This window comes from Candidatus Desulfosporosinus nitrosoreducens (assembly GCF_030954495.1).
Classification (GTDB): Bacteria; Bacillota; Desulfitobacteriia; order Desulfitobacteriales; family Desulfitobacteriaceae; genus Desulfosporosinus; species Desulfosporosinus nitrosoreducens.
The window spans coordinates 1-40774 of the sequence record NZ_JAVHUW010000031.1; the positions used below are offsets into that span (position 1 = coordinate 1).

Sequence of the window (40774 nt, forward strand, 5' to 3'; positions counted from 1 at the left end):
TGAGACTACGATAAGCAAAATTCCTTTACTTAGGAGATGAGTTATGAGATAATTTATGCAATTAATTAAATATAGTAAATCCTAATCTCCGAGCTCGCTAACCTAATGAGAGCATCTAGGTTATCAGCCAGGGTTTTCAGCCCTCAGGGTATATCTGGAAACGGATAGGCCTTCACATATTGAAAAGGAGTGGATAGCCTTCCGGGCTTTTGTTTGGTATGCTCCACTTTCGCAAGTGGAGCTATTTTATTGGGACGATATAATAGAGTTTACCTGTTAGATTTTATCCGATGACTAACCCGCTCTAAAACTCCAGCTTTTACAAGCGGTGAGTTAAGAGCGGCTAAGTCCCTGGATAAGGGCGACTAAGATTCAGATGGAGTTAAAAACTCCACCTGAATCAAGTCTTCTTTATGTAAAAGGGAATTTTAGGGAGGAATAAGTAATTGCATGAGATAAAAGGCACATCATTTACGATCAATGTCGACGCTAAGACTGATGGAATGTCTGTCATTCTCATAAATCATGAAACAAACGAAGTGTTTGAATTTCCTCGTTTTGTTCTGGTGGGTTTTGACGATGAAGGTGAATATGTCGCTAACATTTGTACCATACCGGAGTTAGCTCAAAGTTTACTCAGACTGCATGATCTCCACGATGAGCTTAAGGCAGTTCAAGTTAATGAAAAGCCTAAGCTGAAGCTGCTAGTGTCTGGTAAAAAGGGCTAACTATGCTAAACGGGGCGCAGGGATCGTTTAGAACTTTAGGTCCGCTAGATATTGCCGGGAGGGAGTTTTTAATGGGAGGGGATGTCAGGAAAATTCTGCGGATCAATCTTACATCTAAACAGGTCAGGAAAGAGCACCTGGACGCAGAATTTGCCGGGCGATATCTAAGCGGGCGCGGCCTTGCCGGGAAAATACTGACAGATGAAGTCCCTGCGCATGTCGATGCCTTCTCTCCTGAGAATAAACTCCTTTTGGCCACCGGGTTACTTACAGGAACAACTATTCCTACATCCGGACGATTTATGGCAGTGACAAAATCACCGGTCAATGGAGGGCTTGTTTTTTCAAACTTCGGAGGAACCTGGGGCTCACAGCTTAAGTTTGCGGGGTATGATCTGGTTATTTTAGAAGGTAAGGCAGAATACCCCGTTTATATTGTCATTCGGAATGACTCGGTAGAAATAAAAAACGCCGCTCATGTTTGGGGTAAGGATGTCTTTGCGGCGACGGAAGCTTTAAAGCAGGAAATAAGAGACCCAATGGTAAAAACCCTGACGATTGGGCCGGCAGGAGAAAATCTGTCTTTGATGGCAGTAATTACAAATGACTTAAACCATGTGGCGGGACGCAGCGGAGTCGGCGCCGTAATGGGCTCGAAAAACCTCAAAGCGATTATGGTTCGGGGGACGGGAAAGGTAGAGACTGCTGATCCGGTTGCACTGAAACGGATTTTGACCGACGCTTTGCAAAAATTTAAAGGCATAAAGTGGTCGAAAGACGACGCTTGTTTTCAATGTCCGTTCCCGTGTGGACACCGGTCAAAGGGAAAAAGAGGGGAAGCCTTAGATTCTGAGCAGAGCCTTGCTCCGGAGTTAGGGTCTAATTTGGGTATTTATGATGGGCAAGCGCTTCAGGATGTCAGTGCTTTATGTAATAGATTAGGCCTGGACCAGGCTGCGGTCAGCTCGGTTATCGCAACCGGAATCGAATTAGTCCGGCGGGGATATATCAAGCCGGAGGAGCTTGATGGTATACCGCTTGAGTTTGGCAATAGTCAAGGGATACTGGAATGGATAGAAAAAATAGCTTACTCAGAAGGATTGGGAGTTAAGATGGGATTAGGGTCTAAGCACTTGGCTGCAAGCTATGATGCTTTGGACATATCCGAAACTCCGAAAAAGCGCAAGCGGGCAAAAACTCCGGTAAGTGAAGACTTACGGGACCTGACAGTCGTCATTGATTCCGTTGGGCTCTGTTTGTTTACTTCCGGTACATTTAGCCTTTCAGATTATACAGAGTTAGTGAACGCTGTAATTGGCAGCAAGTATGCAAATGAAGAACTTCTGGCCTGCGGGGCGCAGATCCGTAATAACGAACGTTTATATAATTTAAGTGTTGGCCAGAATTAAGTGTCGGCTGAATAATCCGCTTAAAGCACTCAAGCCTGGCGTTTAGGTGGGAACATCATGGAGTATGTTTTAAAATTAATTGCAGTTATGGCAATGATGCTAATGTTAACGAAGTTAATGATGCTTGTGGCAAGTCAATTTAAATTCGTGGAATTTTTCGAAGAACTATACAAAACGATTAAAAAGATAAGATCTAAAGAGATTAGACGCTAATGACTTTAAGATCAGAGGAGAGGGGCGAAAGATATTGGCATGGCTTACTCTAACCATTGACGGACAGGAAGTCAGCGTTCCCCAGGGTACGACCGTACTGGATGCTTGCCGCCTGAATGATATCCCTATTCCTACTTTGTGCCATGACCCGGAGTTAACTCCGGCAGGTGCCTGCCGGCTGTGCGTCGTGCAAATCGAAGGCATGCGCAATCTGCCGCCGTCTTGTGTGACTCAGGTAACCCAGGGCATGAAGGTAGAAACCCACAATGCTAAGGTGCGAAATGCCCGTAAAACTATCCTGGAGTTATTGGTCGCCAATCATCCTTTAGATTGTATGACCTGTCAGAAGATGGGCGACTGCTCTTTAGCCCAGTATGCTTACGAATATGGCGTCACGGGGGAACGTTTCCGGGGCGAGCCTCGGGACTTGCCGATTGATGACAGTAATCCTTTTATTATCAAGGACCCTAACAAGTGTATTACCTGCGGGAAATGCATTCAGGCCTGTGACGAGATTCAGGGGCGAAATATCCTGGATTTTTCTCAGCGCGGCTTTGACGTCCAGGTTGGTCCCGCCTTTAATCTGCCTTATAAGGAATCGGAATGCGTGTTCTGCGGCTCTTGTGTTTCAGTCTGCCCGGTCGGCGCCTTAACTGAGCGGCGAATGCAGGGCAGGGGCCGCCGCTGGGAGATGAAAAAAATTACAACGGTTTGTCCATACTGTGGCACCGGCTGTACTTTTGACTTAAATGTCAAGGACGGTAAAGTCGTAGGAATCACCTCCGCGGATGGTGAAGTAAACGGATCGGCTTTATGTGTAAAAGGGCGCTTTGGTCATGGCTTTATCCACCACCCTGACCGGCTTAAAACTCCCCTCATCCGTAAAAACGGGGAACTGGCAGAGGCTACCTGGGATGAGGCAATTAGTCTGGTGGCTGAAAAATTCAGTGCCGTGAAGGCTGCTTTTGGCCCGGATGCCATTGGGGTTCTCTCCTCCGCCCGCTGCACGAATGAAGAAAATTATTTAATGAATAAACTTACCCGCGCAGTGTTCGGTACCAATAACCTTGATCATTGCGCCCGTCTCTGACACGCTCCCACCGTCGCCGGTCTGGCGGCAGCATTTGGCAGCGGCGCTATGACGAATACCATCAAAGAGATTGCCGGAGCGGATTTTATCTTTGCTATCGGCACTAATACCACGGAGGCTCACCCCATTATTGGCCTGCAAGTGAAAAAAGCGCTTCGCAGCGGGGCTACTCTGGTGGTTGCTGATCCCCGCAAAACAGAAATGGCCGAGATGGCCCATCATCATCTCAGAATTAAATCCGGCTCGGATATTGCGCTTTTGAATGGTCTGGCCCATGTAATTATTGCGGAAAGAATTTGGAACAAAGAATTCGTGGAAACCCGCACCGAGGAGTTTGAAGCCTTGAAGGCCATGGTTGCCAAGTATACGCCCGAGTATGTTGAAACCATTACGGGTATAGCGGCGGAAACTCTCAAAGAGGTGGCCAGAGGGTATGCGCTGGCTCCGAATTCAACGATTCTCTATACCATGGGTATCACCCAGCATATCTGCGGAACTCATAATGTCATGGCCATAGCCAACCTGGCTATGCTCTGCGGTCAGATCGGCAAAGAATTCAGCGGCGTGAACCCTCTGCGCGGACAGAATAATGTCCAAGGCGCTTGTGATATGGGCGCGTTGCCTAACGTCTATACCGGCTACCAGCCGGTGACCGATGAGACAATCAGAGCAAAGTTCGCGGCGGCTTGGGGGGTGGCGGAACTTCCGGCCAAGCCGGGGCTAACCTTAGGTGAGCTTTTCGATGCGGCGAGTGAGGGCAGTCTGAAGTGTATGTACGTCATGGGGGAAAACCCGGTTCTCTCTGACCCGGATGCTTTGCATGTGATTCATGCTCTGGAAAAGATAGATTTTTTGGTTGTGCAGGATATATTCCTGACTGAAACGGCGGAAATCGCCGATGTTGTTTTGCCGGCAGTGAGTTTCGCCGAGAAGAATGGGACTTTCAGCAATACGGAACGCCGTGTGCAGAGGGTGCGCAAAGCCGTTGAACCGGCCGGTGAAGCCCGGGATGACTGGGAAATCATCAGCATGGTTGCCAGAGCTATGGGCTATCCCATGCGCTACAGCTCAGCTGAGGAGATTTTTGCTGAGATGGCCGGTCTTACTCCCTCTTATGCCGGAATTTCCTACACCCGCTTGGATCAGGGCAGTCTGCAGTGGCCCTGCCCGACTCCGGATCACCCCGGGACTAAGTTCCTGCATGCGGGCAAGTTTTCCCGTGGATTGGGGAGATTTCATCCTGTGGAATACGTTCCGCCCGATGAACTGCCGGATGACGACTTCCCCTTGGTACTGAGCACCGGTCGCCGGCTTTATCACTACCATACCGGTTCCATGACTCAACGCACTGAAGCTATGGAAGTAGCCTATCCTGAAGAATATCTCGAACTAAGCGCTATTGATGCCGAAGTATTGGGTATCAGTGACGGGGACAGTGTCGAGGTGATCTCCCGCCGTGGACGGGTTGAAGTCACAGCCAGGGTTGGGGATAAGGTGACTCAAGGCTTGGTCTTTGCCTCGTTCCATTACCCTGAGGTGGCTATAAACCAGCTGACGAACCCTGCCCGCGATCCGATTTCCAAGATCCCTGAGTTTAAAGTCTGCGCGGTAAAGGTCGCCAGGATTGAAAAGAAAATGGAACTTGTGGAATCGAAAAAGGTCAGTTAGCAATCCGTGGATAAGTTCGAGGATTTTCTGATAAACTCTGTTTTTTATCTAAGCTTAAAAACTCCTTAGTTAATACTTAAGCAAAACTGGTTCTCCTTAACTGTGAGAACCAGTTTTAACGATCATTAACCAGCGCGAAAGGCAGGTGGAACATGGGAAGCGGCAGTGAATTGTTCAAAGTAAAGACATTGGCAGAGGCTCTTGATTCCTTAAAACCCTATGTTCTGTCACTTTATCAGCAAGGTGAAGAAGTCTCTTTAGCGGACTCCTTGGGACGTATTGTCAGCCGGGATATTTCAGCTCCCTGCGCCCTACCTCATTTTCGCAAAGCTGCCATGGACGGAATGGCGGTCCGGGCCTCAGATACCTATGGAGCCAGCGAAAGTATGCCGGCTCTGGTTCAATGCTCCGGGGAAATACGAATGGGAGAGGCTCCGCGGGAACCTTTAGGGCCGGGCGCCGGGATCTTGATTCCCACGGGAGGAATGCTGCCGGAGGGAGCGGATGCCGTGGTCATGATGGAACATCTTGAACATTTTGGAGAGGGACTCTGTGGGGTAGCTAGGCCTGTTGCCCCAGGGGAAAATCTTATTGATATCGGGGAAGATTTTTCCGCCGGGGAAGTCCTCCTGCCGCGGGCAGCGCGAATCAGGGCTCAGGAAATGGGGATTTTGGCCTCAATCGGCCTAACTATGGTTCCGGTTTTGCCCCGTTTTCGGGTCGGAATTCTCTCAACTGGCGATGAAATTATCCCTCCGGGTCAAGAGCCGCTGCCGGCTCAGTCCAGGGATATTAACGGTTATGCCTTGTTAGGCCAGGCTCTGGCTTGCGGTGCGGAAGCCCGTTATTACGGAATCGTTAAAGACGATCTTGAGGAACTTCGCGCGTCACTGAAAAAAATGGTAAGCGAAAATGATATTGTCCTGCTCTCCGGTGGAAGTTCTGTAGGGATACGTGATCTTTCCGCTCAGCTGATTGACTCGCTGGGAGAGCCGGGAATTCTTTTTCACGGTTTGGCGCTTAAACCCGGCAAACCGACGATAGGCGGAGTTGTGGACGGCAAGCTGATTTTCGGACTGCCCGGGCATCCCGCTTCGGCAATGGTTGTCTTTGAATCAGTTGTCCGTCCCTGTTTAGAGGCATCGCTGCTGTGTCCTCAGGCTGAGCCTTTCCCTCAAGGGAAGCTAAGCCAAAATATTTATTCCGGAAATGGCCGGGAGGAGTTTGTGCCGGTGCGGGTGCTTTCAAAGGAAGGCGAATGCCTGCTTGAACCGATCCGGGGAAAATCAGGTTTAATCAGGACGCTGGTCTCAGCCGATGCAACCGTTCATATTCCGTTAAATACTGAAGGAATAGAAGCAGGGAAAAAAGTCTTTTTTAAGTTTTGGCGTTAAGCTCAGGGTAGGAAGTGAAATAAGTACAAGATATATGATAAGTGCAGGATATACAATGAGCACAAAATATTAGATGAGTCTAGGATATAAGATGAATACAGGCTATGAGATAAGCGGAGGAAGGAGGCCAGCTAACGTGGAACACCAACTATATCTCCAAAGCAGGGCCTGGCAGGAAGGATTGGCGTTAATGATGGAAAACCTTGCCGGACGCTGTCTTCCGGAAAATGAAGTGGTGGATGTTCGTCAGGCTCTCCATCGAATCACGGGGACAATTATTCGCGCCAAGAGGAATTCGCCGCACTTTGCTGCCTCGGCTATGGACGGTTATGCCCTGCGGGCTAAGGAAACTCACGGACTTTGTGAGCGGGAGCCGCGCTGGTTTGAACTTGGGGTTCAGGCAATTCGGGTGGATACGGGAGATCCTATGCCGGAGGGGATGGACGCTGTTGTAATGTTGGAAGAAGTCCTGGAATTGGGTGAGCGGGGAATTCTGCTTCAGACTCCGATTGTGCCCTGGCATAATGTCCGGCCGGTGGGAGAGGACATTGTCGAAGGAGAAGTGGTTCTGTCGGTTAACCATCGGATTCGCCCCCAAGATCAGGGAGCACTGCTGGCGGCAGGGGTTTTGAAAATAGAAGTCCGGCGCCGGCCCCGAGTGGGAATTTTGCCGACCGGAGATGAAATCCGTCCGCCGGAAGCAAATCTTGAGCCCGGAGATATCGCGGACAGCAATTCCACAGTCCTTGCCTCTTTAGTGGAAGAATGGGGCGGAACGGCGGCGATTTGGCCGATAACCCCGGACCGCTTTGACCAACTGGATGAAGCTATTTTGCAAATGGCGGCTTCCCAGGATATTATCGTGATCATTGCGGGCTCTTCCCAGGGCCGGGATGATTATACAACCCAGATGCTTGCGAAGCACGGCAGGCTTTACCTGCATGGAGTTGCTATAAAGCCGGGGAAACCTGTGGCTTTAGGGGAGATCCAAGGAAAACCGGCGCTTGGCATTCCGGGTTATCCGGTATCCGCCTTTTTGACAGCCCATTTGTTTTTGGAGCCCTGGGTCAAACTTTTACAGGGCTTAAGCCAAGAAGCGCCGGATACGCTTAAAGCCGTGATCAGTAAGAAAGTCTTCTCTTCTTTAGGCAGTGAGGAGTTCGTGCGGGTAAAAGCAGGAAAAGTCGGGGATCGCTGGGTTGCGGCCCCGATCAGCCGCGGCGCCGGCGTGACCATGAGCTTAGTGAGAGCGGATGGAATCCTGCGGGTTCCCCGTCTGCAGGAAGGATTTCATGAAGGAGAAACAGTACCGATTGAACTTTGGCGGCCTGTCTCAGAGTTGGAAGAAACTTTGGTTTGTATTGGTTCCCACGATTTGACGTTGGATGTCATCAGCAGCCATATGAAAGCAAGAGGAGGCAGTGGAGGGATTGCCTCAGCGCATGTAGGAAGTCTGGCCGGAATTCTTGCTCTTCGTTCCAGAGAAGCTCATTTCGCAGGGATACATTTACTTGATCCTCAAACCGGGGAATACAATCACGCTTATTTGCAGCGTTTTCTGCCGGGCAGGGACATAGCTTTGATGAATTTGGTTTACAGAACCCAAGTTCTTATTGTGGCGAAAGGAAACCCTCTTAAGATAAGAAGCCTTAAAGATTTAGCCCGGCCGGGAATCCGCTTCATAAACCGCCAGGGCGGTTCGGGGACGAGAGTACTGTTAGATTACCTGCTTCAGCAAGAAGGGCTTGATCCGGAACAAATTTCAGGCTACGAACGGGAAGAATTTACTCACTTAGGTGTCGCGGTGGCGGTGGCCTCGGGAGCAGCCGACGTCGGACTGGGTATTCAAAGCGCCGCCGAAGCCCTTGGCCTGGATTTCCTCAGGATTGGAGAGGAACGTTATGATTTGGCGATTCCGCGGGAATATCTCGAAGAGCCCCGCCTGCAGGTCATGATTTCCGTTATCCAAAGCAGAGCCTTCCAGGAGGAGGTCCTGGCCCTCGGCGGTTATGATGTCCGGGAAACGGGAGTATTTTACACTTGATGGCAGAGGAGTGACCGGGATGGTTAAAATAACCGAACTTGCAGTTCAAAAAATTAAAGAGATGCAGCAGAGCAAACATAAAGAAAACGATTTTCTTCGGATTTATCTGATAAGTGAGGGCTGTGGCATCCCGAGTTACGGTTTAACCTTGGAGGAGACTAAAAAAGAGGATGATCTTCTTGAGTTTAATTACGGGCTTTCAATTCTTACGGACAAAAAGCTGGCCTCTATAGAGGAAATAATTGTTGACTATATCGAGACGAAGAGGGGCGGGGGATTTGAAATACGCAAGTCCAAAAAAGCCCGGTAAGGAGAACAACAGGCAATTTTTTTAGAAGTAATGCTGATCCGCTTTCGGGCATCCCGCATCATGCTTTCCTTTAGGACCTGTTAGGTTTAATCAGGTCAAAGAAGGAATCTCCATGAAACTCGCAGGGAAAGAAATACAGTTCACTATGCAGGGATGAGACAATCATGAGTTGATTTGCATAAAATTTAAAAAGGCAAGGGCTTAGTCACAAATCTATGTGATAAGTTCTTGCCTTTATCCGGTTTTTTTAGCAGATATTTTACTTAGCAAAAGGATCGTATGATTTATCATTGTTCCAGATGTATTCGCTTTCGAGCGCAGCTTGTTTGGCAACCTCAGGACCATTCACATCATGGATAAACCCCATTGCCATATCCATCCCCGCCGAAACGCCTGAAGATGTATAGTATTTCCCATCAACGACCCAGCGCGCTTTATGAACCCAATTTACTTTAGGGCAAGCTTTGGAAACAATCTTAAAAGCCATTTTGTTTGTAGTCGCCGAATGATTGTCCAGTAAAGAGGTAAGGGCCAATAGAAATGAGCCGGTGCATACGGTCATTACATAAGGCGCGGCTTCCGCAAGTTTTTTCAATTGTTCAAGAAAACTCTGGTTTCCAATATATAACTTTACTTCCGAAGTTCCGGGAATCAGCAAAATACCATCCGTAGCTATTGCAGAAATCGGTTGCGTTTCAACTTGAATGCCATGCCAACTGGTAACAGATCCGCCTGCCATTGAAAAACAATTGACTTTATAGTGTTCTGGCAGACGTCCCATAATTTGTGCGGGTCCAAAAGCATCAATTGTTTCAAATTTAGCGAATAGCAGGATATTCAAATTCCTCATCTTAAATTCAACATCCATTCTATTTTGTAGTTTCAAATCAATTGTATCCGGTTTTTGAATGATGTCAATAATAGGTGAAATTTCTAGGACTAACTAAATTGCTGCTAGGACTATCAAATTCGTTTGGTTTTGGCGATCGCAATGCAGTGATTGTCTTAAAAAAGTATCAGTATACAGCCGGGCTGAACTAGAGGACTTATTTTAGTAGTCCTCATTTTTGTGTCGTGGATGGAGATACTAACTTACTGAACTAAGAGGAGGGATGTTTGTGTCTGAATTGGCTAAAATAATCGGCCAAATTGAAGAATTGCGCTTAAGCACCATTAAGGTACAGGGGGATAATTCCTCTGCTGATCCCGAAACTGTGGCTGCATGCCACGAATTACATACTGCCTTGGATAGATATCAAGGAATACTTATGAGGGTAAAAGAGGATAAGTGATAATGTGGGAAAGAATTGATTAGATAAAGAAGCCCTGGAGGGTATACGCCTCCAGGGCTTCTTTGTAGGACGCCAAGCTCTTTTTCAGGTTGAGGACATTGAGGTTGTTATGGTCAAAGCAAAACTCCATGTAAAATCTTTCTCCTCTGCTGAGTGTTTTCTTCCGCTAGACTAATTTTTCACTATCCATAATTATTGTATAATCGTTAAGAGGTGATAAGAATGGGGACGCCAACGATTCGAATTAAATATTTGTATCACAGTGGTTTTCTGGTGGAAACGGATCTGCATTTGCTGATATTTGATTATTATCAAGGCGCTGTTCAACAAATAATTAAGGAAAGTCCCAAAAAGATTGTGGTTTTTTGTTCTCATAGCCACCCCGATCATTATAATCCGGCGATTCTGGAATGGCAAAAGGATCGAGTGGATATTCAGTATGTCTTTAGTCGGGAAAACATCATCTCCCAATCGGCCAAAAACATCAATTATCTCTCGCCCTATGAGGAACTGGAACTGGGTGACCTAAGAGTTAAGGCCTTTAATTCTACGGATATCGGCGTTTCATTTCTGGTCCAAGTGGATGGGATGCGCATCTTTCATGCCGGAGATCTGAATTGGTGGTATTGGATTGATACTCCAGAGGAGATGGCTAAAGCTGAACGGGATTTTAAGGCTGAGGTCCAACACCTGAAGGGAGAGACCATAGATATTGCCTTCTTCCCCGTGGACCCAAGGCTGGAGGAAAACTACGGTGCAGGGGGTGAGTACTTCATCCGGGAGCTTAAACCGAAGATTTTTATTCCCATGCACTTTGGGGACAGTCCTGAAATCACAGGGAAATTCCGGAAAAAGATGCAAGGCTCCCCAACTAGGATTGTTGAACTAACCCAGATGGGGCAGGAGTTTGTAATTTAACATGGGTACTTATGTTGCTGGACGTGACAGGCGGTGCACTGGTGTCTATCCTCTGGATTTTTGTGGCCAATCTGTTGTACTGAATATTATTTTACTATAAAAAAGGATGGCGCATGGCGTTCACCGTATGGACTGGATGGGTGATTCACAATCTGTCCGCGATAATAGAGAACGGTTGATGCCCCGCCGTCAAGATTGGCTACGTTGTAGGCGCCATATTTAAGCATGATATCCTGAACATCTTTTAGAGTAGCTCCTAGTGACCCAATCCGGCGTCCGTCGATGACCAGCATTAAAATTGTACCGTCTTTTGTTTGTCCTATCGCTGTTCTTGGGGCAATCCCCCATGCTCCATCTCCATGTGTTATAGCAGGTTTACCATTGACGACAAGAAAAGGACCGAATGTAACTGCATCACGTATCCCCATCCGTTTGATGTTAGCTAAAGTATAATGACCTAATACAAGAATATTTCTTTGGTTTATACCAATGACATCGTAGGTTGAAACTCCCGAATCCTTGTATAGAAGTCTACCGCGCGAGATGAGGATACCCTGTGGGTGCCCGCCGCTTCCGTTGCCCTGTGGGTCATTAAAAGCTCCGCCATTAATGACTGCTACAGCTCCGGTAACCGCGGCTATGTCTTCAGCCCTTTCGCCGATTTCCCCTAGATAACGCGTTGCTGCCACTCTCACGCGTCCAGGATTACTGACTTTTAGTATGTATCCAGTAAACCCCTTTTGATTAATGTCAATAAGCTCGGTGCTGTTATTCTTATTCGTACCGCGCATATTAATTAAGGTCGGATCGGAGTTCCCCAAATCTTTAGCTTGGTCGCTGTCCAGTATTTTTTGAATCTCGGCATCGCTAAAAAACCATTTTGCCAAGTACTGATGGTTCATTGACGTCATAGCACTTTCCACCCAGAAATTACGCAACGTCTCAAAGGGTTGAAACGGGCAATAAAGAAACCCTAAAAAGAGCAAAAGAAACATACTGAAAGACCATGCCATGAGTCGGGGGAATAACCTCTTTTTATGTTTATAATGGTAGACCCCAAAAGGTTTCTTTTCGGGTCGTGGTTGCATCGTCGAATTTGAGGACTTAGGGATTCCGGTACTACCCATATACTTACATCTCCGAAGACTATATTCTATATTTGCAACTTAAAGAGTTGCATGGAAAATAATCCAACCTTACCTCATTTTGAGCTGCCATTAAATCATATTTTCTGTAAATATTATAAAAGATATTATAACCTCTATTCTATCACATAAACTAACATAGACCTAAGCGCTATGCTTTTTGCAATAGCTCCTCTACCCAGGGATGCAAGTCCCCTCGTCTCCGCCATAGTTTTTCGAAAGAAGTCGATTGCTGTTGCAACTGGCTTCTTTCGACTCGTATGTTATGATAATGTAAAATATCCATTTTTATGGAGGTGGGCATGGTAACGAAAGTTATTGATAAAGTTACTTTTGAATTAAAGGATGATTTTGACTTCTCTTTTATTTCTCAATATGGAACCGTATTTGCTGTATTTGACAAGCAAGATTCTGGAAACTTGTGTTTTGGCGTTCAATACAGAGACAGGAAATTGTTCTTGAAAATGGCTGGAGCGTCAACAATCAGAAGCCGTGTGAGTAATAAAGAAGCAATAGACAGGCTTAAATCTACTGTAATTATTTATGAGGATTTGCGGCATCCCAAGTTAATAAACCTAATTGACCATAAAGCAATTAATGACGGTTATCTAACAATATTTGAATGGTTTGAAGGTGAGTGCATGGGCAGACAATATAATTCTTTTGATAAATTCATTGCCTTGCCGACAAATGAGAAACTGCACATATATAATGATATACTCCTATTTCATCAGCATGTAAACAAATGTAATTATGTAGCGATTGATTTTTACGATGGATGTATAATGTATGATTTTTTGAAGGGCCAGACAATGATTTGCGATATAGAGTTTTATCACAAAAAACCCTATTTTAACCCAATAGGGCGAATGTGGGGTTCGAGTCAGCACATGTCACCCGAAGAATTTCAATTAGGTGCAGAGGTTGACGAAAAATCAAATGTTTTTCTAATGGGTGCTACTGCGTTTCAATTGTTCGGTGGCGGACGTGACCGCTCCTTTGAAAAATGGAGCGCAAACAAGGATTTATTCAAGATTGCAACTAAAGGTATAAATCCTGATAGAAAATTACGGTATTGCTCTATTGACGAATATATCAATGACTGGAACAGTGCCAAAAGCTAACGATGCCATATAACGCTTTGCATCTTTTTTGACCTGACTTTCCAAAATTTTTGCCGAAAGAAATCAATCGCTGTTGCGGTTGGCTTCTTTGCATTTATATGGTAAAATATAGAATATACACATGAATGGACGGTAACACGATGTTATTTAAAGAATTGCAAACCGATAGATTATTGCTTAAAAACATATCGTCTGATGATAGGGAATTCATTTTTAGCCAGTTCTCTGATAATGTGGTCAACAGGTATTTATTTGATGCCGAACCTCTTATTAATGTTCAGGGAGCAGATAATATTATTGAATTTTACTTACAGCCTGAACCGAGATTACAGCATCGTTGGGTATTGGTTAGAAAAGAGGATGGTATCAGAATAGGCACATGCGGTTTCCACTGCTGGAATATGAACGACAATACTTGCGATGTAGGATATGATTTGAAAGAAATATATTGGGGCAAAGGTTACATGGCTGAGGCCATGGAAACCATAATTTCATTTGCGTATGAGCAGATGAATTTAAAAAAGATAAATGCCTGTATTTATGTAGATAATGGGCGTTCCATCAAACTTGCAGAAAAATTAGGGTTTAAGTTCAATGGAGAAACCCAGATGGTCTCTTTTAGAGGCAAAGTATACGAACATAAAATTTTTACTTTGGACTTAGGCATACTATAAATTTGAGAAATATAAATTGTGGTATCCTTTTTGACTAACTATCCACAATATTTGTCGAAAGAAGTTGACTGCTGTTGCAGTTGGCTTTTTTTAGATTTAGATAGGCATTGTAGGTCAAGACTTTTATTTATAAAAATGAAGACAAGCACATATTCGTTTTGACAACGTATCAATATTTTGACAAGATATGAGTATGTAATGGATGGAGGTGTTATTTGTGGCGACTATCAGACCAAGTTCAGACTTACGCAATAAATACAATGAAATTTCAGCGTTTTGCAACAAATATAATGAGCCGGTGTTTATTACCAAGAATGGAACAGGCGATCTGGTTATCTTGTCAAATGCGGAATATGAGCGTTTGAGCGGAAAATATGAACTACACCGCCTACTTGACGAAGCTCTGGCAGCCATGAAAAAGGGAACAGGTCGTTCGGCTGAGGAAGTATTTGCTGAGATTGAGAGGGAATTCGGTTTTGACAGAGTATAAGTTTATCATCGAACTCCCTGCTCAGAGGGATTTGCAAGGCCTTTTCTGTTATGCTTTAGGGCCCTTTTTGCTTTACATGAATTCGGCTTGAGAACAATATGTATACATGGGTAAATCAGAGAAAATGCGAAAGTAGCTGTGTGACCATTATTGTGGGTTTGGAGGGGGGATCACGGTATTTTACCTCGCCGCGTCAGCGATATCCTCATGTATAACGGCCTGTTCGGTTCCGCGTTTTCAAAAGTATCTGTAAGCGAAACCGCCATGCTGGTTTTCGTGCTGACGCAGACGGTTTCCTTGTTTTTGACAAACAACCGATTGTTTACCGAGGTCAAAGAATCCGAACACAAATTGGCTAATGAAAAAGAGATTCTTGAAAAACCAAATCGCCTGAAAACGTAATTTCCGGGAAATGTATCCTATGAGATGCGGACGCCGTTGTCCGTTATTTCGGTGAACATACAAACGGCGTCTCAGTTAATAAAGCGGATGGGTGATCCTGCGCTTGATCCGGAAGCGGTGGAACTGCTCACGGACTCGCAAAGTGAAATCATGCGACTGACGCGCATGGTGGGCGGTATGCTGACGTAGGCATCATCATACCCGGGTATGAAGGCGACGATAGCTGGATGCGCGGGAAAGATACTTTAGAATTTCTTGGACTTTGGGAACAACTAAACAACTCAGATTTTAACCCCGTCGAATTCGATGGGGTTTAGAATGCGGGCCGGTTCTAACGCTTCTACTATGTCCCCGAAAAAATGGATCAGCGGGACGAATGCCATGGGAATCATTTCACGTTCCGGTCGTTATGGCGACACTTTTGCTCACAGAGATATCGCTTTTGAATTTGCTTCATGGATTTCAGCAGAGTTCAAGTTATATATCATCAAAGATTATTAACGACTTAAGTTAGATCGAAATGGAAATCGAGCCGATTTGGCAGCTCCAGGCACGTGGAGACCTTCCTTTGAAAGGTAGCATCCGTCGCCCCCATATCGTTGGCACTAGGGTCAACGGGTGCTTAAACATATTATTCTTACCAAGTGGAAATGAATTTGCGAAAAACTCTTGACGGTACCCAAAAAAAGGCCTATATTCGATCTATTAGAATATTTTATACTTGTTCTATGGTATTTGTTATGGCCAGAATCCCTGATCCGATGACTAATCCGCTCTAAGACTCCCGTTTCTGCAAGCGGTGAGTTAAGAGCGGCTAAGTCCTGGATAAGAGCGACTAATATTCAGATGGAGTTAAAACTCCACCTGAATCAAGCCTTCTTTATCTAATTTCACTAGACATCCGGCCATCATGGCCAGCGGCCGCCTAATTGCTGTTTTAAACGGTCCTAAGTGTTAACTTATTGGTATTCCAAAGGTATCTTTCAATGGTATTTTAAAGCAATACTAAGCTCCTTTAAGACTAATCCAGACAAAAATGCAAGAGGGTGAGACAGTGTGGGATATGAAAAACGAGATATCCATTGAAATTTTGAATGGAATTATGGAGAATCCTTACATTGGAATTATTATTGTTGATACCGAGGGCTGCATTAAAATGGTTAACAAAACCTATCTCGGAACACTAAATATGAAGGAAAATGATGTCTTGAATAGGCACATCTTAGAGATCATACCTCACTCAAAACTTCCGGAAGTATTAAAAACCAGAGAGGTTCAACTTCCTAATTGTTGGACGGCAAAAGGGCAGAATCCCGTTGTTTTTCGAACGCCCCTCTATGCGGAAGGGAAATTAATTGGGGCCATGGAGCAAAGCCTTGTTTATTTAGAAAGAGAAATTGCAGCTTGTAAAGAGATAAGCGGCAGTATCTACTGTGCCAAATATTGTTTCGAAAATATTGTCGGTAAAGATGAAAATTTGCGCAGAATCAAGTCTCTGGCTCTGCGAGCATCGAGAACCCGTTCAACAGTTTTAATCATGGGAGAGAGTGGTACCGGCAAGGAACTTTTTGCCAATGCCATTCATAAAGCCGGTTCGCGGACAAATTATCCCTTTGTCAGAGTCAACTGTGCGGCATTGCCCGATAATCTGTTAGAATCAGAACTATTCGGTTATGAAGAAGGAGCATTTACCGGAGCTCGCAAGGGAGGTAAGCTGGGCAAATTTGAAATAGCCAATCACGGTACGATTTTCCTTGACGAAATCGGAGATATGCCCCTGGCAATGCAAGCTAAGTTGTTGACTGTCTTGCAGGAACGTGAAGTTGAGCGAGTGGGAGGAACAAAACCCATTCGAGTCGACGTTCAAGTTATTGCGGCTACCAACCGTAATTTAGAGCAAATGGTTAAAAAAGGTAAATTCCGGGCAGATCTCTATTATCGTTTGAATGTTGTAACTTTAAATATTCCGTCCCTGCGCGAAAGACCAAAAGATATTATTCTTTTGGTCAATTATCTTTTACCTGAATTAAACCAACGCCTGCATACCTGGGTAGAGAAAATATCTCCGGAAGCCATTCTGCTTCTTTGCAATTATGATTGGCCGGGCAATGTACGGGAATTGGAAAATTTACTGGAAAGAGCCATTAATTTAGCGGACTTTAATCAAGACTCTTGTCTCACCCCGCAATACTTTCCTTCATTACTGAGACCGGCCATGCAACTAAACCCAGCCATCCAGCCGGTTGAGATGGAGATAAGGGAGAGTGTCGACAACTTAGAGGAAGCAATTGGAAAAATAGAGGTCGAAACCATACAGCGAGTTTTGCAGAAAACTCATAATAATAAAGCTCAAACCGCTAAAATTCTGGGGTTAAATAAATCGGTCTTATATCGAAAACTAAAAAAATACAATTTTATGTCCTAACTTGTGAAATCTTTCTCCACGTTAATAATTTAATCCGACCCAAAACCGTCCCAAAAGTAAACCCATAGTCCCATTTTGCAACCCTGAAATTTAAAAAATGGTCTCATTTTGCATCCAATGAGGGTTAATTCCAGACGAAAATGGGAGCTTAAAACTCCGGAAAGCCGATAACAAAGGCATTTTGCTAAAAAGAATTCCCCATAGGTTTGTTGGCATACTTATTGCTTTATAGATAAATAACAACGGATTAAGGAGGCGGTGAGGAACTACGTAGACGTGGAAGATCCCATTTTAACATAAGTAAAGGAGATGGCAGACATGGAAATCAAAAAAGTAGGAGTATTAGGTGCTGGCACCATGGGTGCAGGAATTGCTCAAGTATGCATACAAGCAGGTTATAATGTCGTCTTAATAGATATCGTACCAGGAATTGTCGACAAGGCCCTTGCCGGTTTAGATAAAGCCTGGGCCAAGGCTATCGAAAAAGGTAAAGCGACTGCTGAAGCCGTGGCTAATTATAAGACCCTGGTTACTACCAGTACAGATGTCAATGATTTTAAAGATGTGGACCTGGTCATCGAGGCCATCGTCGAAAATATTGATGTTAAGAAAAAAGCCCATAAACAACTTGGTGAAATTTGCAAACCTGAAGCTATTTTAGCGAGCAACACTTCAGCACTGAGTATTACTGAGATTGCCGCTGCTACTAACCGTCCGGACAAATTCGTAGGAATGCATTTCTTTAATCCGGTAGTCGTGATGAAATTAGTAGAAGTCATTCCGGGCATCGTGACTGCTGATGAAACAACCCAAACTGTTCTTGAAGTTGCCAGGAAAATTGGCAAAGACCCTGTATTAGCCAAAGAAAGTCCCGGATTCATCGTTAACCGCATTCTGGTTCCTTACATGAATGAAGCAGCGAACGTTTATCAAGAAGGTATCGCTACACTAGAAGAGATTGATAAGGCCATGAAGCTGGGGGCTGGAATGCCTATGGGACCGTTGGAACTGGCAGATATGGTCGGAATCGATATCGTCCTGGCGGTTTGTGAATTCTTTTACAACGAATTCGGCGATTCCAAATATCGGCCCTCGCTGGCGTTCAAACAAAAAGTTCGTGCCGGACATCTTGGCAGAAAAACCGGTAAAGGATTTTATGATTACAGCAAATAAACGGAAAAGCAATAGTAAATAATTTTTAAGCTTATTTGTTACAGATAGAAGAGAGGAGAAATTATGGAATTTAACAATATAATCTTAGAAAAAGAAGATTATCTAGCCATACTCTCTATCAACCGTCCTAAAGCAATGAATGCTCTTAACGCCGATACCTTGTATGAACTGGAGGCAGCGGTAAAAGATGTAAAGGGCGACACCAATATCAAGGTTATGATTATAACCGGGACGGGAGACAAATCATTTGTGGCCGGAGCCGATATCACGTTCATGTTGCCGTTTACGCCTATTGAAGGGAGATTCTTCTCCGCTGTAGGGGAACGGGTAATGCGGCAAGTAGAATTACTGGAAAAGCCTGTAATTGCAGCCATTAACGGCTTTGCTCTCGGAGGAGGGTGTGAGCTGGCCATGTCTTGCGACATCAGACTAGCCTCAGAAAATGCGGTCTTTGGTCAACCTGAAGTAGGCCTTGGCATCATACCCGGTTTTGGAGGAACACAGCGCCTTCCCCGTTTGATTGGTGAAGGGCGTGCCAAAGAGTTAACCTTTACGGGCGATATAATTAATGCTCAAGAAGCCTACCGCATCGGTTTAGTAAACCATGTTTATCCTCTTGATCAATTAATTGAGGAAGCTAAAAAATTAGCCCAAAAAATCGCCGGTAAGGCGCCATTAGCGGTTGGTTATGCCAAATACGCTATTAACAAGGGCTTACAAGCTGACATCGATACGGCTATGGGCATTGAGTCTGATATGTTTGGCCTATGCTGCGCAACTTCGGACAAAGCTGAAGGTATGGGCGCTTTTGTCGAAAAGAGAAAACCAAAGTTTGAGGGCAAGTAAGTAATTAGTTACGACATTCTTTATCCCTCCTTAATTGCTTGATTTAGCAGATACCAGCCGAAAAATGTTACCAAGGCACCGTTGGCAGTTGAATTAGGCCTAGCTAAGGCATCAGCAAAAGCTTGCGGGTTAACAGTGACGCTGCTATGGGCGTTGAGTCTGAATTTGGCATGGCTTATGTAATGACGAAGTTGAAAAAATCGTAAAAACAGACCAGGGCACCGTTAGCGGTTGCTTAGGCCTAGCACTGCTCCATCAAATGCGGGTTAACAGTGATGCGCTATGGACGTTGAGTCTGATATTTGACTTGAGCTGAGCTGCTTCTGGCAAAGTTGAGGGAATAGGGACTTTTGTCCATAAGATTTGTCAGTGGAAACATAGGAAAAAAGCTAAAAAGGAGGGATGAATTTGGATTACAAAAGTGAATATTTGCACAAATTGGTTTCTGCTGATGAAGCGGTCAAGGTAGTTAAGTCCGGAGATCTTGTTCATTATGGCGAATTTATGATGGCTTCACATGTTTTAGATGCCGCCTTAGCCAAAAGAAAAGATGATTTGGCAGGGGTAAACATTCGAACAGTCACCTGTCCTTTTATGCCCCAAACCGTTATCAATGATCCGGAAAGGAAACACTTTATTTACAATGACTGGCACTTCAGCGGCACCAGCAGAAAACTTCATGATAAAAATTTGTGCAACTATATTCCGCTGAATTATCACGAAGGCCCCAGTATTTTTGATCGGGGGTTTGTGCCGGTTGACGTTGCCTTGATCAAGGTTACTCCGCCTGATCAGCATGGCTTTGTGAATTTGGGCACTTCCAATTCCATTACTCATGCCTTCTGTGATGCTGCCAAAACAGTTGTCGCCGAGATCAATGAATCTGTACCGAGATGTTTGGGCGGCACCAGAGAAACCTTGCATGTTTCCGAAATTGACTACTTTGTGGAAGGTGACAATCGTCCTCTGGCCCAACTTCCTGAAACCCCTATATCCGCTGTCGATAAGGCAATCGCTCAAATTGTTCTGGAACAAATCGAAGACGGTGCCTGCCTGCAGTTAGGAATCGGGGCTATGCCCAATGTTGTCGGCGCCATGATCGCCCGGTCAGACCTCAAAGACTTAGGCGTTCATACCGAAATGCTGGTCGATTCCTTCGTAGATATGTACGAAGCCGGAAGGATTACGGGTCTGCGCAAACAGCTCGACAAGGGGAAAATGGTCTATACCTTTGCCATGGGAACCAATAAACTCTATGATTTTCTGAACAGCAACCCGATTTGTGCAAGTTATCCCGTCGATTATACAAATGACCCGGATGTAATTTGCCAAAACGACAACATGATTTGCATTAATAATGCGATTGAAGTTGATCTTTACGGACAGGCTGCCTCAGAAACATCAGGTCTACGACAGATATCCGGAACCGGCGGTCAGTTAGACTTTATCTACGGATCGTTTAAATCTAAAGGAGGGAAAGGCCTGATCTGTCTATCCTCTACCTTCCACGACAAGGAAGGCAACCTCCAATCGCGCCTTAAACCAACCCTTACCCCCGGATCGATTGTTACTGTTCCCAGAAGCATCAATTACTATGTGATCACAGAATACGGTATTGCCATGCTGAAGGGAAAAAGCACATGGCAAAGAGCCGAAGCCTTGATAAATATTGCTCATCCTGACTTCCGCGAAGAACTTATCAAAGAGGCTGATGCCCAAAAAATTTGGGTTAGATCCAATAAGATAAATTAGCCTTTCCTGCAAATTTAAGCAAAGAAAAAGGAGATGGTTTGAAATGGCAATTGAAGCAAATGAAGTTGTATTGGTTAGTGCCTGCAGAACACCGATCGGAGATTATGGCGGTTCCCTCAAACCTGTACCGGCTAATGAATTGACTAAGATAGTTGCTACCGAAGCGATTAAGCGGGCGGGAATTGAAGCGGCACAAGTGAATGAAATCGTGGCCGGAATGTGCTTAGGTCATGGCAATGGTTCCTGCCCGCCTCGTATCGTGGCCATGCAAATAGGCATGGACCCTAAATCAAGCGCCTGCATGGTTAATCAAAACTGTGCCTCGGCTATGAGAGCCTTGGAAATTGCAGCGATGAAACTCCAACTGGGCAAATATGACATTGCCTTGGTAACCGGTACGGAAAGTATGAGCAACATCCCCTACATTGACCCGACAGCCAGATGGGGAGCCAGAATGGGCGATGTCAAACTCATGGATGCCATGCTTGCCGACGGGCTGGTCTGCCAATTAGCCGGCTCCCACATGGGCGTTACGGCTGAAAATATTGCAGAACTGTACGGCATTACGCGGGAAGAATGTGACCAGCTGGCCCTTATAAGTCATCGCAGAGCAGTAAGGGCTATTGATGAAGGCCGTTTCAATCGGGAGATTATTCCTGTACCGGTTAAAGAGAGAAGGAAAGAGTACCTCTTCTCTCAAGATGAACATCCTATTCGGGATGCCAGTCTGGAAAGTATGGCAAAGTTAAAACCAGCCTTTAAAAAAGATGGAGTGGTAACCGCTGCCAATGCTTCCGGTCTTAACGATGCTGCCGCAGCCGTAGTTTTAATGACAAAGCAAAAAGCAAAAGAATTGGGACTTAAACCTCTGATGAAACTGATTAATATTTGTGATGAAGGTGTGGAAGCCCGCGTTATGGGTTTAGGACCGGCGGTTGCCATTCCCAGATGTTTGCGCGAAGCAGGTATGAACTATGCAGATGTCGACTACTGGGAAATTAACGAAGCCTTTGCGGCCCAAGTACTCGGCGTTGGCCGGAAACTGAAGGAAGAATCAGGTATTGACATGAATATCGGCACCGTCGAGCAAGACGGCAATGTTAACAACAATGGATCAGGAATTGCCCTGGGACACCCGGTAGGTTGTACGGGACTGCGCATCATCGTCAGCCTGTATTATGAACTCGAACGGCTGGGCAAGACAGTTGGCGGCGCTTCCCTATGCGTTGGCGGCGGTGCTGCTTTGGCCTCCCTCTGGACTAGAGATGTGTAACTAAAGCTTAGCGTTCTATCCGAATTAAGTGTAGGCGATGGCTTTTGATTGATCGCAGCCTCATTGTCAAGCTTTATCATACGTAAGATAAATGAATTGGCGATAATAATTGAAGTGGAGGAACGTAAACATGGCTTCTAATTTTGCCATTAATAATATCCGGGATTTTGAATTTATCATCCAAGAGTGGCTTCCGACGGAAGGGGTTTTTAACTACCCCCAGTTTGCTGATTATTATTCCAGAGATGATGTAAAATCAGTCCTCGAACCCATTTTAAAAATGTGCAAAATAGTGATTGAACCGACCAACAACGAGAACGAGACTCACCCCGTAACCTATGCCGACGGCAAGGTTACCACTCCGCCGAGCTATGGCGCCCTTTTCCGCAAGCTGCAGGAAGAGGGTTGGGGTACCAGCAATATTGATGAATCCCCCGATGCCATGGTTATGCCGGAAATGATCAATGCGGCTGTTTGGGAAATGATTTGTGCTGCGAATCCTGCATTTATGCCCTATGTTATGCTGACCACCGGATCGGCCAATCTGATTCAATCCTATGGCGATGAAAAATTAAAACAAATGTTTCTTCCTAAAATGATGAACGGAACTTGGGCCGGAACCATGTGCCTCACCGAACCCGGCGCCGGTTCAGATGTCGGGGATATCACTTCCAAGGCTTATCCAACCGCTGACCCTCGGGTTTTTAAAATTGCTGGCAATAAACTGTTCATAACCGGTGGGGATAATGACTTTTCGGAAAATATTATCCACCTCTTCCTGGCTCGTATCGAAGGTGCCAAACCGGGCACCGGCGGCATTTCTCTGTTCGTAGTTCCTAAGCTGTGGGTTAACGAAGACGGCAGCTTGGAGGACAATGATTTCATCACCACAGGCGTAGAGCACAAAATGGGGCTCCACGGTTCAGTCACTGCCGCTTTATCCGCCGGAGAGAACGGTAAGTGCCGCGGCTGGCTGCTGGGTATTGACCCGCGGGAAAATAACGGTAAGGGCGAAGGCATGGCTCAAATGTTCCAAATGATGAACTTGGCCCGTATGGAAACGGGGCATATGGCTCTGTCCTGCATTGCTAACGCCTTTGCCAACGCCAGGGATAATGCCAAAGAAAGAGTCCAGGGCCGCTTGCTGACCAATCCTAAAGGGGTCCGGGTGGCAATTATCAATCACGAAGACATCAAACGCACACTGATGATGGGCAAAGCTTACATCGACGCTATGCGGGCCATGATGTACCGGGTTTATCTGGCCTTTGACCAACGGCACCGTGATCCCGATCCTGCAGTAAGGCAAGCTGCCAGCGATCTGATTGAAATTACCACCCCGCTTTGTAAAGCATATCCTTCTGATGAAGGCTGGTGGCTTATTGGCGAAGCAATCCAATCCTATGGCGGCTATGGCTTCTGCGAAGAGTATCCTGTATCCCAACTCGCTCGCGACATGAAGATTTACTCCATTTGGGAGGGTACAAACTATATCCAATCCATAGACTTGCTCGGTCGCAAGATGAAAATGAAAGGCGGCTCCGTTTTCAACGGTTGGGTTCAGGAAATGGTTGATTTCTATGAAGCTAATAAAGGGCACGAAAACTTAAGTAAGGAATTTGCCAATTTAGGCAAGGCCCTGAAGGCTTATCAAGAGATGCTTAAGTCTCTCAATGAAGCCAGCCAGAGCAACATGAGCATGGTTCCTCTTTATTCCCGCCGCATCCTGACTGCTACCGCCCAATTATATAGCGGCCGTCTGCTTCTTGATCAGGCTGTTTTGGCGGATAAAAAAGCTCAGGAAATCGGACCCAGTCACTTTGATTATAATTTCTACTCCGGTAAAGTCGCTAGTGCCAGATACTACCTGCGCAATGTCGTGCCCAACGTTTGGGCTGTAGCGGAAATAGTCATGGACGGCGATACTTCGGCTATTGATGCCCCAATTGAGGTCTACGAATACTAAGTATTGACAAAAGCCGGCCAGTTAACAGCCACTTTTTCTGTTTAACAATAACCAGTCCACTTACCGGCCAATGATTTAACTTTCGTTACTATATTACCTTGCAGGTACCGTTCAAAATATTGGCTTAACTGCACCCTTGAGCCCTAGATTTGACTTTGTACCAACTCCAACCAAAGTCGATTTTTCGATAGAAAATCGGCTTTGGTTTTCCCCGCTACTGTCTGAGGTTTCTAAATTATCCTCAATGTTTATTAATTCTAAGGAAGTGAGAACATGTTAACGATTGATGAGTATATTGCCAAATTGAAAAAAGCCGACAAACTGGATGAATTCGATATCTTAAAGCAGTCGGAAAACATGGCTGCTGTCATGAAATACGTGATGTCTTACTTTAACGAATATCTAACTATGGAGACATACGACGCTGAAATAATTAAGCAAAAACATACTCTAGACAAGCTTAGGGAAGAAATCCAAAACAGATACCCTAAAAGCAAAGACTTTATTTTGAACTTTTATCTAAAATACAAAATCAAAATAGATAAAGAGATTGAAAAGTGGACTGAGAATATCTCGTATTTTTCTTTTTTCTATTGTAAGGAAGACTTCTGTTTAGCGGCAAAAAGCTTTTGTACCAGTTATAAATTTAAGGAAGCAAACATGGAGGAATACGAAAGCGAAATCGCCACGCTCATTGGCGATATCAAACAGTATAAATACGGCAGGGCTAATACAATGTTGCCGGACGCTATGACGAAACGAAACGTCTCACACCATCTCAGTGAGGGTCTTAATTGTTTTGCGTCTACTTTAAAGTTATGAGATGATTAAACACAAAGGCAGGGTAATTACACCACTTGCTAATCTCAAGTAGAAATAGCCGCCATGCTAAAGCTTAGCCGGTGGTCGAGTGGAGGAGTGCTGAGGGCCAGGAAATAAAAAATCCGGGCCTAAACCCGGTGAGTGTAATGGTTATTTGCCTCTGTGTTTGGCTTTAGCCTTAAGAGTCGCCATCTCGCGTTTCTTTTCAGCCAGTTCCTCGCGCTGCAATTTTGATTCAATGCGCCTTTCCACTTTGCGGCTTTTCAAATTTTCTTTGATGGCCTCTTGTGAAGAGGTGGAGATCCCTTTGGATTGCATTTCTCTAGCTACTTGTCTTGCGAGTTTCTTCGGATTCGCCGATTTGCTTTTTGGCCGAGCAGCACAAACCAGAGGCTTTGAGGAAGCTAGTAATTCCATCATTTTATGGTTGATAAACCACAGAACGTTCGTATCATGCGGTTCCGATCCGAAAACATGCCGAGCCGCCATGAGTTTTGAATCAACTATTTCCTCAACATATTGCGGCAAATGGATTGGGCTATTTTGGACTTTTTGAGCGGATCAACATAGGGTACCTTCAACTTTGGATGTTCATGTTTTCGCTGAAGCTGCCTGCTTTGATTTGCCGGCTATGCCTTAATACTGATTGAAAAGGATATATCAATATTAAGTAGTATTGTACCGATTTTAATTGTGTTATTTAAATTCTAATAGAGCTTGACGGGCAAAAAAGTTGATGCTACAATGTGAATGAATAAAAAATAATTCATTCACATTGTAGCATCATTGATTAGAACGGAGAACCGAAATGAAAAAGGTTACAGTGTTTATCGGAAGTGCCCGGAAGCAGGCAACTTACGAAGCAGTCCGTGAATTTGAGGAAAATTTGAAATCATATACTGAAATTGACTTTGAGTATGTTTTCTTAAAGGACTATCGGCTTGAATTTTGCAGAGGCTGCAAGCTTTGTTTTGATAAAGGAGAAGAGTTATGCCCCATACGGGACGACCGGGATGTGCTGATTGACAAGATAAATCAATCCGACGGTGTTATTTTCGCCACCCCTAATTATTCGTTTCATGTTTCAGCGCCAATGAAGAATTTGTTGGATCGACTCGCTTTTGTTTTTCACCGGCCGCGTTTTTTCGGCAAGGCTTTCACGTCCGTCGTCACTCAAGGTGTTTTCGGTGGAGGCTCTATTGTGAAGTACCTTGGCAATATGGGAGAAAATTTTGGATTCAATGTTGCGAAGGGCTGTGTTCTGAAGACGCTGGAGCCGATTTCAAAAGCTGCGCAGGAAAAGAACTCACATGAAATCAAAAAAGCCGCTGCAAGGTTTTACCGGGTGCTTATGCGTCCGGCCCCTCCATCCCCGTCTTTCTTCAGGCTGATGATGTTCCGAATGTCCCGGACAAGCATGAAAGCAATGCTCAACGATGAATACTGCGACTATCGTCATTATAAAGAAAAAGGCTGGTTTAAGTCGGATTATTATTATGATGTTTCGTTGAGCCCTATCAAAAAACTGGCAGGTCAGATTTTTGATTATATGGGACGTCGGATGTCGAGGCAGGGTTAGTAATACAGCGCTATCTGGCATACAGAACATGCGGGAGGATTATTCATTGAAAGATACGAAAACGGATCTATTTAATTGCGGAAAAGAACTGTTCAGCTCAAAAGGCTTTAAGGATACCAATGTATCCGATATCACAAAATCAGCGGGAATAGGGACAGGTACGTTTTATAATTACTACTCCTCTAAAGAGGAACTATTCATGGCCATATACATGGAAGAAAACGAAAAACTAAAGAAAAGTATTTTAAAATCAATCAACACTGATCAAGACCCGCTGAGTTTAGTGAAAGAAATCATGTTATTGAATTTACAAGGCATGAATTCAAATCCAATTCTGAAGGAGTGGTATAACAAGGACGTATTCAACAAAATAGAGCAGCATTTTCGTGAAGAAAAAGGGCTAGAGCGTCTTGATTTCATGTATAATGATTTTTCGGAGATGATAAAAAAATGGCAGATTGAAAGAAAAATGAGAAGTGATATTGACAGCGGGATGATCATGGCCATTTTCACGGCAATCATTACTGTCGAAACCCATAAAGAGGAAATCGGACTTCAGTATTTTCCCCAGGTTTTGGATTACCTCACGGAGTTTACTATTAAAGGTCTGACCGGCGATGTAAAACAAGACGGTGATTAAATTACGAGAGAGGATAAAAACTATGAAGGAGGCTTTTGAGCAAAAAGTTGTCGTGAAAGCAGAAGCAGGAGGCTCACATTATGGCTAAAAACAATAACATGCTGGCAATTCTGTGGATGCTGAATTCAGGCGTAAAAATGACGGCAAAACAGATTTCTGAAAAGCTGGAAATTAATATAAGGACAGTTTATCGGTATATTGATGCCCTATGTGCCAGTGGCGTACCTATAATATCTGACCCAGGTCATAATGGCGGGTATAGCCTGCTGAATAATTTGATCAGAGCACCGTTGCTCTTTGATATGGAAGAAAAAAAGGCACTCCTTCAAGCTGCCGTTTTTGCAAAAGAAGCCGGATACCCTTCGAGTGAGGCATTAGGCAAGGCGACATCAAAGTTGAAAATGTATTCGAATCAGGAACAGAAAAGTATACTTAACCATCATTTAGCCGGATTTGAAGTGATAAACCCCATGGTAAATCCTTCCGTTCAGACGATATTGGCGGAATTGGAGCAGGCTGTAGAAAAGGAATTCTCTGTAGAAATTGATTATCGCACAGGCCGTGAAGAGCAACCAAAGAAGAGGATGATAGACCCCTATGGTATGGTTTACTGGAACAACAAATGGTATACTGTTGCATTTTGCCGCCTAAGGAATGAAATACGAAGCTTTCGGGTAGATCGGATTTTACTGATCAAGTGTACGCAAATAATATTTAAGCGTCCGGATGCTTTTTCGGTCGGGGAATTTTTTATGAAAAACCTGTTACCTGATTTAGTGGGTAAGGAGGGGTTAATTCCTTTGATTATCGAAGGCAAGTCAGAGGCGTTGGCTGAACTATGCAGGCATTGGTTTTTAGGGCATCATCTGAAAGAGCGAACATCTAATCAAGCCATCTTTTTATTTGAGGAAATATCAATGCATAATTATGTCCCTTATTTTCTCCTCTCTTATGGTAAATCCATTCAAATAATCGAACCGCAAAGTTTGAAAGCAAGACTTGTTGCTATTGCCTCGGAGTTAATGAAATACTATCAACTTTAACAGCTTCACTGACAGCAGATGTCAGTGAAGCTGTTTTATAATGAGGCCAGTCACTGATTACCGATGGTCGGTATTCCTTGATAAATAAAATAAGGAGAAATTGCAAAATGAATAATACAGTATATCTTTATGTGTTTGAAACAATGTCAGACTGGGAAATAGGTTACTTAACTGCCGAGCTGAACTCGGGAAGATATTATAAAAAGGGACTTGCCCCATCAAAAATAGTGACTGTTGGAATGGAAAAAACGATTGTAACCACAATGGGCGGATTGAAAATACTGCCAGATATCAAAGTGGATGAGTGCAGTATTGAAAGCACAGAGGCACTGATTTTACCTGGTGGAGATACATGGACAGAAATAATTCACCAACCCATCTTAAAAATTGCTGCGCGGTGTTTAAAGGAAAGTATATTGGTCGCAGCCATTTGTGGTGCGACAATGGGGCTCGCCCAGAATGGCTTGCTGAATTCACGCTGGCATACAAGCAATGATCTGGAATACCTTAAAATGATCTGTCCCGCTTACAGGGGCGAAAAGTATTACAAAATGGAGTCTGCTGTAACTGATGAAAAACTGATTACTGCATCCGGAATAGCTCCGTTGGAATTTTCTGCACACGTCTTGAAAGCGCTGGGTGTGTTTTCTGCAAAAACATTAGCTGCCTGGTATAGCCTTAATAAGACCCATGAATCCAAATATTTCTATGCGTTGATAAATTCAATTTAATGAAGGTAAGTATAAAATTGAAAGGTTATGATCATTTAAAGGAGTTGTAAAAATGACTGAAAGCATAAACTATATGGGAGTGTCGGGTAAATACACAAAGAATGGAACTCCCAACAGCTTTACATCTATTACTCCCTTTATAACAGTGAAGAATCCTTCTGAAGCAATAGAGTTCTATAAAACTGTTTTCAAGGCAAGGGTTAAGGATATTACTGAATATCCGGATGGAAATGGCAATAAAATAATTGCTCATGCTGAGTTAGATTTTGGAAATGGTTGTTTGCAGCTGGGAGCAGCGAATCCGGCATGGAGGTCGTCACTCTTGACCATAACAAGATAGGAATTTTGCGAGGCATCCGGCACAAGCTCAGCCGGTTTTTAGATGCTTGGAGAATTTATGATCGTGGTTGCGGCAATTCCGGCAGAACACGCATCAAAGCCGGCTGAGTTATGAGCTGGATTTGCTGGCAAAGGTTGATGATCAGGTGTATGGGGAGTATGCAAAGATGCTGAATGGTTTTTTGATTAAGACGATGGAGGAGAGGATGGGGAAGTAGAGTGGAGGGAGTTATTGAATTATTATTTTGTAAAATTATGTAGAAGCATTATTGAAGTTGAATTAAGGCTTAGTCAGGACCTTCTCTAAGATAGCTTCAATGCGTTCCCGGGTACAGGGTTTGCATAGGATTTGTAAAGGTTTGACCTCCATGAATTGAGCGTGATCCTCTGCGGATGTCACAAATACTATACTGCAGGCTGACATGGACTTAGATTGCCGTAGTTGTCTGGCGGTTTCAAGACCGCTCAGCTTTTTCATGCTGTTGTCAAGAAAGAGGAGGTTAAAAACCAAGCCCTGCTTTTCAATTTCTGCGAGAAGCTCCTCGCCGCTGCTGAATTCGTAAATATTAAATAGAACATTCTGTTCTTCTTCATAAAGATGGATTAGTGCCTCCAATAAGCGACGGGACAACGGCCTGTCATCGCAAATGCCGATGGTAAACAAAACATCTCCTCCACATCAGGGGTTTTGAGTCATTTTAGGACAAATAGTCCAATATGTCAATAGGACTAAACGTCCTAAGATATACTTGCTTTGGTGATGATAATGCGCTTAAAAATACGTGATGTTCGTGAAGATCATGATCTAACCCAGCAGCAAGTTGCACAATATCTGATGTGCGATCAATCTTTATACTCTAAATATGAGCGGGGAGAGCGTGAGGTTCCGCTGAATATCATGATTAAACTCGCTAAATTTTATAAAACCAGCATTGACTACTTGGTGGGGCTGACAGAAAATAAGAAACCTTACCGCTGAGTAAATATCTTTATCGATGAATATATCGAGAATTCCAACTTACTTATTTATCTTTGTGAAGGAATATAATACAGTTAGTCAAAGCCAATTCATTGAAATTTTTACGAATTTTACGATTTGCAGGCACAGTAAGCTTTTGTTTAGATGATAAGGATATTATTTCCAACATTGCCTTGAAACAAGAACAAATGTTTGGTACAATGTGTATAATACAACAATTAAACCTATCGAATTCGATAGGTTTAATTGTTGTATTATGGTGAGAGTCTGAGTTGATAACCAGGCTTGCATCGGAGCGTGAAGTATGAGATTTTCTACGTTGAGGAAACTAAAAATGTTAAAGCAAAAAAGGATTATTGTGGAGCCATAGAGAAATTCACCAAAATATAACAAGCATAAAAAGGTATCCAATATCCTGACCGCTATTTAAAAACGGGGGAAGATATACATGCCGAAGGATAACAAGGAGTTCTTCAAAATAAAGAATCGCTGGTCGGAAATTAAAGACCGGCTTCTTGGCTGTTATCTGACACCGTATTTCCAGAAGGTGCTAAAGACAGGTCAGCCTATCTGGTCAGCGTCCAAAATATCGTATGATTCATGTTTGTGACCACGAGGATGGATGCTTCCTTATGGCGCAGAATATGCAGAAGAGAAAAGACGAATTGTTCATCAATGTACAGCAGGATGGGCAATTGACGCTTTTTGATATTGACCCAACAGTATTGATCTATGCTCTACGTAACCGGCGTGGAATATGGAGACTACACCATGAACCACGTTCTTGGCTGTAAGTATCCCTGCTATGCATTTTTACAAAAGAAACGTTTCGGGCAGGTGACTTCATACGAGGAATGGCTGGAGCCGTATCTGGTAAGTAACACGCTGGAAATTCTTGACCGGGAAATCCCGGCTTGGTCTGAGGTCAATCCTGTTCGTAGTTTGCCAAACATTCATGTATGCAGAAGGAGACTGCCGTCAGCTGGGATGTCGTCGGCAGTCTCCTCTTCAGTTAAACAGTTAAGTCTTGGAGAGGGTTGTAAAGATCATTGCTTGTACCAAGAATCTTACGCGCGTAAGATTCTTGGTACAAGTCCGAGAGTAGGCGCTCTTTTTAAGAACATGTGATTTAAAATGACCGCAAAAGTAAAAATGAAGAATTGTGAAACGTTTTAAATCATCCGTTTAAAGAGCTGTTTTCCTTCGAGGGAACCATTTTCTGCTTCGTCTTTGCTGTTTTCGTTAACTTTGTACTTATAAAACCATCAAGCCATATCAAATGTAACTACTGTTATTACAATGAAGCCTTTGCTAAACAGAGGAGGAATCATAACCATGCAGGTAATAAGAGCTGAGGACAACCTAGCCTTTATACAAAATAAAAGCCATACAATAGTTACTGCCAATAAAGACGGTACTGGAACAGTGCGCAGAAATATGGAAGCGGTATCAGACAGAATTTGGCTGGAGAAGGAATTTTCAGGTAATTACGGGATGGCCTATAAGTATAAGTTAAAATTGGCAAACCAACTATGTCAGGAAGGTTTTATCGTTGAAAAAGGAAAGGATGAATATGGTCACTATCTTCTTTTTCTCAATAGTAATGCCTTTATGTACCTGCATAATAAGGAGGGACGTCCCCGTATTCCCTGTGGTCCGGTAGAAATGAATTTAATTTTAGCTCCTGAAATGATAGAAGGTTCGGATGAATTAGTAAAAGGTTCCCAGGGAAGTTGGCCAAGTTTTCACGAAGCAAGGATTCGGATTATTGAAAAGTCTCTGAAATCCATGGCTCTGGAGTTTTATGGAGGTTTTCTATCGTATCGAGTCGTACGATTGTTTATAGAGGATATTATTTCTCAAAGTTATGATCAGAATTGCCTGGAAAGCTTTGTAGAATTAACCGGCCTTGAATTTAGAAAAGCTGAAACTCATATGGAAGTCTTGCTGTTTAATGACTATAAGACCCAGAGGTTACCCGAGGATTTTGATGATTCAGTGTTTAATGATCCGGAATTTGATATTAATACCATTAAGCATTTATGGGTGACTGAAGAATATCAGAATCATGGTGTCATCTCTTGCAAGAATCTAAGAATAAAGGTGTCAATTGATGAAGAGGAAAAAAGGAAAGAAGAAGAATCGTTTAAGAAATTTTTAGAGGAATGCCAAAAAAATCCGTTTTCATTAGATACATGGAATAGGTCAATAAAAAAGGCAGAGCGATAGACAAGCTGATACAGCTTTACAAAGAGTGCGGACCAAACTCGCTGACGGACAGAGCACAAACTATCGTCCAAAATGAAAGCTGGCTTTCCGGTATGTTGAGTAAAGGTTTGAGTTTAAAGAAATTTGGGCGTTTATTTGTTTACTTCGAAAAAGGAGAACCAAATAATGAATCAATTATCTTAAGGAAGTACTATTTTTATGACCGATTTGATCAGAAAATGAAAACCAATAACGTCGACAAAACAGGAAGTTTTTCTCCCAGGATCGGCGGCCATGATCTCGACATAACTCTTTCAAAATCACCAGTAGCTTAAACGAGGCAATTAATAAAATCGGCGGTTTTGAAGTTTGACTAATGGATTAGTCATCTCAAACCGCCGATTTTAAACTGTAGACTGTTGTAGAAGTCTGTTGACCTAGAGTAATGAGGATAGAGGGACTTCTCGCCTTCGCCGGGTACCGGGGCGTAGGCTGCATTTAGGAAAGTTCAAATTAAAGAGCTGCCAAAAAGGTAAACAATGAGCTGACTGTCGCCTGGATCAAGCTACTTACTTGACATCATGTACCGCTAAACTTACTATTACAATATGAAAAATCAGGAAGAGAGAAACATGCAAGGATTCAAACTTCTGCTTGAGCATTCGCAGACAGAATTAAACTACAATTATACGGAGGTACTGAAAATTGCTAATCCAAAATGGAACCATTATTACAGACAAATCCTCAATAAAAGCTGATTTGCGAATTAAGGACGGCATTATTACAGAAATAGCAGCCGATCTTATACCGGAAAGCAACGAGGAAATTGTCAACGCCGAGGGTATGCTGGTCATGCCCGGCGGAATTGATGTGCACACGCACATGGATTTAGATGTGGGAATCGCACGGGCTACCGATGATTTTTATACCGGAACAGTGGCGGCCGCATGCGGAGGCACTACAACCATTGTTGACCACATGGCCTTTGGCCCTGAAGGCTGCAGTATCCGGCACCAATTAGACCATTATCACACCCTTGCCGAGGGCAAAGCAGTCATTGACTATTCATTCCATGGGGTGATTGGACATGTGGATGACGCTATTTTAAAGGAAGTGGAGGACCTTGTTGACGAAGGGATTACCAGCCATAAGTTTTACCTGACCTACGGGCAGAAACTAACGGACCGGGAATTTTTCCTGCTCATGAAAAAAGCGAAAGAATTGGGAATTATGCTGACGGCTCATCCTGAAAACCATGATATGGTATGCTGTCTGAAAGAATTGTTAATCCAACAGGGAAAAACTTCACCTATCTACCATGCGGTAAGCCATCCGGTAGAAAGTGAGGCAGAAGCCATAAACCGTCTGATTCTTTTTGCTCATGTGGCGGATGACGCTCCCCTCTACATTGTCCATTTGTCTTGTGAAATGGGGTTGGATTACATCCGCCAGGCACGGCAGAGGGGGCAGAAAAATCTTTTTGCCGAAACCTGCCCTCAATATCTGTTCTTGGATGAAAGCCGCTACCGCGAACCCGGTGATGCCGGTCTGAAATATATTATGAGTCCTCCCCTCCGCAGGACGAAGGACAACCAGACCCTGTGGCTGGGTCTGCAGGATGGCAGCATTCAAACCGTCGCAACGGACCACTGCCCATTTTTCCTGAAAGGTGAAAAACAATTAGGCAAGGACAATTTTGCCAAAACCCCTAACGGGGCGCCTGGAGTAGAGCCGCGCATGGCCCTTTTGTTCTCGGAAGGTGTATCGGCGGAAAGAATTGACGCGCAGCGCTATGTACAGATCATGTCAACCAATCCGGCCAAATTATTCGGGTTATATCCCCGTAAAGGAACCTTGGCAAAAGGCAGTGACGGCGATATTTTGATTGTTGATCCCTCAGCCCAATTGACTCTCACCCACAGCATGCTGCATGAAAATGTTGATTATACCCCTTATGAGGGCATCTCTCTTCGCGGCTATCCATATATGACAATATCCCGTGGAAAAATCGTTGCCAAGGAAGGATGCTTCTTGGGAGAAAAAGGATCGGGAAAATTCATCAAACGAAACCTGCCTATACTCACGGTATAACCTAACTAAGTTTAAAAATTCGGCGTTTTGAGGTCTGACTCATCCAGATGAATCAGACCTCAAAACGCCGAATTTTTAAACTGGAGGAATAAATTTGTGAGGCGGCACTATGCGAGTGACAAAGAGGAGATTGAGGAAAGTAGGCATAGGAAACAGAATCGGTACGCAATAACCTGTTCCTCCCTGAATTACTGAAGAGGGGAGTGCCGACAGTGGGATGCCAACTGGCGCCCTCCTCTGCAGCTAAATGATTAAACCTGGAGCGGGTGGTAAGGATCACTGCTTGTACCAAGAATCTTACGCGCGTAAGATTCTTGGTACAAGCCCATCACAGGCTTTAAGCCTGTGATGGGCTGAATAGATGGATAAGTCCGGGCTAGCCCCCAGACCGTCCTCCTGCTGACTTTATCCGAAGAGGAGCGGGAGGAATCTCATGCTAATTGACAAAGAAAAGCTTCTTGGGTAATGTTATGCTATGCGATATATCACTAAACATAGTATATTGAGAAGAGGGATAATGTGTCCTATTCAGGGGGCCCGATGACGGAGGCAATGTATTATATACTCTTAGCTTTAATGAATCCTAATCATGGCTATCAGCTAATGGCTGCCATTGAACAAATATCCAATGGGCGGATAAAAATGGGGCCGGGAACCTTGTATGGCGTTCTCACAAGATTGCAGAAAGATAATTTCGTTGAAATCTTAAGTGATGATGGCAGAAGGAAGACCTACGCTATTACGAAAGAAGGCCGGGCTGCCCTCAAAGCAGACTATGAAAGGTTAAAAGACATGGTTCGGGATGGAAGATTATTAGCAGGAGGTTAAGCAGCGGTCTTTTAATAAATTTTATAATCCCCAACTCCTGCCAAATCTGAAACTAACCATTCTATAGGGTGAAGGCAAGTGCAGATTAATCGCTTATTCGAAATCCTCTATATCCTGCTTGACAAAAAAACGGCAACGTCTAAGGAACTGGCTGAGCGTTTTGAAGTTTCGCCCAGAACCATCTACCGCGATGTCGAGATCTTGTCCGCCGCAGGTATTCCGGTTTATATGCGCAAAGGGAAACGGCGTGAGCGCCTCAATTAAAAATAAGCTCAACGAGTATGCCAGTGGGCTCTACTCTGATTATTCAAACAACGGATACTGCGTAACGGCAGGCCATGAGGTATCCCATGTAGGGAACGAAGGGCTGGCCGTAAAAATCATTCCCGCCGGAAGATATGCCAAATTTTCCGTACATGGGAACATGGTCAAGGCTGTGGCCGACGCTTGGGGAGAGATTTGGAAAACGGACCTGGACAGAAGCTATACCGCAGATTTTGAAGAATACCTCAACAGCGACTGGGAGAATGCGGACATTGATATTTACATTGCTTTGAATTAAACAACAAGGGGTTGTCGCAGTAAGACAGTCCGGAAAATAACCGATCAAAGCATATGGATCATTGGCACACGATTTGAAAGCACCCCTATCGATCATACAGGGATATTCGGAAGCCTTGGTATGAGCGGGTTTGAGAAGTGGATGTTCTTTTTATAGTGACGTGGCGAGATGGGGAATATGATTAGCTCGATCGTTTTTATTGAACGGTCGAGCTTTTTTGTTTTACATGATATAGGTCGCAGAGAAGGCATAAAATCAATTATGCACACAATTGATGGGTATGATTATATGATGAGCTTAAACCAAAAAGAGATTGCCAGAGTATGTTTAACACATTCATATCCAATAAAAGATGTAAATACGTTTTTCGGAAATTTGATTGCACAGAAGAACAAAAGGCTTTCTTGTCACGCTTTATAAAGATTACTAAATATGATGATTATGACCGATTAATACAATTCTGTGATGCAATAGCATTGCCAAATGGTGCATGCATAATGGAGAAAAGGTTAATTGATGTGGCATTAAGACATGGCTTACCAGATTTCACGATTGATAAATGGAAAACATTTTTAGAGTTGAAAAAGTATTTTGATACGTTGTGCGGTTGTAATGTATACACACTGTTGCCAAATATAATTGAAAATTCTTATGAGAGTCTGCTATAAATTTCAATTTGTAGAGTTGAGGGAACATAGTTGTTGCTTCAGTTCGATCGTGTCCTTTTGATACGCTTAGCTGGTGGTCGAGTGGGAGAGTGCTAAGGGCTAGGAAATAAAAAATCCGGGCCTAAACCCGGTGAGTTAAATTGTTATTTGCCTCTGTGTTTGGTTTTAGCCTTAAGAGTCGCCCTCTCGAAAAATGATAGCGAACAATGGACATCCCGAGAGGGAAGGATACGACACTGAAAAAATCAGTGCATCCGGACTACCAACCGGACCGTGTTTTTATGTTCGCAGGATTATCCTTATAGCCTATTTAATCAAACCTTTCGACAATGAAACACCCCATCCGGCGATGGACAACAAAAATTCATTACAAAGTGGAAAGAAAAGTGTGTGAAAGTTTTCAAAAGGGGGGCATCCAAATGAATGATAATCATATGAAATTGCTTTCACGGTTTAATGGTGGTGGTTTTTCCTGCAGCCAAATGGTTTTTGCTACCTTAGGTAAAAAACTGGGTATTGACTGTAAACAAGCTCTTAGATTAGCGACCGGATTTGGAGCGGGGATTGCATATCAAGACGACATTTGTGGAGCTGTTAGTGGTGCGATTATGGCAATTGGTCTAAAGCATGGCAATGATGAACCTTCTAAGGCAGATTTAAGCAATAAGGCTCTCTTTCTTACACGAGAATTAATTCAAAGAATTAAAGCTAAACATGGGAGTTATAAATGCAAAGATCTTACTGGGATTGATCATACGAATCTGGAAGAAGGGATGAAGCTCTATCAGGAGCAAGGTATAGCTGGTAGAATTTGTCGGCCAATTGTAATAGAATGCATAGAGATAGTAGAAGAAATATGGTGATTTTTATCGTGGTCGGGTGGAGAGTCGATTTCCAAAAGAAGGCTCCTTTCGAAACTTGACTCGTCTACTACTCCATAGTTTAAAATAACTCTCTGATAATAAATGGGTGCCTGCTTTCTCCCTAGTTATGAAAACAGGCTCACCAATAAAAGAGAGGCGTTTTAGATTGGCTCAGGGCATAAACAGGAACCTTTGGTATCTTTTGAGTGGACAGTTCATTTCTCAAATCGGGGATAAATTTTATGCTCTTGCACTTGCCTACTGGGTAATGGAGTCGACAAAATCCGCCGCAGCAATGGGGACGGTTATGCTATTTTCGATGTTACCATCAGTAATAACAGGATTATTTTTGGGTGGATTTATTGATAGGCATAATAGAAAAACAATACTAATAACGGCTGATATAGTCAGAGGCTTTGCTATAATGCTGGTTATTGCGGTTTTTTATTTTAAAGCCTTAACGTTAACGGTAATCATTTTGGCTCAAGTAATTCTATCAATATCCGGTGCTTTTTTTAATCCGGCCGTGCTTGCCTTAATTCCGCAGATTGTTAACAAGGAACAGCTTACCAAAGCAAATGCCTTAAGCCAACTGGTCTCTGGAACGGCAATGATAATTGGCCCAGTTATCGGTGGGCTTGCGGTTGCCTATACTGGCTACTGGTTTGTCTTTGTTTTTAATGCCATTTCATTTTTTATTTCAGCGACTTTTAATCTGTTGCTAAAAGTCCAAGATCTATGGAGAAATGATGATAATCCAAAAGGAAAGTTGGGAGTCATAGAAGGATATAACTATATCTTTCAAAAAAGGAATCTGATTGTATTAATCGCCGTCATAGCAATAGTTCATTTTTTTGTAGGAGCTTTTGAGGTTGCTATACCAACTCTTGCCGTATGTCTTCAGGGGAATGGAGCCCAAAATCTTGGATATCTTGAGACTTCCTTTGGCTTAGGTGCAGTAGGTGCAGGAATTCTGTTAAGTACTATAAAACTAAGTAATAAAGAAGAAAAGACCATTTTCTTGAGTATTAGATTGATTGGAATATTTTACTTTATACTAGGGGTTGTAAACAGGTTTGGCATAATAATGGTCTGGCCCTACACCATCGGTTTTCTCCTGCTCGGTGGGGTGATAATCTTGGCATCTACCTGCTATAGGGTTATAATCCAGCAAAGTGTTGAAAATGATATGACCGGCAGGATTTTCGGGATAGTGACGTCAATCGGCAACGGGTCTATTCCCATTGCGGCGTTTATTTTCGGTATCCTAACCGATATTTTAAAATTTAATATGATAGCAATCCTTAGTGGGGCTATGCTCTTGCTTTTAAGCACCCCGCTTTATAGGGCATATTCCAGAAAAACTTTAAACGATGCATGACTGGTAATTGTGTATAATAATGTGGAGGTATAGATGTATAAAGTTGGAGAAATTGCCAAAAGGTTTGGAATATCGAGAACGACTTTGCTGTATTATGACTCCATTGATCTATTTAGTCCGTCAACCAGGACTGATGCGGGCTACAGGTTATATAGCCAAGAGGATTGTGAAAAGCTTAAGAAAATAATGACTTACAGGGAAGCAGGGTTGTCAACAGAAAATATAAAAGAATTGCTTATACAGCAAAAAGATGAGGAAATAATATCACCACTTTTTAAAAAGCTTGGGGATTTGAACCAACAAATTAAAACGATTAAACAACAACAAATGCTTTTAATTAACCTTATTAAGGAAAAAGAAATAATTAAGAAAAGATTACTAAGTGACGAAGTATTAAAACTGATTTTGGAAAGGGCTGACATTAAATACGAAGAAAGAATGAATTGGCATGCTGAATTCGAAGAGCAATCATCTCAAAGGCACTATGAATTTTTGCAATCGCTAGGAACTGATGAAGAAGAAATTAAACTGTTAAAGGAAAAATTGAAAAATTATTAAAATATATAAGTTGAATTAATTCTTCACTACAACTTACAACATAGCCTTTGAATAACGGCTTCTGGTCTCGTGCTTATGGATTTGAGAAAGGCTTTAACATTTTTTCTGATTTCAGGAACCGTTTTGTAAAAGACATTGTAAACGACTTGTTCCTTTAGCCACTTCCATAGCCCTTCAATTAAGTTGAGATCAGGACTGTAGGGTGGCAAATACATCAATTGTAAACGCGTTTTATTGGCTTCTAATAAAGGCTGAAGAAGCTTTGCGTGGTGAATTCGTGCATTATCCAGAATGATCACCGTTTTACCCTTCGTATGCCTTGACACTACGTTGTTCAGAAACTTGAGAAACACTTCTGCGTCATAGCGTTCATGTTCTTCGCAGTAGACTTCACCGGTTTCATAGTTCAGATAACCGACCAGTTTGACCCCACGATGTTTGCCGTAGGTCTTGATGATTCGTTGCTTGCCACGCTCAAACCAAGTTTGATGAATCGCTTGGTAATCCCGAATCATGGACTCATCGACAAAGAGAATGTGTTGGATTTCATCCTCTAGCAGTTTTTTTCACCGTTTCAAAGTCCTGCACAAATTGTTCTTGCTTCTGTTTATCTGCCTTTGCAAGCACATAGGTTGGACGGGTATAGGAAAGTCCCATGCGCTCCAACATTCCGGTAATCCCTCGAATGGAGTAATCAAACCCAAATTCACGCTTGATATAGTTGGCAATCAGACCGGCTGTCCAGTTAAATTCAGCCGGGAACCCCACTTCGGAAGGCACTTTACTGAGGATTACCTCTTTCAATGCGGCACGTTGTCCTTCATGAAGCCTTGGAGGTCTTCCTGATTTTGGTTTGTCAGGTATTCCATCAAGGCCTTCGTTCCGGTACGTTTGGTGTAAATTACTCACCGTATCCTTTGAAATCCCTATTAGTTCTGCAACTTCCCTACATGATTTTCCGGAAAGAAATAGGTAAAGCGCTTGATATCTCTTGAAAATTCTTGCCTTCTTTTCTTTATCCATAGCCGATTTAATGGCTTTTAATTCTTCCTCTGATGCTCTCATTTTTATCCTCATCTTTTGTATAAAGTAGCTTCAGAAAGAATATCGACAAATTGTATGAATATCTTAACTCAATTTATATAG

General features: G+C 43.5%; 39 protein-coding genes, 2 pseudogenes and 1 riboswitch. Of the genes and pseudogenes, 36 read left to right on the forward strand and 5 right to left on the reverse strand.

The window, feature by feature from the left end:
- Window positions 1–74: 74 nt before the first annotated feature.
- Window positions 75–206: riboswitch (molybdenum cofactor riboswitch) on the forward strand.
- A gap of 240 nt (window positions 207–446) precedes the next feature.
- The 7 genes from REC12_RS04645 (at window position 447) to REC12_RS04675 (ending at window position 8856) form a co-directional block, all read left to right on the forward strand.
- Entirely contained in the window at window positions 447–728 is a 282-nt protein-coding gene (locus REC12_RS04645; RefSeq protein WP_308892649.1) for a hypothetical protein, read from the forward strand.
- 71 nt (window positions 729–799) lie between these two features.
- Entirely contained in the window at window positions 800–2137 is a 1338-nt protein-coding gene (locus tag REC12_RS04650; protein WP_308892650.1) for an aldehyde ferredoxin oxidoreductase N-terminal domain-containing protein, read from the forward strand.
- Window positions 2138–2194: 57 nt separating this feature from the next.
- Entirely contained in the window at window positions 2195–2350 is a 156-nt protein-coding gene (locus REC12_RS04655; protein WP_308892651.1) for a hypothetical protein, read from the forward strand.
- A 34-nt stretch (window positions 2351–2384) separates the two neighbouring features.
- Window positions 2385–5108, forward strand: coding sequence for a formate dehydrogenase subunit alpha (fdhF, locus tag REC12_RS04660; RefSeq protein ID WP_308892652.1), 2724 nt, complete (start codon window positions 2385–2387; stop codon window positions 5106–5108).
- A 152-nt stretch (window positions 5109–5260) separates the two neighbouring features.
- Window positions 5261–6502 (forward strand): molybdopterin molybdotransferase MoeA, encoded by a 1242-nt coding sequence (locus REC12_RS04665; RefSeq protein WP_308892653.1) that lies wholly within the window; start codon window positions 5261–5263, stop codon window positions 6500–6502.
- 136 nt (window positions 6503–6638) lie between these two features.
- Complete coding sequence (locus REC12_RS04670; RefSeq protein WP_308892654.1) at window positions 6639–8546, forward strand: molybdopterin biosynthesis protein; 1908 nt, start codon at window positions 6639–6641, stop codon at window positions 8544–8546.
- Window positions 8547–8565: 19 nt separating this feature from the next.
- Window positions 8566–8856: a HesB/IscA family protein gene (locus REC12_RS04675; protein WP_308892655.1), complete on the forward strand. Its 291-nt coding sequence runs from the start codon at window positions 8566–8568 to the stop codon at window positions 8854–8856.
- Between the two features lie 259 nt (window positions 8857–9115).
- Here the strand turns inward: REC12_RS04675 and REC12_RS04680 are convergent, their stop codons facing one another.
- Complete coding sequence (locus REC12_RS04680; protein WP_308892656.1) at window positions 9116–9742, reverse strand: DJ-1/PfpI family protein; 627 nt, start codon at window positions 9740–9742, stop codon at window positions 9116–9118.
- A gap of 232 nt (window positions 9743–9974) precedes the next feature.
- Between REC12_RS04680 and REC12_RS04685 the strand changes: the two genes are divergently transcribed.
- Together REC12_RS04685 and REC12_RS04690 are read left to right on the forward strand one after the other, a co-directional pair.
- Window positions 9975–10148, forward strand: a complete 174-nt coding sequence (locus REC12_RS04685) for an aspartyl-phosphate phosphatase Spo0E family protein (protein WP_308892657.1) — start codon at window positions 9975–9977, stop codon at window positions 10146–10148.
- A 222-nt stretch (window positions 10149–10370) separates the two neighbouring features.
- Window positions 10371–11066, forward strand: coding sequence for an MBL fold metallo-hydrolase (locus REC12_RS04690; RefSeq protein ID WP_308892658.1), 696 nt, complete (start codon window positions 10371–10373; stop codon window positions 11064–11066).
- Between the two features lie 86 nt (window positions 11067–11152).
- Here REC12_RS04690 and REC12_RS04695 read toward each other — a convergent pair whose 3' ends face one another.
- The gene (locus REC12_RS04695) at window positions 11153–11977 is read right to left on the reverse strand and encodes a phosphodiester glycosidase family protein (protein WP_308892659.1); all 825 of its coding nucleotides are present in this window, start codon (window positions 11975–11977) and stop codon (window positions 11153–11155) included.
- Window positions 11978–12513: 536 nt separating this feature from the next.
- On the opposite strand from REC12_RS04695, the gene REC12_RS04700 reads away from it, so the two are divergent.
- The 13 genes and pseudogenes from REC12_RS04700 to REC12_RS04760 all read left to right on the forward strand — a co-directional run bounded on the left by REC12_RS04700 (window position 12514) and on the right by REC12_RS04760 (window position 25158).
- A complete protein-coding gene (locus REC12_RS04700) occupies window positions 12514–13335 on the forward strand; it encodes a serine/threonine protein kinase (protein WP_308892660.1) in 822 nt (273 codons plus the stop codon).
- A 140-nt stretch (window positions 13336–13475) separates the two neighbouring features.
- Complete coding sequence (locus REC12_RS04705) at window positions 13476–14009, forward strand: GNAT family N-acetyltransferase (RefSeq protein WP_308892661.1); 534 nt, start codon at window positions 13476–13478, stop codon at window positions 14007–14009.
- A gap of 217 nt (window positions 14010–14226) precedes the next feature.
- Entirely contained in the window at window positions 14227–14499 is a 273-nt protein-coding gene (locus REC12_RS04710) for a type II toxin-antitoxin system prevent-host-death family antitoxin (protein ID WP_308892662.1), read from the forward strand.
- 150 nt (window positions 14500–14649) lie between these two features.
- Complete coding sequence (locus tag REC12_RS04715; protein ID WP_308892663.1) at window positions 14650–14901, forward strand: hypothetical protein; 252 nt, start codon at window positions 14650–14652, stop codon at window positions 14899–14901.
- A 21-nt stretch (window positions 14902–14922) separates the two neighbouring features.
- Window positions 14923–15090, forward strand: a pseudogene (locus tag REC12_RS04720) (hypothetical protein); the annotation flags it as partial.
- A 129-nt stretch (window positions 15091–15219) separates the two neighbouring features.
- On the forward strand, window positions 15220–15402 hold the full coding sequence (locus REC12_RS26600; RefSeq protein ID WP_445223112.1) for a KilA-N domain-containing protein: 183 nt from the start codon (window positions 15220–15222) through the stop codon (window positions 15400–15402).
- A gap of 562 nt (window positions 15403–15964) precedes the next feature.
- Window positions 15965–17326, forward strand: coding sequence for a sigma-54 interaction domain-containing protein (locus REC12_RS04730; RefSeq protein WP_308892684.1), 1362 nt, complete (start codon window positions 15965–15967; stop codon window positions 17324–17326).
- A gap of 318 nt (window positions 17327–17644) precedes the next feature.
- Entirely contained in the window at window positions 17645–18499 is an 855-nt protein-coding gene (locus REC12_RS04735) for a 3-hydroxyacyl-CoA dehydrogenase family protein (protein WP_308892665.1), read from the forward strand.
- Window positions 18500–18562: 63 nt separating this feature from the next.
- Window positions 18563–19345 (forward strand): short-chain-enoyl-CoA hydratase, encoded by a 783-nt coding sequence (locus tag REC12_RS04740; RefSeq protein WP_308892666.1) that lies wholly within the window; start codon window positions 18563–18565, stop codon window positions 19343–19345.
- A 408-nt stretch (window positions 19346–19753) separates the two neighbouring features.
- Window positions 19754–21097: an acetyl-CoA hydrolase/transferase family protein gene (locus tag REC12_RS04745; protein WP_308892667.1), complete on the forward strand. Its 1344-nt coding sequence runs from the start codon at window positions 19754–19756 to the stop codon at window positions 21095–21097.
- Window positions 21098–21140: 43 nt separating this feature from the next.
- Window positions 21141–22370: a thiolase family protein gene (locus tag REC12_RS04750; RefSeq protein WP_308892668.1), complete on the forward strand. Its 1230-nt coding sequence runs from the start codon at window positions 21141–21143 to the stop codon at window positions 22368–22370.
- Between the two features lie 130 nt (window positions 22371–22500).
- Window positions 22501–24336, forward strand: coding sequence for an acyl-CoA dehydrogenase family protein (locus REC12_RS04755; RefSeq protein ID WP_308892669.1), 1836 nt, complete (start codon window positions 22501–22503; stop codon window positions 24334–24336).
- Between the two features lie 273 nt (window positions 24337–24609).
- Window positions 24610–25158: a hypothetical protein gene (locus REC12_RS04760; RefSeq protein ID WP_308892670.1), complete on the forward strand. Its 549-nt coding sequence runs from the start codon at window positions 24610–24612 to the stop codon at window positions 25156–25158.
- 150 nt (window positions 25159–25308) lie between these two features.
- On the opposite strand, the gene REC12_RS04765 is transcribed toward REC12_RS04760, so the two are convergent.
- Window positions 25309–25686: a DUF2992 family protein gene (locus REC12_RS04765; RefSeq protein ID WP_308892671.1), complete on the reverse strand. Its 378-nt coding sequence runs from the start codon at window positions 25684–25686 to the stop codon at window positions 25309–25311.
- 280 nt (window positions 25687–25966) lie between these two features.
- Between REC12_RS04765 and REC12_RS04770 the strand changes: the two genes are divergently transcribed.
- From REC12_RS04770 to REC12_RS04790, 5 genes are all read left to right on the forward strand, one after another.
- Window positions 25967–26737, forward strand: a complete 771-nt coding sequence (locus tag REC12_RS04770; protein ID WP_308892672.1) for a flavodoxin family protein — start codon at window positions 25967–25969, stop codon at window positions 26735–26737.
- A 46-nt stretch (window positions 26738–26783) separates the two neighbouring features.
- Window positions 26784–27377 carry a TetR/AcrR family transcriptional regulator gene (locus REC12_RS04775; protein ID WP_308892673.1) on the forward strand — a complete coding sequence of 198 codons (594 nt, stop codon included), beginning with the start codon at window positions 26784–26786 and terminating at the stop codon, window positions 27375–27377.
- Between the two features lie 80 nt (window positions 27378–27457).
- Window positions 27458–28420 carry a helix-turn-helix transcriptional regulator gene (locus REC12_RS04780; RefSeq protein WP_308892674.1) on the forward strand — a complete coding sequence of 321 codons (963 nt, stop codon included), beginning with the start codon at window positions 27458–27460 and terminating at the stop codon, window positions 28418–28420.
- A gap of 107 nt (window positions 28421–28527) precedes the next feature.
- Window positions 28528–29151 (forward strand): type 1 glutamine amidotransferase family protein, encoded by a 624-nt coding sequence (locus REC12_RS04785; protein ID WP_308892675.1) that lies wholly within the window; start codon window positions 28528–28530, stop codon window positions 29149–29151.
- Window positions 29152–29203: 52 nt separating this feature from the next.
- Window positions 29204–29491, forward strand: a complete 288-nt coding sequence (locus REC12_RS04790; RefSeq protein WP_308892676.1) for a VOC family protein — start codon at window positions 29204–29206, stop codon at window positions 29489–29491.
- A 279-nt stretch (window positions 29492–29770) separates the two neighbouring features.
- On the opposite strand, the gene REC12_RS04795 is transcribed toward REC12_RS04790, so the two are convergent.
- The gene (locus REC12_RS04795; protein WP_308892677.1) at window positions 29771–30154 is read right to left on the reverse strand and encodes a LytR/AlgR family response regulator transcription factor; all 384 of its coding nucleotides are present in this window, start codon (window positions 30152–30154) and stop codon (window positions 29771–29773) included.
- A gap of 102 nt (window positions 30155–30256) precedes the next feature.
- Between REC12_RS04795 and REC12_RS04800 the strand changes: the two genes are divergently transcribed.
- From REC12_RS04800 to REC12_RS04840, 9 genes and pseudogenes are all read left to right on the forward strand, one after another.
- On the forward strand, window positions 30257–30469 hold the full coding sequence (locus REC12_RS04800; RefSeq protein WP_308892685.1) for a helix-turn-helix domain-containing protein: 213 nt from the start codon (window positions 30257–30259) through the stop codon (window positions 30467–30469).
- 1335 nt (window positions 30470–31804) lie between these two features.
- Window positions 31805–32698 carry a hypothetical protein gene (locus tag REC12_RS04805; protein WP_308892678.1) on the forward strand — a complete coding sequence of 298 codons (894 nt, stop codon included), beginning with the start codon at window positions 31805–31807 and terminating at the stop codon, window positions 32696–32698.
- Between the two features lie 684 nt (window positions 32699–33382).
- Window positions 33383–34768, forward strand: coding sequence for a dihydropyrimidinase (hydA, locus tag REC12_RS04810; protein ID WP_308892679.1), 1386 nt, complete (start codon window positions 33383–33385; stop codon window positions 34766–34768).
- A 540-nt stretch (window positions 34769–35308) separates the two neighbouring features.
- A complete protein-coding gene (locus REC12_RS04815) occupies window positions 35309–35596 on the forward strand; it encodes a PadR family transcriptional regulator (protein WP_308892680.1) in 288 nt (95 codons plus the stop codon).
- A 78-nt stretch (window positions 35597–35674) separates the two neighbouring features.
- Window positions 35675–35839: pseudogene (locus tag REC12_RS04820) on the forward strand (helix-turn-helix transcriptional regulator); the annotation flags it as partial.
- Between the two features lie 4 nt (window positions 35840–35843).
- Window positions 35844–36158 (forward strand): GyrI-like domain-containing protein, encoded by a 315-nt coding sequence (locus REC12_RS04825; RefSeq protein WP_308892686.1) that lies wholly within the window; start codon window positions 35844–35846, stop codon window positions 36156–36158.
- A 1087-nt stretch (window positions 36159–37245) separates the two neighbouring features.
- Window positions 37246–37689 (forward strand): C-GCAxxG-C-C family protein, encoded by a 444-nt coding sequence (locus tag REC12_RS04830; RefSeq protein ID WP_308892681.1) that lies wholly within the window; start codon window positions 37246–37248, stop codon window positions 37687–37689.
- A 166-nt stretch (window positions 37690–37855) separates the two neighbouring features.
- The gene (locus REC12_RS04835) at window positions 37856–39070 is read left to right on the forward strand and encodes an MFS transporter (protein ID WP_308892682.1); all 1215 of its coding nucleotides are present in this window, start codon (window positions 37856–37858) and stop codon (window positions 39068–39070) included.
- A 33-nt stretch (window positions 39071–39103) separates the two neighbouring features.
- Window positions 39104–39628 (forward strand): MerR family transcriptional regulator, encoded by a 525-nt coding sequence (locus tag REC12_RS04840; RefSeq protein WP_308892683.1) that lies wholly within the window; start codon window positions 39104–39106, stop codon window positions 39626–39628.
- 26 nt (window positions 39629–39654) lie between these two features.
- Here the strand turns inward: REC12_RS04840 and REC12_RS04845 are convergent.
- Window positions 39655–40693, reverse strand: a protein-coding gene (locus tag REC12_RS04845) for an IS630 family transposase (protein ID WP_374214175.1) whose coding sequence is annotated in 2 segments (ribosomal slippage) — window positions 39655–40194 and window positions 40196–40693 — 1038 coding nt in all. Because the reading frame shifts where the segments join, the coding sequence is not laid out codon by codon here.
- Window positions 40694–40774: the final 81 nt, after the last annotated feature.

Bases quoted from the DNA above. Each gene is read 5' to 3' on its own strand.
- REC12_RS04650 (WP_308892650.1), top strand. From the start codon at position 800: ATGGGAGGGGATGTCAGGAAAATTCTGCGGATCAATCTTACATCTAAA.
- REC12_RS04655 (WP_308892651.1), top strand. From the start codon at position 2,195: ATGGAGTATGTTTTAAAATTAATTGCAGTTATGGCAATGATGCTAATG.
- REC12_RS04665 (WP_308892653.1), top strand. From the start codon at position 5,261: ATGGGAAGCGGCAGTGAATTGTTCAAAGTAAAGACATTGGCAGAGGCT.
- REC12_RS04675 (WP_308892655.1), top strand. From the start codon at position 8,566: ATGGTTAAAATAACCGAACTTGCAGTTCAAAAAATTAAAGAGATGCAG.
- REC12_RS04690 (WP_308892658.1), top strand. From the start codon at position 10,371: ATGGGGACGCCAACGATTCGAATTAAATATTTGTATCACAGTGGTTTT.
- REC12_RS04695 (WP_308892659.1), bottom strand. From the start codon at position 11,977: ATGACGTCAATGAACCATCAGTACTTGGCAAAATGGTTTTTTAGCGAT.
- REC12_RS04700 (WP_308892660.1), top strand. From the start codon at position 12,514: ATGGTAACGAAAGTTATTGATAAAGTTACTTTTGAATTAAAGGATGAT.
- REC12_RS04705 (WP_308892661.1), top strand. From the start codon at position 13,476: ATGTTATTTAAAGAATTGCAAACCGATAGATTATTGCTTAAAAACATA.
- REC12_RS26600 (WP_445223112.1), top strand. From the start codon at position 15,220: ATGCGGGCCGGTTCTAACGCTTCTACTATGTCCCCGAAAAAATGGATC.
- REC12_RS04730 (WP_308892684.1), top strand. From the start codon at position 15,965: ATGAAAAACGAGATATCCATTGAAATTTTGAATGGAATTATGGAGAAT.
- REC12_RS04735 (WP_308892665.1), top strand. From the start codon at position 17,645: ATGGAAATCAAAAAAGTAGGAGTATTAGGTGCTGGCACCATGGGTGCA.
- REC12_RS04740 (WP_308892666.1), top strand. From the start codon at position 18,563: ATGGAATTTAACAATATAATCTTAGAAAAAGAAGATTATCTAGCCATA.
- REC12_RS04750 (WP_308892668.1), top strand. From the start codon at position 21,141: ATGGCAATTGAAGCAAATGAAGTTGTATTGGTTAGTGCCTGCAGAACA.
- REC12_RS04755 (WP_308892669.1), top strand. From the start codon at position 22,501: ATGGCTTCTAATTTTGCCATTAATAATATCCGGGATTTTGAATTTATC.
- REC12_RS04760 (WP_308892670.1), top strand. From the start codon at position 24,610: ATGTTAACGATTGATGAGTATATTGCCAAATTGAAAAAAGCCGACAAA.
- REC12_RS04770 (WP_308892672.1), top strand. From the start codon at position 25,967: ATGAAAAAGGTTACAGTGTTTATCGGAAGTGCCCGGAAGCAGGCAACT.
- REC12_RS04780 (WP_308892674.1), top strand. From the start codon at position 27,458: ATGGCTAAAAACAATAACATGCTGGCAATTCTGTGGATGCTGAATTCA.
- REC12_RS04785 (WP_308892675.1), top strand. From the start codon at position 28,528: ATGAATAATACAGTATATCTTTATGTGTTTGAAACAATGTCAGACTGG.
- REC12_RS04790 (WP_308892676.1), top strand. From the start codon at position 29,204: ATGACTGAAAGCATAAACTATATGGGAGTGTCGGGTAAATACACAAAG.
- REC12_RS04800 (WP_308892685.1), top strand. From the start codon at position 30,257: ATGCGCTTAAAAATACGTGATGTTCGTGAAGATCATGATCTAACCCAG.
- REC12_RS04805 (WP_308892678.1), top strand. From the start codon at position 31,805: ATGCAGGTAATAAGAGCTGAGGACAACCTAGCCTTTATACAAAATAAA.
- REC12_RS04815 (WP_308892680.1), top strand. From the start codon at position 35,309: ATGACGGAGGCAATGTATTATATACTCTTAGCTTTAATGAATCCTAAT.
- REC12_RS04830 (WP_308892681.1), top strand. From the start codon at position 37,246: ATGAATGATAATCATATGAAATTGCTTTCACGGTTTAATGGTGGTGGT.
- REC12_RS04840 (WP_308892683.1), top strand. From the start codon at position 39,104: ATGTATAAAGTTGGAGAAATTGCCAAAAGGTTTGGAATATCGAGAACG.